Consider the following 57134-nt stretch of genomic DNA (forward strand, 5'->3'; position numbering starts at 1 on the left):
GGTGTTGCTGGTCTTCACCCGCTCCTGGAACCAGGCCTCCTGGTCGGGGCCCCACGCGTTCTCGCTGTCCTTGTTGGAGGTGCTGTAGCGGTACGCGGCGTACAGATCGAAGGTGTCCTTCACCACGACGTAGCGCGTGCCGCGGATGTCGAACAGGCCCACCTTGCCCATGTGCACATAGGCCATGCCGCGCGGCTTGCCATCGGCCGAGATGGGCGGCGGCGGCGTGGGCAGCTGGGCGAGCACCTGGTTGACGTAGGCCAGCGCCAGCTTGCCCTTCACCCAGGCGCCGGCCTTCTCCGTGGCCTCCTGCTGGGTCAGCCCGGCCTTCATGGCCAGCGCCACGTAGGCCTGCTGCAGCCCGCCCTTCACCGCGGCGTACTCCGGCGCGTCCACGTCGATATAGGCGAAGGTGTCCGCGTTGAAGACGGACGCCACGCCGAGCGCCGTCAGCACCGCCTGGTCCATGACCACCGTGCCGGGGTAGGCGTCCTCGGGGATGAGGTGGTCGGGGCGGTAGGTGCGGTAGTCCGTGACGATGAGCCGCACGTGCTTGCCGAACTCGAAGTCACGGTAGATGCGCGTGTTCGGGAAGCGGGGCTCGGCGTTCACATCGATGGGGCCCGCGGCTGCGTTGGCCGAGGTGTCGATGGGGATGAACTCGAAGAAGGCCTGCTCGCCGTTGCGGCGACGCTCCGTCTGCAGCTCATTGCGGCGGCCGTCCTCGTACGTGGCGTTCGCGCCCCAGCAGTCGTCGGAGAACTCGTGGTCGTCCCACACGACGATGAAGGGGTAGCGCTCGTGGACCTTCTGGATGATGGGGTCCTTGCGCAGGTTCTTGTAGATGTCGCGGTAGTTGGAGAGCGACGAGGCGGCCAGGTACTGGAAGACACCGCTCTTCTGCACCTGGGCGCTCGCCGGATCGGAGAAGGTGACGCCGCGGGTGGTGTTGGCGGACTGGAAGGCCGGGTCGCCGGTGGTCTCGTAGATGTAGTCGCCCAGGAAGACGATGGCATCCACGTCCGCGTCCAGCTGCAGCAGGCGCTGCCAGGCGTTGTAGTAGCGGCCCACGTAGTCCTGGCAGTTGCCGACCACGAACTTCACGGGCACGTCATCGCCCGCGGCGGGCGCCGTCCTGGTGCGGCCCACGGGGGAGACAAACTTCTCTCCGTCGTGCTCGTAGACGAAGCGGTAGTAGTAGGTGGTGCGCGGCTGGAGGTTGGTCACCTTGACCTTGATGGCGTTGTCGTGAACGGCCTTCGCCGTCAGGCCCTGCTGCTGGAGCACGAGCTGGCCGAAACTCTCCTCGGTGGAGACCTCGAGGGAGAGGGTGACATCGCCCTCGTGCTCCTGGTCCACGGCGCGTGTCCACAGCACCACGCTGTCGGGCCGTGGATCTCCGGAGGCCACGGACTGCGGGAAGTACGGCCGGGACTTCTCCGCCTGAGCATCAATGGACGTCTCTTCGTCGCTGCACCCGAACGCCGTCGTCGCCGCCACGGCGACGATGGACTGCAGGATGGTGCGGCGATGCATTCTCTGGGACAAGGAACCCTCCAATGGACCGAGGCCTTCGGGCCTCTGGCGCGCGCGGAGTCTATGGTGCATCCCTCCCCTCGGGGCAAACCATCGTCATGACGCGCCGCGCCTGAGAAACCGCCCTCAGGCACCCTGTGTCAGCGCAGCTTTTCCCCCGGGTGAATCAGGTGGAGAGGGCATGTGCCGGGTGGCCGCGATGTCCACGTCCCCGCCCCTCTGGCACCCCCAATGGTGAAGCCCTCCCTCGTCGTGCATGCTCCGGTGCATGGACCACGCCTCCACTCTGCTGCGCGTGACACTGGCCGTATCGTTCGCCGCGTTATCCTCGTGCGCGGCGCTTCCAGTGCGTGGCTCCCCTCCCGGAGAGGCCCCTGCTCGCCCACTGGCGATGGGCGTCGAGGCGCTACCGGGGGGAGCCCTGCGACTCTCCTTCGAGCCAGGACCCCACTCCCCCGCTCATGACATGTTGACGTTGGCAGAGGCTCGCGCCGTGCTCGCCGCCTTCGACGAAGCGTTCACAGCCACTGCCCAGACTCACCCTCAAGCCGTCATGGTTGCGACGGGCTCCCAAGGCCTTGCCGCCCGGGCGCCCTCCGCATGGCAGCAGACCCTTCGAGAAGAGTTCATCGCCCGGTATGGCCCTCCCCTTCTGCCCATGCCCAAGGTTCTGGAGCGAAGCCCGCTCTACATGGCCCTCAAGCTGTCTCCTCGCTACATGGGACGAGGGGCCCGGGATGCAGCCGAGGAGCTATTCAGGTCGCCAGTCTTCCTGGCCAGCGTTGCCCTCTCCGTGCTGGTGTACTTCGCCGCCTGGGTGGCCCCTGAGCCGTTCTTCTCCAAGGCCTTCGCTGCCTCCCTCACGGTCAGACTGGCGATGGTGGTGGGAGTGTTGGAGCTGCGGAACGTAGCCATGGCCTGCTTGCAGCTCTACAGGGACGCCACGAACGCCAGGACGCTGAAAGAGCTCGAAGCCGTGGCTGAGCGCTTTGGCAGGGCCATCGGTGGCGCGGCTCTGCGCGTCCTCGTGATGGTGGCCAGCTTTGGAGCCTCCAAGGCACTGCCCTCCCTTTCACCGGGAACTCTGGGGTCTCTCATGGGACCGCCTCGGTACGCCACGGCTGGAGGGCTGAGGATGGGAGGCTCGGCGACGGCCCACGTCATGGCCGACAGCTCCATCGTCGTTACAGGCGCGGCGGTGGGAACAGCCGCCAGCGAGGCGGGGGCTGGCGGTGGCGTCTGCAGCGACGGCTCCGAGAAGAAGACTGGCTACCAGTGGCACCACCTTGCGACCAACAAGAATGAAATCTCCTCAATCCACGGCGGCCCCTGGACGCCTCGCTTCGAGGACCTCTTCACGAGAGCAGGCATGAGCCTGAGTGCGAGGGAGAACCGGGTCTATCTGGCGGGCCACCAAGGCCCCCACCCCGAGCAGTACCATCTGGAGATTTTCAGACGCCTCGAGGAGGCCCTGGGAGAGTGCCAGACTCCGTCGCACTGCCGGCCCAGGTTGTTGAGCGCACTCGAGGAACTCGCGCGTGAGCTATGCACTCGGGGCTCGCGCCTTCACACTCTGGCGACACGAGCCCAGCACTGACTCAGGAGCCATGAGGATGCCCGGTTATTACGACCTCCAGGACGACATGCGCATCCCTGGGCGCTGGCATCTGCGCAGCCCGAGAGACGAACGAGGGCAGGCGGTCGCTCCCTGGCAGTTCCGAAAGGGCCAGCGCATCGCTCCACCTGGGATGATCCGATTTCCGGTGGGCCCTGGCGGGATACCACAGGACTTCACGCTGGCTTCCTCCGCAATTCCCGTCGTCCACGCCCGCGTCGTCCGGCTCCTGGAGCGCCTGGGGGCTCAGGATCAGGTCCAGTTCCTGCCTGCTCGGATCGAGGGTCACGAGGAGCCATATTTCATCCTCAATACCCTGCGCGTCATCCGTTGCATCGACGATGCCCGCAGCGAGGAGGTGCGGTACTGGAAGCCCGAGGACAACCGCCCTGACAAGGAGGGTGAGTACCGCAACGTCGCGGGCCTGCGCATCGCTCCCTCCAAGGTTGGCGGCAGTCTGCTCTTCCGTCCCTGGGGCTGGACCATCGCCCTCATCGTCTCCGAGGAGCTAAAGCACGCGATGGAACAAGAGGGCGTGACGGGCACGAAGTTCGTCGCAGCCTGACAGAGAAGGGGCTGCCTACCTCACGCGAGACGAACCTGACCAGTTGTGGGTAGCTGATATTACCTACGCGCCGCCGCCAGCCGGCTTCCTCTATCTTTGTTATTTGGCGCCTACGGCCTGCACATGTGCGGGCCACTTGAGCAGCCTCGCTGCACACGAACCGCCTTTCTCTCGCCCCCCGATTTCTGGTGAGCTTCCCCAGCATGACTTGGACCGGCATCCATCGAGGGGCGAGCCCTCCACCAGAGAGAAACCGATGACGTCGCGCTGGGCTGTAGCGATGTCGCTTGGATTGCTGCTGGGAGCGGGCTGTGCGAGCTCGCGTGTGGTGCGGCTGGAGACGAGCCAGGGCCAGCCCATGGAGTACTCATCGCCCTCTTGGAACAAGTCCGTGCATCTGGTCGCGGACGATTTCGAGCAAGCACTGACCCTGCTGGTGCTGGAGATACCCCTCACGCTGCGCCCCGCCCACCCAGGCCAGCTGGTGCTCGCCTCCTATCCCAGCAACCACGCCGACAGTCGATGGCAGTTCCTGATGAGCCAGAGCTTCGGCGGCATCTGCAAGCCAGGCCAGAGAAGAACCGACTGTCTGTCCCTGCTCGATGACGTGGCGGGCCTGACGGAGTGGGACAAGCTGGGGGTGGCCCTGGGCCTGTCGATCGAGCCCATGAAACAGAGCATCTCCCGAGCCGTGGAGAACACCCTGGCACCCCAGCTCTTCTATACGGTGATTGCCACGGGCCTCATCAGTTGGGCCCTGTTGGCCGCGAACCCCGAGCCCGTTTTCACCAAGGCGGCGGCGATCGTCTCTGCGGTCATGCTGATCTACCTGGGAGTGGAGACCTTCCTGGAAGCAGTGGACGCAGCCCGAGAACTGAAGGGGGCCACCGACAGGGCCACCACCTTCGAGGAACTGGACGCGGCCGGCAAGCGCTTCGCGAACCGAGTGGGCCCCGAGGTGGCACGCGTCTTCGTCCTCGCTGTGACGATCGTAGTGACCCAGGGAATGAATGGGGGTGCCTCGTGGCTAGCCTCGCGACTGTCGACGCTGCCTCGCTTCTCGGAGGCGGCATCACTCGGGGCCTCGCAGGTCGCCATCAAGCTGTCGGGAGTGGGGCAGGCTACCCGATGGAGCTCCACCACAAGGTGTCGCTCGCGGAGGGAGGAACCAATGCGTTCGACAACCTGGCCATCAAGTCCCGAACGGATCACCGCCTTGGCCCCAACTACAAGCAGAACCACCCCAACCTGCCATGACCTTCGATGAACTCGCTCGGAAGCTAGAGTCGTCCGCCTCGCGAACCTTCGGTCACGGCGTGAGCGAGGATGACATCCGCGCCGCCAGTGCCCGGCTTGGCGTGAGCCTGACCGGCGGCTACCTGCGCTTCTTGCGGCGCTTCGGCTGGGGAGGTGTCGGCTCCTTTGAACTCTTCGGGCTCGGCGCAGATGTCCCTCCCTATCTGCACCTCGTGACGGTGACAGAGAGCGAACGAACCGAGGTGCGCCCCAGACTCCCCTCACATCTCATCCCGCTCATGAACGACGGTGGCGGCAATCTCTACTGCCTCGACGTACGTAGCGCCGGCGAGCCAGCGGTCGTCTTCTGGGATCATGAGGCCAGCGAAGAGCAATCCCCGGAGCCCGTGGCTTCCGATTTCATCTCCTGGCTGGCGAACCGGCTGGAGCAGCCCGATTAGCCAGCTCGCTCCATCGCACGAGAAAGGGCTGCCCACCTCGCGGCGAGCAGCCCCTGGAACTTCTCTTCCGCCGATTCAGCCGAGCACTACTTCACGGCCTTCACGCGCGGACGCTTCTCGCCCTCGGCGGGAGCCTCCGGCTCGGCGGGAGCCGCGGCCGCCGGCGCCTTGGTGACGCCGTACTTCTCCAGCACCCGCGCCTCGATCTCCTTGTAGGTGTCCGGGTGCTCGCGCAGGTAGTCCTTCGCGTTCTCCCGGCCCTGGCCGATGCGCTCGCCCTTGAAGGCGAACCAGCTGCCGCTCTTCTCGACGATGCCTTCGTTCGACGCCAGGTCGATCAGGTCTCCCTCTCGAGAGATGCCCGTGCCGTACATGATGTCGAACTCCACCTCCTTGAACGGAGGCGCCACCTTGTTCTTCACCACCTTCACGCGCGTGCGGCTGCCCACCACCGCCTCACCGTTCTTGATGGCGCCGATGCGCCGGATGTCCAGACGCTGCGACGCGTAGAACTTCAGTGCGTTGCCGCCCGTCGTCGTCTCCGGGTTGCCGAACATCACGCCGATCTTCATGCGGATCTGGTTGATGAAGATGACGCACGTCTGGCTCTTCGAGATGGTGCCCGTGAGCTTGCGCAGCGCCTGGCTCATCAGTCGCGCCTGCACGCCCATGTGCGCATCCCCCATCTCGCCCTCGAGCTCGGCCTTCGGCACCAGCGCCGCCACCGAGTCCACCACCAGCACGTCGATGGCTCCGGAGCGCACCAGCATCTCCGCGATCTCCAGCGCCTGCTCGCCCGTGTCCGGCTGGCTCAGCAGCAGGTCGTCCGTGCGCACGCCCAGCTTGCGGGCGTAGCCCACGTCCAGCGCGTGCTCCGCGTCGATGTAGCCGCAGATGCCGCCCTTCTTCTGCGCCTCGGCCACGATGTGGAGGCACAGCGTCGTCTTACCGGAGGACTCCGGACCGAAGATCTCGACGATACGCCCCTTGGGTACGCCGCCCACGCCCAGCGCGATGTCGAGCGAGATCGAGCCCGTCGAAATGGCCTGCACGTCATGCGCCAGCGGCTCATCGTTGCCGAGCCGCATGATCGAACCCTTACCGAACTGGCGCTCGACCGCGGACATCGCCAACTCGATCGCCTTCTCCTTCTCCTGATTCACGGCCATCTCTCGACTCCTCCAGTCGTATGCGGTGAGCCACCCCGGCCCACCTGAACCCGCGTTCAGAACGCGGTTCGTATTACTACGCGACGGGTAGACCGTAGTCCACCCCTCTGACATACCCGTATCGCAAGGCCCCTCAGCTCCGATGGAGAGCGAACAGGAGGGTAGCCACCAGCCCGGTCAGCCCGGCCACCGGGCCAGCGTAACCGCCGAAAAGTCCTAGGGAAAGTGTCAGCACCGAGGCCACCAGCAGCACCGCCAGCCCCATGTTGCGCAGGGCGGAGCGCGGCCGGCCGACCAGCAGCGCCACCATGGCCAGCAGCGCCACCCCTACCTCCACCGTGAGGAGCCCGGCCCCGGGATTCCCACGCAGCACGTTCAGGAGAACCTCCACCGTCGCCCCCCCTACCAGCACGCCCGCGGCCGCCTCCTCGAGGTGCCGGCCCCGCTTCCCGTGCTGGCGCTCGCCCTCCTGGGGCTTGATGCGCTCCAGATCCTCGGGCCGCACTTCCAGCGCGTAGGGGAAGCCCATGGCGAGCAGCCCTCGGACGGCCGTCTCGTGGCAGTTGTGGCCCGCGGCATCCGCCAGGCCCTCGAGCCGCCCGCTCTCGATGAGACGGTGGAACCAGTCCGCTACGTGCCGTGAGCCTCCCTCGCGCACCATCTGGTCCAGCCAACGGTTGATGCGACGCGAGAGCTCCTGCCGCTCCGCTCCCTCGGCGCTCTGGGCCTGCTCCACCAGCAGCAGCACCGGCAGCGGAGTCCCCGGAGGCGGCGTGTTCACTCCCGGGAGCTGCTGGTCACCCGCGAGCGAGGTGATCTGCGCCGGATCCACCGTGACGGAAGCATCCCCCCGCTCCGGCACCGCATAGATGACGGCCGGCATGGGGCGCGCGATCGGGGGGAGAGCGTCCTCTAAAGGAGGGGCCGCGGCCAGGTGAGCCGCTGCCTGCTCCTCGGGTCGCTCCTCCCTGGGTAGCGCCTCCGAGTCGGCCCCCAGCACCCCACCCTCGGGCGCCGCCGCCGCAGGTGGGCTCTCCGGGAGGAGATGTCCCCAGTCAGCCACGTCCGCGATCGGGAGATCGCCAGCACCCTCGCCCTGAGGCGGACGGGTGGACTCACCCAGGGTGGGTGGACGTGTGCTGGAGACCGTCGACACGCCGAAAACTGTACCCGTGAGTGCCACTGCGGTTCAAAGCGCATGAGGCCCGCAACTTCCTGAAGCCAACGGGGTTCATGGCACCGTGGAGCCGGAATCGGACACACAGGTGATGCTGAGGGTGGCAGCGGGCGACCGGAAGGCGTTCGCCCTGCTGTTCGACCGCTACCACGCGAGCGTGGCGCGCTTCGCGTTCCGCTTCGTGGGGGATCAGGCCCGGGCGGAGGAGCTGACGCAGGACATCTTCGTGAAGCTCTACCGGAACGCGAAGGCCTACAAGCCCACCGCGCAGTTCAAGACGTTCCTGTTCCGGGTGGCCACCAACCACTGCCTCAACGAGGTGCGACGCGGAGAGTACCGGGTGACCCACACGACCACCGCGCCCACGCAAGAAGAAGAGAGCGGAGTGGAGGTCGCCGGGCCCGAGGGAGAGCGCCCGGACGAGGCGGTGGCGGGGCGCGAGCTGGAGCGCGCCGTGGGCGAAGCACTGCAGGGCATGAGCGAGCGGGAGCGGGCGGCCTTCACCATGTGCCGCTTCGAGGGCATGGCATACCGGGACATCGCGGAGGCGCTGGAGGCCAGTGAGGCGGCGGTCAAGAGCCTCATCCACCGGGCCACGCTCGCGGTGGCGCGGAAGATCGAGGAGTTGCAGGCGGGCACCTCGCCCGCCAGGAGCAGGGCATGAGCTGCGCGTTCGAGGAAGACCTGACGGCGTACATCGACGGGGAGCTGCCGCCGCCGCGCCGCGCGGAGGTGGAGGCGCACATGGGGACGTGCGCGGACTGCCGGAGCACGGAGGCACTGCTGCGGCGCACGCTGACGCACCTGGAGGCGCTCCCCGAGTTCAAGCCCTCCCCGGACACGCGCCGGGCGGTGCTGGCGAAGGTGGACGCGCTGCCACTTCCGCTCCGGGAGCGGCTCAAGGCGCTGCTGCGGCCCGCGGTGCTGGTGCCCTCGCTGGGGCTGGCGGCGGCGGTGGGGCTGGCCGTCGTCTACAGCGGCCAGGAGTCCCAGGGCCCGGACGTGATGGACGCGGGAGCGCTGGAGCTGGCGGCCAACCTGGAGCTGGTGGAGGACTTCGACGTGGTGGGCATGGACAGCGCCGAGGACATGGAGGTCATCGAGAACCTCCACGAGCTGGAGGTTCAGTGATGAGACACACGCTGGCAATCATCGGCGCGGTGGGGGCGCTGCTCGTGGGGATGCCCGTGTGGGCCCAGGAGCCGGCGCAGGGGCAGACCGCCGCCGAGCGCTTCGAGAAGCTCTCGCCCGAGCAGAAGGAGGCGCTGCGCGCGAAGCTGCGCGAGTTCAAGGCGCTGCCCAAGGAGGAGCAGGAGCGCATCCGGGGCAACCTGCAGCGCCTGCGCAACCTGCCGCCCGAGGAGCGCGAGCGGCTGCGCGCCAACCTGCGCGAGTTCCAACGGCTGTCGCCCGAGGAGCGCAAGCTGCTGCGCGAGCGCTTCAAGGACTTCCGGAACATGGATCCGGAGCGCAAGGCGGAGCTGCGCAAGCGGATGCGGGAGTACCTGCGCGCGCACCCGGAGCGGCGCGAGCAGATGATGGAGAACATGCGGCGCTGGCGGCAGATGTCGCCCGAGCAGCGGCAGGAGCTGCGCGAGCGCATGCGCGAGAGGCGACGCCGGTGAGCCGCTTGCTCGTCATCCTGCTGGCCGCCGGCCTCCAGGCCGGTGTGGCCTCGGCGGCGGAGGATCGGACACCGGAGCCGCCCTCGCCTCCTGCCCCTCGGGCGACCGAGCCCGCCCGGCCCCGTCCCGAGGAGCCCCGGCTGTCCCCGGAGGACCGGGAGGTGGTGGAGAACCTCGAGCTGCTCGAGAGCATGGAGGCGGCGGAGAACCTGGACCTGCTGCTGGAGCTCTCGAGAGAGGAAGATTGAGCCTGCCGCCCGGGGTGGTGTCCCACCTTCCCGATTCGTAGCGTAGAATGGGACCGTGGAAGTCGGGGCCGCCAGAACCGTCGAAGTGCCCTCGCGGCGCTTCGGTCGCTATTTCATCCGCTCCCTGCTGGGTCAGGGCGGGATGGCGGAGGTGTTCCTGGCGGAGGCCACCCCTCCGCGAGGCGAGAAGTTCTCGGTGGCCCTCAAGCTGATGCGCAAGGACGCCCCGCCGGAGGCCTTCGCGGACGAGGCGGACCTGATGGGGCTGCTGGACCACCCCAACCTGGTGCGCATGCTGGAGTCGGGACAGGCCTTCGGGCGGCCCTTCATCGCCATGGAGTTCCTCGTGGGCGGGGACCTCAAGCGGCTGATGGAGGCCCACGAGACGCTCAAGCGTCGCATCCCACTGGGCACGGCGGTCTACATCTGCATCGAGGTGCTGCGGGCGCTGGCCTACTTCCACCAGGTGCGCACGCGCAGCGGCCGGCCGCTGGAGCTGGTGCACGGGGACGTGAACCCCTCCAACATCTTCTTCTCGGGCGAGGCGGACGTGAAGCTCGGGGACTTCGGGGTGGCCAAGGCGCGCGGGGTGGACCTCGGCCCCCAGGACGGCATCGCCGCCGGGAAGCTGCACTACCTCTCGCCGGAGCAGACGCTGGGCGAGCCGCTCACTCCGGCCTCGGACCTGTTCTCCCTGGGCATCGTCTTGCACGAATTGGTGGTGGGCACCCACCCCTTCCTCCTCGAGGAGACGGACGACCAGGTGGTGATGACGGCCATCCGCGCGGCGAAGGTGAGCCTGCCGGACACGGTGGATCCGCCGCTGGGACAGATCATCCGCAAGGCGCTCGCGGCGGACCCGGACACCCGCTACCACAGCGCCGGGGAGTTCGCCGGGGCGCTCTTCACCTGGGCCCTGGACTCGGGCAACAGCCCCACGCGCGGCAACGTGCAGTCCTGGCTGATGAAGACCCTCAGCTACGCGGGCCTCTGAGCGGGCCCGCGCAGCGGGGACACGCCGACGCGCTACGGAACGAAGGTGGTGCGTGAGGCCCTGTGGGCGTTCACGTCCGCCTCCTGGAAGTAGAGGCTCGGCGCCTCGTTGCGGCGCCAGTGCTCCATCTCGTCCGCGTGGTGCTTGCTTCGAGGATCGAACACCTGGCCGCCCGGCAGCGCGTTCCAGGCCTTCGGGCCCTCGGGCGTCATCTCCACCACCACGCGCTGCACCGGGCCATTCTCGTACGAGAACCTCTCCGGGTTCGACAGGCCGAACTGAGAGGCGTCCACGCCGAAGTTGTCACCCGGCCGCGGGAAGCCATCCGGGAACCGGGTGTCGCCGGGCGCCGGAATCGTGGCCGCGCTCTCGCCCGACGTCGGCGGCACGGACGACACCAGCTTCAGCGTGTGCAGCTTGCCCCACCGCCACTGCGACGGATCCGCGCCGAACTTGTCCCTCAGGTAGAACGCCCCGAGGATCATCGAGACCGCGATCCGCTCGTCCCGCGTCTCGACCACATCCATCGTCGCCAGGTTGTCCCACAGCACGGTGTCGCCTCGGGCGGCGCTGTACGTCGCCAGCTTGTTCGGCTCGAGGATGGCGAGCTGCAGCGCCTTGGCCATGAAGCTGCTGCTCGGTCGGAATCCAATGGCGCTGATCTCGTCATCGAACGCGAGCTTCACCAGCCGCAACAAGGAGGCATTGAACAGCGAGGTCGCGATGGAGTCCGAGATCTCCGCCGCGGAGGGCTCGCCGTCTCCGATGTCCACGCCCGCCGGCGTCTCGTAGGTCCACGCCGCCAGCCGGTTCGCCACCTGCGCGAGCAGGTCCAGGTCCGCCGAGGTGGACCGCTGCACCAGGCCCGACAGGTCGGGGTGGGTTCCAGGCTGTGACCGCTCCTCCTGCACCCGCCGCGCCGCCGCCACGAACCTGGGCGCCAGCAGCGCTCCCAGCGGAGAGCGATGGTCTCCCTGGAGCGCCATCATGTCCTCCGGCGTCACCCCACCCTTCGCCACCAGCGTCTGGAGCCGCTCGGTGATGCGAGCGACACGGTGCCCGAGGTCATAATCCCACCCGATATAGCGGGAGTCGTTGAACGGGTTGCCGTCCTTCGTCGTTCCCACGAGATCGTTGTTGGCCGTGGCAATGAACCCCTTCGCCGGGTTCGCATCCTGCGGCAGGCCCTGCGCCTCCACGTCGCCGAGCCACTCGCAGCTGCCGTCACCCGGCAGCACCATCGCGGGCGACAGCCCGGTCTGCGTCACCGGGTCATAGGTCAGCGCTCGGGCATCACGCACCGGCAGCCGGGCCTGCGTGGACCAGGCGATGTCCCCGGACCGGGTCGCGAACACGAAGCTCTGCGCGCCGACCTTGAAGTTGGCGAGCGCCGCCTGCGCCTCCGCCACGGTGGTGGCCGTGTTCAGCCCCAGGAACGCCGAGATCTCACTGGACACCTCGTCGCCCGTCCACCGCATGGACAGCGCCGTGCTCGAGGTCCGAGGAACCACCGCGCCGTTCTCGATCTTCGGGATGATGAGCCCGTGGTGCGGGACTCGCTCGAGCTTGAGCACCACGTCCGGCTCACCGGCAACCTTGATCGTCTCCGTGACGGTCTCGATGGGTACCTGCTGGCCCTTGAAGAGCACCGTGTCGGGGCCGCCGTTCGTCCCCTTGGTGATCACCTCCTGGTACACGTCCGTCACGTCGTGGTTGGCCGTCGTGCTCCCCCACGCGAGCTGATCGTTGAAGCCCAGGATGATGCCGGGCACGCCGACCAGCGAGATCCCAGCCACGTCCAGGTTCCCACCGGCGCGCTTCGTGTTCAGGTGCGAGTACCAGAAGAGCGGCGGGCTCGGCAGCGACAGGTGCGGATCATTCGCCAGCAGCGGCGCCCCCGAGGCCGTCTTCGACCCCGCCACCACCCAGTTGTTCGAGCCCCGGCTCTCGTCCCCGAGCATCGAGCGCAGCCGCTTCGACGCGGCGAGGAAGCCCTGGGCGTTCGCGACGGCCTCTCCGCTCGGAAGCACGGCCTCGCTCGACGGCTTGCGCGCGGCCCGACCCTTCATCCCCTCCGCGCCCTCCCGCGGCAGCGAGAGCCCATCCCGGGTGAACACCTCCCGCGCCGGGGCGAACGACCAGAAGTCCCGGAAGATGCCCGCCCGCGGGTTGCCCGTGGGGAACGCCGCGGCTGCCGCCATCCGCGCCTGCGTCAGCCCCACCTCTTCCTCGGCGGAGTGCGACAGCGCATGCGACAGGTACCGCCCGATCGCCAGCGAGTCCTGCGGCGTCCAGTCCTTGAAGGCCGCGGGGTTGCTCACCAGCAGCCCGAGCAGCTCCGCGCCCGGCGAGAGCTTCGCCGTGCCGCTGCGCACCTCCGCGAGGTACGCGTTCACCCCCGCGGCGAACCCGTCGAGCGCGATCTTCTCTTGCGACTCCGCGCCGAGCGACGCGTACATCCTGTCCGCCACCCGCTTGAAGCCGATGACCCGCGCGGCGACGTCGTTCTCCAGCGCCGACGCGGACCGCGTGCCGATGAACTCGGCCAGCTGCCCCGTCACGTTGCGCTTGATGATCTCCATCTGCGGGAAGCGGTCCTTCGCCATCAGGTAGCCCTGCACCAGCGCCGCGTCATGCAGGGATAACGCGTAGATGTGCGGCATGCCGCGGTCGTCCACGACGACCTCCACCTGCTCCCGCAGCCCGGCCAGCTGCGGCCCCGCGGGCTTCGGCGGCTCCACGACGGGAGGCTGGGAGGGCGTCTCGCCGCTACAGCCGCTCGCGCCTGCGAGCACGGCGAGCACGACCAGACCGAACGGAGACAGCAGGACAGGACGTCGCACGGGCACCTCCACGCCGAGAGGCGCGCGAAGCTAGCACAGGCGATCTCCCGCGCCGCCTCCGGCTACAGCAGCGCGCGGACCCGGATGGGATCGAACGGCTTGTCGACGCGCCGGACGGAGACCCGCTCGAGGAACGCGACAGCACGCGGAGTGAAGGCCCCCGCGGACATGAAGACCATGCGCGAGAGGAGCTCCGGACGCCGCGCCGCGACGATGTCGTGCAGGTCCATCCCGGTGAGGTCCGGCATCATCAGGTCGCAGAAGATGACGTCGAAGTCCTCCGCCGGGTCCAGCAGCCGCTGCTGGGCCTCCCGAGCCGTCTCGGCCAGCTCGACGCGGTGCGGCGCGCCGATGATGCGCGCGAGCGCCGCGCGGACCTCGGGATCGTCGTCGATCACCAGCACGTGCCTCGGCGTGAGCGCTCGCTGCGCCGGGGCCTGGAGCACGGGAGTGGCCTCGGCGGGACTCTTCGCCGCGGGCAGGCGGATGCGGAACGTGGTCCCCCGCCCCAGCGCGCTCTCCACTTCGATCTGCCCGCCCATCCCCACCACGATGCCGTGGCACACCGAGAGCCCCAGCCCCGTGCCCAGCCCCAGGGGCTTGGTGGTGAAGAACGGCTCGAAGATGCGCGGCAGGTGCTCGGCGGCGATGCCGCTGCCCGTGTCGCTCACCTCGATGATGACCCAGCCCTGCTCGCCGTCGCGCACGGCGACCGTCACGGCGTGCTCCGCCACGGCCCCTTCCGGGATGGCCTGCGCGGCGTTCACCAGGAGGTTGAGGAAGACCTGGCCCAGGCGGGACTCGTTGCCCATGACGAACGAGGCCGGCTCGTACCGCCGCACCAGCTGGGCGCGCTGGCGCAGCTGCGGCGTCGCCATGGAGATGGAGAACTCCAGCGTCGCCAGGATGTCGATGGGCCCCATCGCATCGGGATCGCCACGGGCGAAGGTGCGCAAGTCCCGGACGATGTCGCGGATGCGCTCGGCTCCGAGCTGGGCCTGCACCAGCGCCCGCTGGACCTCCTCCAGGTCCACGCCCGGGGTGGGCGTCTTCAGCCGCGCCAGCTCCTCCACGGCGAACGTCTGGTTCGCCAGCACGTAGGACAGCGGGTTGTTGATCTCGTGGCCCACGCCCGCCGCGAGCTGGCCGGCGGTGGCCAGGCGCTCGGCCTGGACCAGCGCGTTGCGTGTGGCCTCCAGCTCGTCGGAGCGACGCCGCACCAGCGCCTCCGCCTCCGTGCGGGCCTGGTGCTCGCGCGCCAGCAGGGCGTCTCGCTCCAGCTCCGCGCTCCGGCGCCGGGAGATGTCCTCGATGACGCTGATGAAGTAGTCCGGCAGCCCGTCCGGCTTGCGCACCAGGGACACGGTGAGGTTGCACCAGACGAACCCGCCGTCACGCCGCAGGTAGCGCTTCTCCAGCGAGTACGTGGCGAGGGTGCCCTCGAGCACCTGCATGGCCAGATCCAGATCCGGGCCGATGTCGTCCGGATAGGTCAGGTCCGTGATGCCCAGCCGGAGCAGCTCCTGGGGCTCGTAGCCGAAGATCTCGGCCAGCTTGGAGTTGACGCGCAGCAGCTGGCCGCCCACGCCCACGTGCGCGATGCCCACGGCGGCCTGCTCGAAGGTCGCCTTGAAGCGCCGCTCGCTCTCCTCGAGCCGGGCCAGCGCCAGCTCCCGCTCCGTGACGTCCAGCGCCTGGGTGAGGATGCACAGCAGCTTGCCCGTCGCGTCGCGGATGGAGGAGCAGTACCAGACGCAGTGGGCGACCGAGCCGTCCTTGCGGTAGGTCCTGAACTGGCTCACCACCCAGGGCATCTCGCCCCTGAAGAACCGATCCATCACCTCCGAGACGCGAGGCCGATCGTCCTCGTGGACGAAGAACATGTCCTGCATCCGCTTGCCGCGGACCTCTTCCTCGCCCCACCCGAAGATCTCCACGGCCCGCCGGCTCCACAACGAGACCTTGAACTCGGCGTCCCACTCGATGACCGCAAGGGGCGAGTTATCCGCGAGGTCGTTCGCGGAGAAGGTCCATTGAGGACGAACCAGCTTGGAGACGTTCAAGGGTTGCGCGGACATGCCTGGGCGGAAGCCCCCTCTAGTGTACGCCTCTCAACATCATGGTGACACCCATACATGCCCCTACTCAGGACGTGCGATGACGGGGCTGGCGGCGGTCGCCCGCGGAGAGCCGAGGCTGGCCTCGGCGGCAATCTCCCGCAGCAGGGCACCGCTGAAGTGGTCCCTCGCCTGGAGATACACGCAGGTGCGCTGCGCCACCGAGCCCAGCCGGAACTTCTCCATGTCCGCCGTCATGCCCAGATGGACAGTATTCATACGTAGTTCCATGGCGCGTCGCACGGCCTGATACAGAAGCTGCCGATACGCCCCGTGGCTGTACACATACTGGTAGTCAACCCCGCACAGGAACCCTCCGTAGTGCCCGTCCTGCTTGTGGGCGGCGCCGAAGGCCACCGGGCGCCCGTCCGCAGGCCCGCCGTGGGCTGGATCAATCCGGAGCGTCATCAGCTCCCAGGCGGGAGACTCGTGCATGGCGGCCAGCAGCCGCAGGGGCAGGTGGAAGACGTTGAAGCGCAGGGCCCGCTTCGCCACGTTGAGGTAGAGCGAGTGCAGGTGCTCGAGCTCCTCGAGCGTCAGCGTCTCGCCCACGCCCACGCCGTGCAGCCGCCGCTCGTAGAAGCGCGACTGCTCGATGCGCTCGCGCAGGTGCGCCCGCCGCGAGCGCTTCAGGCTGGCCAGGTACTCCTCCTCCGTCCACCAGGAGATGTTCAGCCGGTGCGAGTCGAGCATGGGCACCTTCACCAGCCCGTGGTGGAGCATCTCCTGATCCATCTCGGGATCATCCGCGGGCAGATCCCTCAGCGTCATCACCGAGCACCCCGAGCGGTCGAACTCCTCGCGCGCCACCTCGAGCAGGCGGGCGAGCGCGGCGCGCCACGGCCCCGCGCGGTTCAGGTACAGGTGGTTGCCCTCGGAGAGCAGCGTGCCCAGCAGCAGCGAGCGCGAGGACAGGAAGTACGGATCCTTCTTCCGTCGCTCCTCGACACGCTCGGACACCTCCTCGCGCATGAGCATGTCGTCCTTGCACAGCGCCACCGTGAAGGGCGCCGCCGCCAGGACGCGGCCGGTGCGGTCGCGGACGAGCACGTAGAGGAACTTCCAGGAGTTCTCCGGCTCGTCGGTGTCGGTGAACACCTGCTCCTGCATCATCAGCGAGTCCCAGCTGACGAAGCCCACGGTGCCCAGCATCGAGTTCCACAGCGCCTTGTCGATCTGCCAGATGGAGGTGAAGCGCTCGACCTCCAGGCCCTCCACGCTCTCGGTGGGCCGGCGGACGGCGGGCAGGGGCGCGGCGGCGGGCTCTGGCTCGGACGGCTGCTGCTCGACGATGAGCCGCTGGATGAGCTCCTGGAGCGGAGCCCGGACGCGGGTGCCCATCCGGCCCCGGCCCGGCAGCGCGTTGCGGAACTCCTCGTCCAGGTTGTCGACGGTCCACCCCTCCTCCGCGAGCACGGCGGGGATGTGCACGCCCAGCCGCTCGATGACGCGCGTCACGTCCTCGGCGGTGTGGTTGGCCGTGAGCGACAGGCGGATGCCGCCCCGGCGCATGGGCACCGTGGGGTACACGGAGGGCGTGACGTAGAGGCCCTCGTCCATCATCCGTCGAGCGACCTTGAAGGCCAGCCGCGGCAGCCCCAGGCGCAGGAAGAAGATGGGCGTCTCGTTCTCCACGAGCAGCGGCAGGCCCGCGTCGTGGATCAGCTGGTTGGCCAGCCGGACGCGCTCCTGCAGCACCTCCTGGCGCTCGTAGATCTCCGGGGAGAGGTGCAGCCGCGCGGACGCGATGGCCGCGCCCAGCATGGGCGGCTGCAGCGGGCCGGAGAAGAACAGCGGCCCGCCCGTCTTCCGGACGAACTGGCGCTCCTTGTCGGTGGCGAACAGCAGACAGCCGCCTCCCGCCGCGAAGGCCTTGTTCAGCGAGGTGGCGAAGACGATGCGCTCGTTGAAGCCCATCCGCGTGAGGAAGCTGCCCTGGCCGTGCTTGCCCACCCAGCTCATGCCGTGCGCGTCATCCACGTACAGCCGCACGTTGGGCGCGATCTTCAGCGCCTGCCGCAGCAGCTCGATGGGCACCAGGTCACCGTACATGCTGTAGACGCCGTCCACGGCGAACCACACGGTGCGGTGCAGCCCCGCCAGCTCCTGGATGACCTCCAGCGCGCGCTCCAGCTCTCCGTGGCGGACGATCTCCACGCGGCACCCGGAGGTGCGCGTCAGCTGCGCCGCCTGCTGGATGCTGTAGTGGGCCTGGTGATCCAGGACGATCGCGTCCTTCTCGGTGGCCAGCACGCCCAGCGCGGACTGGTGTCCCAGGGACGTGGAGGAGCAGACCAGGGCGTAGCCGCCGAGCAGCTCGGACATCAGCGCCTCCAGCTCCGCGTACGGCGGCGCCGAGACGAAGCCGCGCGTCGCCGAGAACTGGGTGCCGTAGCGCTTCACCGCGTGGATGACGCCTTCGACGAGCCGCGGGTGGTGCTCCAGCCCCAGATACGAGCAGGAGGCGAACGACAGCAGCTCCTGCCCGTTCAGGGTGAAGGTGCGACCGTGCAGCTCCTGATCATCCGGGTTGAGGAAGTAGATACCGTGCTGGATGGCCTCCTGATGGATGGAGTCCACCGTCGCGCTGCGCTCTGAAGCTTCCATGGATGTACCTGGCTGTCCGCGCCTGGGGGAGAGAGGGTGGGCCGCGACCCGAGTGTCTTTGAGACAACAACCCCAGGGCAGTTACACACGTAACGTATTATTTCCGTATGAGCAATGGCCGCCAGGTCATTTTTGTGAGTGGTTTCCAGGGCTTACGGACAAGGCACGTCCTCTGAAACAAAAAAAGCCCGGGAACCTCGCAGAAGAGGTGCCCGGGCTTCGAGAATACCGATGTCTCAGCCTGTCAGCGCTATTCGACGGTCACGCTCTTGGCGAGGTTGCGAGGCTGATCCACGTCGTTCCCGCGCATCTCGGCCACGTGGTAGGCGAGCAGCTGCAGTGGGATGGTGGCCACCACCGGCGCCAGCAGCGCGCAGGCGGGCGGAATCCGGACGACGTGGTCGGCCAGCGAGGCGACGTGCGCGTCATCCTCGTCGATGATCGCGATCACCTTGCCGCCGCGCGCGCGCACCTCCTCGATGTTGCCGATGATCTTCTCGTAGGCCACGTGCGGCTGCTTGGGGGCGATGACCACCACTGGCATCTTCTCGTCGATGAGGGCGATGGGGCCGTGCTTCATCTCGCCGCCAGCGTAGCCCTCCGCGTGGATGTAGGAGATCTCCTTGAGCTTGAGCGCGCCCTCGAGCGCCACCGGGTGCATGGGCCCGCGGCCGAGGAAGAGGAAGTCCTGCGCGTTCATGAACTCGCGCGCCACGCGCTTCACGGACGCCTCGCACTTGAGCACGTCCTCGATCATCTTCGGGATCTCGGTCAGGTGCGTCAGGTGCTCCTGGGCCTGCTTCACGGTGAGGGTGCCGCGCATGCGGCCCAGCTTCACCGCCAGCATGTAGAGCGCCACCAGCTGCGTGGTGAACGCCTTGGTGGAGGCCACGCCGATCTCCGGGCCGGCGTTGGTCAGCACCGAGAAGTCCGCCTCGCGCGTCATCGCGCTGCCCATCACGTTGCAGATGGCCATCGAGGTGGCGCCGCGCGCCTTGGCCTCCTTGAAGGCCGCCAGCGTGTCCGCCGTCTCGCCCGACTGGCTGATCGCGATGGCCAGCTGCGAGCTGTCCACGATGGGATCGCGGTAGCGGAACTCACTGGCCAGTTCCACCTCCACGGGGATGCGCGCCAGCGTCTCGATCATGTGCTTGCCGGCGATGCCCGAGTGCCACGAGGTGCCGCACGCCAGGATCGTCACCTTCGTCAGCGAGCGCACCTTCTCCGGGGAGAGGTTCCAGCCCTCGAGGTGGATGTCGCCCTCGGACAGGAGCATCCGGCCGCGCAGCGTGTCCGCGACGGCGCGGGGCTGCTCCCAGATCTCCTTGTGCATGAAGTGCTTGTGGCCGCCCTTCTCCGCCATCATCGGCGTCCAGTCGATGCGGCGGGTGGGCCGGTTCACCAGCTGGCCCTGGCGGTTGTAGATGTCGATGCTCTGCGCGGTGATGACCGCCAGGTCTCCCTCCTCCATGTAGACGAAGTCGCGGGTGTGCTCGAGCAGCGCGGGCACGTCGCTGGCCACGAAGTTCTGCCCCTGGCCCAGCCCCAGCACCATCGGCGAGGAGTCCTTGGTGGCGACGATGCGGTTGGGGTCCGTGGAACAGACCACCGCCAGGGCGTAGGTGCCCTTCACCTGCTTGATGGCCAGGCGCACGGCGTCCACCAGATCGATGCCCCGCTCCAGCTCGTCGGAGATGAGGTGGGCGAACACCTCGGTGTCCGTCTCGGAGGAGAAGACGTGGCCCTTGGACCGCAGCTCCTCCTTGAGCGCCAGGTGGTTCTCGATGATGCCGTTGTGCACCACCGCCACGCCCTTGTACGAGTGCGGGTGCGCGTTCTCGTCCGAGGGGCGGCCGTGCGTGGCCCACCGCGTGTGGCCGATGCCGATGGTGCCCTTGGGCACCTCCTGGGACACGCGGTTCTCCAGGTTCTTCAGCTTGCCGGTGGCGCGCACCACGTTGAGCGTGTTGCGACTCACCACCGCCACGCCCGCGGAGTCATACCCCCGGTACTCCAGCTTCTTCAGGCCGGACACCAGGATGGGAGCCGACTCCTTGTCACCGACATAACCAACGATCCCGCACATGTTTCAGACCTCTCTCTCTCACGCCCTTGCCCGCCGGACTTCTCCGCGGGATTCCCGAACCACGTTGCCTGGCTGTCTTCCGATTTTCTTACTGAGCAAGAGCCGCGCCATCGTATCGCGGCCGGGGCGGTCCTCGTAAACCGCCCGACTTTCAAGGGGTTAGCCCCGTTTGGCCTTCTTCCGGGCCACCCACCCCTCCTTGTTGACCTGCGGCACCCGGGACACGGCGAGGCTCCCAGGCGGTACATTTTTCGTCACGGTTGTCCCCGCGCCGACATATGCGCCATCGCCCACACTCACGGGTGCCACCAGTTGTGTATCAGAGCCGATGAAGACGCCATCGCCCAACTCGGTGAGGTGCTTGTTCACCCCGTCATAGTTGCAGGTGATGGTGCCGGCGCCGACGTTCACTCCGGAACCAATCTTCGCGTCCCCCAGGTACGCCAGGTGGTTGGCCTTGGAGCCCTTGCCGATGCGGGCCTTCTTCGTCTCCACGAAGTTGCCCAGGTGGACCTCCTCGGCGAGCTCCGTGCCCGGCCGCAGCCGGGAGAAGGGGCCGATGATGCAGCGCTCGCCCACCCTGGCCTCCTCGAACACCGAGTAGGGCTTGATGGAGGTGCCATCCGCCACGGCGGAGGCCGTCAGCACGCTGCCCTGGCCAATGGTGACGTTGCGCCCCACCACCGTGCCGGCCGCCAGTGACACCTGGGGGCCCACCTCCGTGTCGGCGCCGATGGTGACGTCATCCTCGATGAAGGTGCTGGCCGGATCCGTCAGGGTGACGCCGGCGCGCATGTGGCGCTCGTTGATGCGCTGCTGCATGACGCGGGCGCGCGCGGCCAGCTCCACGCGATCATTCACGCCCGCGGTGTCCGTGGCGTCCGCCTCCACCGTGGCCACCGGGCCCAGCCGCGCGGCCATCTCCACCAGGTCCGTGAGGTAGTACTCGCCCTGCGCGTTCTGCGGGCGGATCTCCGCCAGCGCCCGCCACAGGAAGGAGGTCTCCACCAGGTAGATGCCGGCGTTGCACTCGCGCACGGCGCGCTGCTCCGGAGTGCAGTCCTTGTGCTCGACGATGCGCTCCACCTTGCCACCCTCGCGGATGACGCGGCCGTAGCCGGTGGGGTCCTCCAGCACGGTGGACACCATGGACAGGGTGGCCTTGCCGGCCTCGTGCGCCTTCACCAGCGCCTCGAGCGTCTCGCGGCGCAAGAGCGGCACATCTCCGTAGAGGATGAGCACGCGCCCGGAGAAGTCCTTGAGCGACTCCTCCGCCGAGCGGACGGCGTCCGCGGTGCCGCGCTGCTCCTTCTGGAGCGCGAAGCGCAGCGAGGCCGAGGGGAACTGCGCGCGGATGGCCTTCTCCACTTCAGCAGCCTGGTGGCCAACCACCGGCACCAGCGGAGAGGCACCCAGTTCGAGCGCGCGCTTCAAAGGATATGCACAGAGGGGACGGCCCAGGATGGGGTGAAGGACTTTCGCCTTCTCCGACTTCATCCGGGTGCCCTTGCCGGCACACAACACCACCGCCGCGAGGGGAGAGGACATGCGGCGGAGAGATAGGGACCAGCGAAATGATCGTCAACCGCGCTGCGTGTCGTCGCTGTCCTGCTGTGGCCGCGCGCTGACATCTACGGAGAGGCCCCCGCTCTCGGCACGGATGCCGAAACGTGGCCTATAGAACACCTTCACCTCCTGTTGCGCAGGAGGTAGTTTTTTCATGGGCTTTGCGGTGGTGCTCATCACAGCCCCCGGTTGACGACTCATGGCGTTTTCCATCATGTACGGATTCTTACACCCGTACAAGTAAAATTCTGTGACCATGCTGAAATCCCGAACTGGAGGACGTGAGGGTCACCACGCCTCGGGCACGGGGTCGGGGATGCTGCTGAGTCCAAATCCCCCCCAGAAGACAGGAGCTTAAGAACCTCAAACCGCTCCTTTGGACAAGGGGGAAGGGGCGAACTGCACACCACCGGGCGTTACGGACCCTATGAGTTTCTGAAAACCGACAGCGGCCCTGAGCAGCAACAGCGCACATACACGGAGTGTGCTTGACACAGCGCAACATGTGTTACGGGGAGTGACCTCGGGGGTAGTGCGGCCAGCCAGCCAGGCGCACGCAGTGGGCACGGCGCGCCGCCACTGAGGGCGTGTCGGACTCAGGATATAGATGGCTGTCCCGCTGTGTGAGAGCCCCCTTGCCCGAGCTGCCCTCTCTCTTCGACGCGCACCTGCACCCCGAGGCCCTGAGTGATCAGGACCTCGAGTCCATGCGCTTCTTCGGAGTGGAGCGGGTGCTGGTGGTGGCCCATCACTTCGCGGAGCCCAGCGCCAAGGCGCTGCTGAGCCACTTCGATGAGCTGGTGGGCCGGCAGCTGCCGCGCCTGGAGCGGCTGGGCATCCGCGCGTACGCGGCGCTGGGGGTGCACCCGCGCTGCATCCCGCGCAGGGGCTTGTCGGAAGTGCTCTCCCGCCTGCCGGACTACTTCCAGGGCGGGCGCGTGGTGGCGCTGGGAGAGACGGGGCTGCATGCCGGCGGGGAGGAAGAGGAAGAGGCCTTCCTGGAGCAGCTCGCGCTGGCGCGGCGGCTGAAGCTGCGGGTGGTGGTGCACACGCCCACGCAGGACAAGGAGCGCCACACCCGGCGGATCCTCGCGCTGCTGCGCACCTCGGGGCTGCTGCCCTCTCGCGCGCTGGTGGACCACGCCACGGGACGGACAGTGGGAGCCATCCTGGGCTGCGGACACTGGGCCGGGCTGACGCTGCACCCCGAGGCGCTGAAGGCCGAGCGCGCGGTGGCGCTGGTGCGCAAGCTGGGCAGTGAGCGGCTGGTGCTCAACTCCGACGCGGGCGATGGGGCGGGAGACATCCTCGGCCTGGCGCGCCTGGCCCGCCTGCTGGCGAAGGCCAACCTCTCGGACCGCATCGTGCGGCGCGTGGCCTACGAGAACGCCGAGCGCTTCTTCCAGATCACCGCCTGACGACCAGGGCCGGGGCCGGGCCTCAGAAGAACACGTGGAAGGTGGCCGTGCCGAGCAGCTCGTCGTGGCCCACGAGCTCCATGCGGACCCCGTGCGCGCCAGCCACCTCGAGCGAGCGCATGAGCATGCCCCGGAGGAAGTGCGGCGGATCCATCTGGAGCAGCTTCGACGCGGCGAACTCCGGCAGGGGGCAGATGAACAGCTCCCAGCCCTTGCCTCCAGGGAGCGCTCGCACCCGGGCATCGATGAAGTTGTTGGCCATGCGGAGGTTGCGCGCCGTGCGCATCAGCGTCCGCTGCGGCCCCACCACCTGCGCGTGGGCGTTCAGGGCCGAGCCGATCCGCGAGCGCAGGGACTGGGCGACATAGCGCTGCCCCAGGAGGAACTCCGCCGCGGCCGTCCCCACGTCCGCCGAGAGCGCCTCGACGAGGGTGTGCAGGGCTTCCGACCACACCTCCAAGGGGTACGCCACCTCGAGGACGTGCCGCGGAGGCAGGCCCAGCCGCGAGAAGTCGTCCAGGACATGCGGGGCGAGCACCTCCGCCTCGGCCACCAACGTCTCCAGCGCGTGCCCGAAAACGACGGGCTCCCGTGCCCACTCGCGACTCGTCTCCGCCAACATGAGGCCTCCACCCGATCCAGGGCGCCGGCCGCGCCCCTGTCATCAGTGGTGCCATCACATACGAGGCCTGTTGGCCCGCCATTGCAGTTCCATGAAGAAATGTTGCGAGCCCGGGTAACCTGCCTCGCCGGTCAGGGGGCGGGCCTGGGAATGCCGCCGCTCCGCCCGGGTTGAAACCGACCATTCCCCCGCTCTGGAAGGGACCTACTTCGTGCGCCGTCTCACACTCGCTCTCGCCGCCGCCACTGCGCTCGCAGGGTGCGCCAGCTCCACCGCCAACGCCCCCCCACCCACCGCCCAGGCAACCCCCGCCCCGACCCCCGCGCCCCGGCCGGCCCCGCTGGTGCCTGACGCGGCGCACCACCTCATGAGCACGCCCGCCGGGTTCCTGGGCGCGTGCCGCCAGGACATCCAGAAGGCCCGAGAGACCATCGCCCGCTTCAAGGCCCTGCCCTCCCCCCGAGACACCCTCACCGCGCTGGAGCTCTACGACGACGCCACCGCCCTGCTCCACGACGCCGCGGGGCGCGCCTCCATCGGCACCAACTCCCACCCGGCTGAGGCCATGCGCACCGCCGCCCAGGACTGCGAGTCCGAGGTGGAGAAGGCCGTCAACGAGCTCACCCTGGATCGCGGCGTCTACGACGTGCTCGCCAGCCTCGAGCCGAGCGGGCAGGACGAGGCCACGCGGCACTACGTCGCCGACGAGCTGCGCAACTTCCGCCGCGCCGGCGTGGACCGGGACGAGGCCACGCGCGCCAGGGTGCTCGCGCTCCAGGAGGAGCTCACCCGGATCGGCCAGGACTTCGGCCGCAACATCCGCGAGGACGTGCGCTTCGTGGAGCTCGACCCGAAGGAGCTCGCGGGCCTGCCCTCGGACTACGTGCAGAGCCACAAGCCCGGGCCCAACGGCAAGGTGCGCATCACCACCGACTACCCGGACTACGTCCCCTTCCTCACGTACGCCCGAAGCGCCAAGGCCCGCGAGGCCCTCTGGCGCGTCTCCCGCCAGCGCGGCCACCCGAAGAACCTGGACACCCTCTCGCGCCTCATCTCCAAGCGCCACGAGCTGGCCACGCTGCTCGGCTACCCCAGCTGGGCCGCCTACACCACCGAGGACAAGATGATCCGCAGCGACAAGGCCGCCGCGGACTTCATCGAGAAGATCACCGCCGCCTCCAGCAACCGCGCCCGCATCGACTACGAGACGCTGCTGGCCCGCAAGCGCAAGGACGAGCCCAAGGCCACCGTCGTCAACCCGTGGGACCAGGCCTACCTCGAGGACCGGGTGAAGGCCGAGCAGTACAACCACGACTCGCAGGCGGTGCGCCCCTACTTCGAGTACTCGCGCGTGCGCGATGGCGTGCTGGACATCACCTCGCGCCTGTTCGGCATCACCTACAAGCGCCTGACGGAGGCCCAGGTGTGGCACCCGGACATCGAGGCGTATGACGTCTACGAGGGCGGCACGCTGCTGGGCCGCGTCTTCCTGGACATGCACCCGCGCGCGGACAAGTACAAGCACGCGGCGCAGTTCGACCTGGCCACGGGCAAGGCCGGCCAGACGCTCCCCGAGGGCGTGCTGATGTGCAACTTCCCCAAGCCCGGCGCCGAGCCCGCGCTGATGCAGCACGACGACGTGGAGACCTTCTTCCACGAGTTCGGCCACCTGCTGCACCACATCCTCGGTGGCCGCGCGCGCTGGGCGGGGCTGTCCGGGGTGCGCACCGAGTGGGACTTCGTCGAGGCGCCCTCGCAGATGCTCGAGGAGTGGGCCTGGGCGCCGGAGTCGCTCCAGACGTTCGCCAGGCACTACCAGACGCAGGAGCCGCTGCCCGCCGACGTCATCCAGCGCATGAAAAAGGCCGAGGAGTTCGGCAAGGGCCTGTGGGTGCGCCAGCAGATGTTCTACGCGGCCACCAGCCTCAACTTCTACAACCGCGACCCCAAGAGCCTGGACACCACCGCGCTCGTGAAGCAGCTCCAGGAGCGCTACACCCCCTTCAAGTACGCGCCGGACACCTACTTCCACCTGTCCTTCGGCCACCTGGAGGGGTACTCGGCCATCTACTACACCTACATGTGGTCGCTGGTGATCGCGAAGGACCTCTTCACGCCCTTCCAGGCCGAGGGGCTGATGAACCCCGCGCCCGCCCTGCGCTACCGCCGCGCCGTGCTCGAGCCCGGTGGCGCCAAGGAGGCCGCACGGCTCGTGAAGGACTTCCTGGGCCGCGAGTACGGCTTCGAGGCCTATGAGCGGTGGCTGAACGGCCAGTGAGCCTGGCCGCGGCGCGTCGTCCGGGTGCGCAGTAAAAGCAGAGGCCCCGTGCCGTCAAAGGCGCGGGGCCTCGAAATTGTCAAAGCGTGAACAAGGGGCTTGCCCCAGAGGGCAAGAGGCTCAGTGAACCGAGGCCTCGGAGCTCTCGGGCTGCAGGGTGACGCCCTGCGCCTCATCCATGCGGACCTGCACCGGGATGCCCTGGCGCCGGTACTGGGCCAGCGAGTCCGCCACGGTGTCCAGCATGCGCTGGTAGCGCTCCTCGAGCTCCACCGCGATCAGCAGCATCGTCTCGCCCGCGTCATCCACGCCCGGCCGGTACACCCGGCAGCGCTGGAACCGCGCCCAGCGACCGTTCTCCATCTTTACAAGCTCGCCGTCGTAAGCCATCGCGCAGTCCCCCGTGCGAAGAGTGGGTTTCAGTGGGGAGCACTCTAAGCACTTATTAACTCGGCGTCATCCCCCCTCTTGAAAATTCGTCAAACGCCAGTTTTTTCAATATGTTGGCGGCTCAGACAGGGGGCCTCGAGCCCTCCCCCGGACGAAAGGGAAGGAATGTTGTAAATTTGCCAGTCTGTAAAGCTGTTGATGGCCGGCCCGCTGCGTCAAGTGCCCGACAGGCCGATCAGGCGCTCTTTGTGCCGCTCCTGCTCCAGAGCCGTGACCCCGAGGGGCGCTTCCCTTAGATTGAGCGGGATGAAGGTCCCACTGCTGTTCCGCCGCGACAGGACCGTCCTCAAGCGGCCGGACGCCCAGGATCAGCTGGAGAAGGTGCTCGCGGACTCGCTGCGGACGCTCGGACACGTGTGCGCCAAGGTCGCGGACCTCATCGAGGCCCAGCGCCTGGAGCGCCAGGGCTACGCACAGCAGCAGGACACCCTGCGGCGAGTGGATCAGGAGAAGGCACCGACTCCCAAGAAGGAGTAGCGGGCCCGAGCCCTCGCCATGTCCCTCCACGATGAAGCTCCGACGTGTCTCGGCGCCATGGCGGCCTGGATGGACCCGAGCCGCTCCCTGCCGCTGCCCGCGCTGAATGACGAGGAGGGGCCTCGGCTACCCGAGGGACTGCCACCCGTGGTGGATGCCCACGTCCACCTGTTCCCGGATCCCGTCTTCGAGGCCATCTGGCGCTGGTTCGAGCAGTACGGCTGGCCCATCCGCTACAAGCTGCACACCCCCGAGGTGGTGGCCTTCCTGCTCTCGCGCGGGGTGAGCCGGGTGGTGGCGCTCGCGTACTCGCACAAGCCGGGCATGGCGCGCCTGCTCAACCAGTACATGGCCGAGGTGGTCCGCGCCGAGCCGCGCGTGGTGGGGCTGGCCACGGTGCTGCCCGGAGAGGAGGGCGCGGCGGACATCCTCGCGGAGGCCTTCGCCGCGGGGCTCCAGGGCGTGAAGCTGCACTGCCACGTCCAGTGCTTCGCCCCGGACGCGCCCGCGCTGCACGAGGTGTACGAGGCCTGTGCCCGGGCCGGAAAGCCCCTCGTCATGCACGCGGGCCGGGAGCCGGCGAGCCCACATTACAGGTGTGATCCGCACGCGCTGTGCTCGGCGGAGCGGGTGGAGCGGGTGCTGAAGGACCATCCCACCCTGAGGCTGTGCGTCCCGCACATGGGGGCGGATGAGTTCGACGCCTACGTGCGGCTGCTGGAGCGCTACGACACCCTCTGGCTGGACACGACGATGGCCATGGCGGACTACTTCCCCATCGCCCTGCCGCGCCGGGCGCTGGACGTGCGCCCCGAGCGCATCCTCTATGGGACCGACTTCCCCCAGCTGCCCTATGCTTGGGATCGCGAGCTGAAGCAGCTGCTGGGCCTGAAGCTGGGGGACGAGGTGGAGGCGGGGCTGCTGGGGCAGAACGCACTGCGTCTTTTCGGGGGGGTTCTCCCTGAACGGAACATCCCCTGGGGGTAAGTGGGTGTTCAAAATTGGATCCCCCACTTCCGCTATGGAGAGATCGATCCCATCTTGGTCCCCATAGAATCACCACACCCCCGCTGCTTGTCTCACTGAGGCCTCACCATGTCCCACATCCTGGTCGTCGATGACGACGCGAGCCACCGCACGCTCATCTGCGATGCCCTCGAGGAACTGGGTTACCGCACCGTCCAGGCGTCCAACGGCCGAGAGGCGCTGGACCTGTTGGAGGGAGACATGCCCGCCGCGGTGCTGTTGGACCTGCGGATGCCCGTCATGAGCGGGTGGGGGCTGCTCGACGCGCTGAAGAAGATGCCCAGGGCGCGCAACCTCCCCATCATCATCATCTCCGGCTACGGCTTCGAGTGGGAGGCGGAGCTGGTCGGCGCCGCCGGCTACATCTCCAAGCCGGTGGACCTGGACAAGGTGCGGATGACGGTGCAGCAGATCGTCGGCCCGCCCGAGATGTCCCTGATGCACTGATCAGGGGGGATTGTCGGAGGGGGCTCGGTGGACCGAGACTGGGCGCTCACATGTCGCCCTCCCCCACCGACCTGGCCGTCGATGCCCGCGGGCTCGTCAAGCGCTTCGGCAGCTTCACCGCACTCAACGGGCTGGACATCCAGATCCCCCGAGGCGCCTTCTACGCCTACCTGGGCCCCAACGGCGCCGGGAAGTCCACCTCCCTCACCATCCTCACCGGCGTGTATGGCCCCGACGCGGGCACCATCCAGCTGCTGGGCATGGATGCCGTGAAGCAGCCCATGGAGGTGAAGCGGCGCATCGGCATGGTGCCCGAGGAGCTCAGCCTCTTCGAGCGGCTCACCGGCCGGCAGTACCTCACCTTCTGCGGTCGCATGTACGGCCTGTCCGGAGACGAGGCCGCCTCTCGCGCCGTGGAGCTGCTGGAGCTCACCGAGCTCACCTACAAGGCCGGAGCGCTCGTCGCCGAGTACTCCAAGGGCATGCGGCGGCGGCTGGCCATCGCCGCGGCGCTCATCCACGCGCCGGAGCTCGTCTTCCTGGATGAGCCCTTCGAGGGCATCGACGTGCTGGCCGCGGGCGTCATCCGCGAGCTGCTGCGCGAGCTGAGCCGGCGCGGCGTCACCCTGCTGCTCACCACGCACGTGCTGGAGATCGCCGAGCGCCTGGCCACCCACGCGGGCATCATCCGCGGCGGGCGCATGCTGGACCAGGGCACCGTGCCGGAGCTGCTCACCCGCTACGACACGCCCTCGCTGGAGGCCGTCTTCGAGAAGCTCATCTCCGTGCCGGCCGCGCGCAACGCCCGCCTCTCCTTCTATGGAGAGTCCCCCGCCCCGGTGGTTCCCCTGCGCCGGGAGTCCGCGTGAGCCCGCCTCCCGTTCCCGGCTTCCTGCGCCACCTGTGGCTCTTGTGGGGGCTGCGGCTGCAGATCGGCCTCAACCGTGGCTCCGGGCGCCCCAGCAAGCTGCTGGCGGTGGCGACGTTCGTGGGCTCCAGCGCCCCGGCGCTCTTCTTCGGGCTGGCCTTCTTCGGGCTCATGCGGCTGCCGCCCGTGGCCGAGAGCAACGTGTGGCCGTACTTCATCCTCAACCTGCTGTGCTTCGTCACCACGGCGGTGTGGGTCACCTGGCCGCTCTTGTCGGCGGGCGTGGATGACCACTCCGAGCTGAGCCGGTACGCGCCCTTCCCCATCTCGCCCTTCCGGCTGCTCATCTCCTCCAGCGTGGCCAGCCTCTTCGAGCCGCGCGCCCTCGTCTTCTACGCGCCCCTCACCGGCGCCGCCCTGGGCTACGCCTCCGTCCATCACCTGCGCGCGCCGTGGATCGCCGTCATCAACTACGTCCTGTTCGCCCTGCTGTGCGCCGCCTGGAGCCGCGTGGCCCTGCACGCCGTCATCAACGTGCTGCGTGAGAAGCGCAGCGCGGAGATCATCGGCGGCGGGCTGTTCGCCTTCCTCTTCGCCGCCTCGTTCATCCCTCCCGTCGACACCTCGTGGCTCACCGCCATGGGCGAGGCTGGCGTGGAGGCGCTGAACATGGACATCATCGTCAACGCCGCCATCGCGCTGAGCCGCGTGCCTCCGGGCTTCTTCGGAGACTCGCTGGGGCAGCTCGCCTATGGGCGCCTGCGCCTGGCGCTGCTCGAGTCCTTCGGGCTGGCGGTGTTCACCGTCATCGGCCTGGCCGTGGCCTACGTGCTGCTCATGCGCTTCCACCGCCAGGCGGGACGCGCCGGCCCCGCGATGAAGGAGTCTGGAGATCGCGATCCGTTCGCTCGAACGTCCACCCGGTTCCGGACGATCCTCGCCCGCGAGGTGCTGGACCTGTGGCGCAACCCGCGCGCGCGGCTGCTCACCTCCGTGCCCTTCGTGCTCGCCATCCTCCTGAAGCTGCTGTCCGGGCGGGACTTGTTCGTCTACATGCTCGGGGAGTCCGCGGATGCGTGGCTGATGGGCGGGCTGTCCGTCTACGCCGCCGTCGTCATCTCCTCCACCTTCTCGCAGAACACCTTCGCCTATGACGGGCAGGGCTTCGCCATCTTCCTGGCCGCGCCCATGGAGCTGGCCGACGTGCTGCGCGCCAAGAACCTGGTGCAGGGCGTGGCCGGCCTGGGCATGGCCCTGCTGGTGGGCCTGTTCTATCGGGTCTACTTCGGCTTCGGCACGTGGGTGGACTTCCTGTGCTCCATGGCCTCCGTGGCCGCCCTGGTGCCCGTGATGCTGGCCGCCGGCAACTTCCTGTCGCTGTACTTCCCGGTGAAGTTCCACGCCAGCCTCAAGCGCCGGGACAAGCTGCCCCTCACCGCCTCCATGCTCGGCATCCTCGCCGCCAGCGTGGGCTGCATGCCCTTCGGCTGGGCCCTGCGCATGGCCGGCAAGTCAGGGCCGACGCTCCAGACGGCGGCGATGATCGCCCTGTGCGCCGCGCTCTACGCCGTGCTCTACCGGCTGCTGCTGCCCCTGGCGCTGCGCCAGCTGGATCAGCGCCGGGAGCTCATCCTTCGCGCCGTCACCCGCGAATGAGCACTGGGGCCCAGCGCCTCTCGGCACTGAGCCCCAGGGTGCTGCTCGAGGACGACGTGTGGCTCAGTACTTCAGGCCCGGGATCAGCGCGCCGGACGTCCAGCCGCGGCCATTGGCGTTGAAGATGTTCACGCCGTAGTTCTTGCCGCGCGCCTCGATGGTGCGCCCGTCGCCCAGGCTGATGGCCACGTGGCCCGGCCGGTAGAGCAGCGCGCCGCGCGTCTTCAGCGCCTGATCCACGGAGATCTGCGTGCCCTTCTGGCGGAAGAACGGCACCTGGTTCATCGTCCCGTCCGGAACGCTCACGCCCGCCTGGTGCGCCGCCCACTGCACCAGCTCCGAGCAGTCGAACGTGTCCGGGTTCTTGTCGTTCAGGTTGGTCTCCGCGCCGAACACGTAGCGGTCACCGCGCTGCGCCAGGGCCTTCTGCACGAAGTCCTCGGCCGTGCCCTTCGCCGCGGGGCCCGGGGTGGGGCCGGAGGGAGGCTTCGAGCCGCCAGCGCCCTTCAGCTTGCCCCACGTCTGCGGACCGACGATGCCGTCCACGCTGATGCCCTGGGCGCGCTGGAAGGACAGCACCGCCGCCTTCGTCTTCGGGCCGAACACGCCGTCCACGCCGCCAGGGTTGAAGCCCTTGCTCTTCAGCAGGTTCTGGAGGTCACGCACCGCGGGGCCACGGGAGCCCTCACGCAGGGTGGGGTTGGAGGAGCGCGCGGACTGCGTCGTCACTCGAGAGGAGGAGATAGGGGCGACCATGGCCGATGACCTCATGTAAGAACTGACTTACACGGGTTATCGGAAGCGATTTCTCAGAGTTGCGGAAAAAAGAGAGGATCAGCCTCCCGCGAGCCAGCGCAGGCCCCAAGCCGTCAACAATCCCAGGTAGTTACCGAGCGCCAGGCCCGCGAGCCCCAGGGTCAACCCCGGTCCCACCAGGGCGCGATTCTTCAGGGCCGCTGCCACCGGGCCTATCTGCGCCGGCCCGTAGATGGTGGCGGTGGAGCAGATGAGCGTGCTGTCCGCGTCGATGCGCAGCAGCTTCGAGAGCGCGGTGTGGATGACGATGGCCAGGCCCATGACCACCCATACGAAGATGACCAGGGTGGAGTTACCACCGACCAGCACTCGCGCATCCGCCAGCGAGCCCATGGCCACGCAGAAGATGAGCAGCAGGTACTCGCCGAGCTCGTAGGTCCCCACCAGCGAGCGCACCTTCTGGGACAAAGAGGCGACGATTCCCAGGGTGGTGATGCCGAGCAGCGCCGGACTGGCCTCCAGCTTCCCGAACGCGAGCAGCGTCCCGCCGACCGCCACCGCCGCGATGGCCACCGCGAGCCCGAAGCCGAACCCCATGTCCCGCAGGTGGTGCCGCGTCCAGACGCCGAGCGGCTCGCCCGGGTGCTCGAAGGGCTCGTGGTGGGGCACCGCGGTGAAGGGCCTCATGAAGCGCAGGAACAGCCGCTGCGCGAAGGTGAGCAGGAAGAGGAGGTACAGGCCTCCCGCCATCAGGTCCGCCGCGTTGAGCAGGACGAACGTCTCACTGCGCGCCTCCAGCACCTTGCCAATGGCAGCCATGTTGGCGGTGCCGCCGACGTACACGCCCACCAGCATGCCCGCGATCTTCCACCACTCGTCGAACTGCCCCCGGAAGAACCAGCCCACGGCTCCAGCGGAGAGCACCGCCGCCAGGCACGCCAGCGAGAAGGAGATGATCAGCGAGCGCGCCAGCCTCGGCCACTGGCGCACGTCCGAGGAGAAGAGCAGCAGGGGGATGGCCAGCGGCACGGCGACCTCGCTCACGCGCAGCGCGGCCTCCGCGGACAGCCTCACTCCCGGCAGGTTCGCCACGAGGATTCCGGCCAGGTAGCAGACGGTCACCGGGCCGAAGAACTTCGCCACGCGGTAGCGCTCGCCCGCCCAGATGGCCGCGGCCGGGAAGAGGATGCACCCGAGCACCTGGATGACCGTCATCGGCACGCTCCCACGTGAGCCATCGAGCCGCTCCTCCTCTCAGCGCGCCGCTCAGCCGCGGTCGAACACCCCGTCGAGGAACTCCAGGAGGAAGCCGTCCACCTGCTTCTGATCGGGGATGGCCCCGACCATGCCATACATCGCCGCGCTGCCCTCGGGCGCCGGCTCGCCCGCCGCGAGCCTCGAGGCGCAGTCCCGCAGGTCCGCCAGCAGCACGTCCGCGATGCGCTCGTGCGCGGGGGTGATCATGCAGTGCAGCGCGGGAGGCTTCTGCTGCCGATCCAGCTTCCAGCCGCGCACCTCCATCGCGTCGGCCAGCTCGTACACGTTGATCGAGTCCGAGGAGAACGCGAAGACGCCCACCTCCGGCGCCCCCAGGACACGCAGGCCCGGAATGGCGTTGATGCCGGCGATCAGCTTGTCCGTCGTCGCGAGGATGCGCCGCGCGTGCTCCAGGTACCCGTCCTCGCCCAGGTAGTGCATCACCGCCCAGGCCGCGGCGATGGCGCCTCCGGGCCGCGTGCCCGTCATGGACGGCGAGGCGTACAGCCCTCCGGGCCACGCCGAGTAGGTGTAGAACTGGTGCCGCCGCAGCGCGCGGTTGCGGTGCAGCACCACCGACGCGCCCTTCGCCGAGTACCCGTACTTGTGGAGGTCCGCGGACATCGACGTGACGCCCGGCACCGAGAAGTCGAACGGAGGAATGTCGCGGCCGAGCTTCTTCGCGAACGGGAGGAAGAGGCCGCCCAGGCACGCGTCCACGTGGCACAGCAGACCGCGCGACTGCGCCAGCGCTGCCAGCTCGGTGATGGGGTCCACCACGCCATGCGGGTACGGCGGCGCGCTCCCGACGATCATCGCCGTGTTGGGAGTGATGAGCCGCTCCACGTCCCGCACATCCACCCGCAGGTCCGGCGCCGTGGCCGCGTGGCGCAGCTCGACGTCGAAGTAGTGCGCCGCCTTCTCGAAGGCCGGGTGCACCGAGGAGGGCGCGATGATCTCCGGCCGGGCGATGCCCTTCTCGCCGCGGGCCCACTCGCGCGCCGTCTTCACCGCCATCATGATGCTCTCGGTGCCGCCCGTGGTCATCGTCCCGGCCACGTCGTCATCGCCGTGGAAGAGCCCGGCGACCATGGAGACCACCTCGGCCTCCATGCGGCGCAGCGAGGGGAAGGCCACCGGCGACAGGCCATTCTCGGCCATGTACTCGCCGTAGGCCTCCTTGAGCAGCCTCGAGTGCTCGTCATCCACGTAGTACACGAGGCTGAACGTGCGGCCTTCCTTCCAACGCGCGTCCTCGGAGCGCAGCTGGCGCAGCTCCGCGAGCACGTCATCCTTCGCGCGCTTCGACTTCGGCAACGACTTCGGCATCCGGTCCTCCCGCGCGGCCATGCCAGCGCGAGTGCCGAATACCATCAGCGCTCCGCGGGAGGCACCTACCCTCTGCCCACTTCCCACGCCTCGGGGTTTTCCCTCAGGAACCCGCTCAGGGTGTCCTCCACCTCGCGCAGGAACTCCTCCGGAGCCGACTCCGTCGTCCACACGTCTTTGACGCAGAGCGTGGGCTCCACAGCCTCCGAGAGCGACTCGACCGCGGCCAGGGACTCGATCAGGGGCGACATCACTTCTCACACACCGCAGCGTGGGAGCTCGTCACCCGCGCGTGGCTCCCGGTGGAGGCGGCGAGCAGGGCCCGGTGACCCTTGGCTCGAGAGGAGGCCGGCTTGCGCACCGTCCTGCCCGTGCTGGAGACCTCGACGCCTCGCGAGGAGGAGGCCCGGCGGTGTCGGCGCTTCAGCGAGCGGATGATGAGGCCGGCCAGCAAGGCGGCGCCCGCGCTGATGAGGAGCACGGGCGGCGGCGGCCTGGAGTCAGGGACGATGCGGGGGATGACCATGGAGGGCCTCCGAAGCGGGGGAGCCCTGCTCCCTTGCACCCCGAATGCCTCCGCTCATCCCCAGGAAAATCGCGGCTCTACGGCTTTTACGGCCGGCAGACTGCACTGAAATGGTGCGCCGGAATCGAGCAGGCCTCGAAATGGGGCAACCCAATGGTGCACTGCACCCGAAGTGGGGCATACCATCGCACCCATGAGCGTGAATGGATGGCTCCAGGAGTTCCGGGCACTCCACAAGCGGGCCCGGCAGAAGCAGCTCAACGACGAGGAGAAGCAGCTCTATCTCCAGGCTCGTGAGCAGTTCGCGCGCGCGCTGACGGCAGCCCAGGGCATGACGTTGAAGCCGGGCGAGATGGCGCGACAGACGTTCCGCGTCGCCCAGGCGATGCAGATCGAGCTCAGCCTCAACGCGGGCATCATGCGAGCGATGACCCTGGATGTCTCCAAGGGCGGCTTCTCGGTGGTGCTCGGCAAGCCCCCCGGCGAGAACGAGATGGTGGGCTTCACGCTGAGGATGCCGGACGGGATGGACCCCATCATCGGCCGAGCCAAGCTCGTCTCCTCGCGCAAGCAGATCGGCAACTACCGGCTCTCCTTCGCCTTCCATGGCATGTCTGATTACGACCAGGAGCGGCTGGAGACGGTGCTGTTCGACGCCGCCCTCTCTCGCATCCCGGGCTGAGCTATAGGTCATGGCGCCATGCCGATGATCGCGTTCTCCACCATCAAAGGCGGAGTCGGGAAGACCACCCTCTGTGTCCACGTCGCCGCGGCCCTGGCGGATGCCGGCCGCCGGGTGCTGTTGATGGACCTCGATCCGCAGGCGCATGCCTCGCTCGTGCTGGGCCTGGATCCCGCGGACGCGCCGTGCGTGGCGGACGCGTTCGGCCCTCGGCCCCGCCACCGGCTGGAGGAGGTGGTGGTGGCCTCGCCCAAGCGCCCCAACCTCTTCATCGCCCGCGCCCAGCCCCGCATGGCCGCCATGGAGCGAGAGCTCTTCCAGTGGGGCCACCGCCTGCAGGCCATCCCCCGGGCGCTCAAGACGCTGAGCTGGACTCCGGACATCATCATCGCCGACACGCCTCCGAACCTGGGCGCCTTCACCGAGGCGGTGCTCCACCACGCCGATGTAGTGGTCGCTCCCGTCCCCATGGGCGCCTTCGCGCTGCAGGGGCTGGGAGAGATAGAGACCGCCTGGCGCGACGCTCGCGAGGAAGGCGGCGAGCTGGTGGCCGTGGTCAACCTCTGGGACCGGCGCACCACCGCCACCAATGACGCGATGGATGCCGCGCTCGAGGAGTCCACCGTCCCCGTGCTGCGCACGCGCATCCCCCGCTCGGAGGCCATCAACCAGGCCGGGCTGGGCTACGAGGTGGTCTTCGACACCAGCCCCACCGCGCCAGGCGTGGAGGAATTGCGCGAGCTGGCGAAGGAGCTGGGCCGCCGCGCCGGGCTGCGCTGAGGCCAGAGGGCCGCCAGCCTCGGTGGCCTGCCGGAGGCCGAGCTCCCGGCCCCCGAATCACGAGCCGTCACATCCGCTGACAGAGCCCTCTACCGCGATCGAGACCTCCGCTGACGTGCCGCGGGGGCAGGCGGTGGGGGAGCACGGGAGCCGTGTGCCCTCGCCGAGGAGCGTGGCCCCGTCATGCAAGCCCAGTCTTCCTCCCCTGCTGGCCCCACCGAGCACGTCGTGCCGTTCCTCGCGGGAGACGGCCGAGCGCTCAACCTGATCCACGTCCAGGGCGAGCAGGCCCCCACGCTGGGGCCGGTGGTGCTCGTCCATGGCGCGGGCGTGCGCGCCAACATCTTCCGCGCGCCCGTGCGGGAGACGCTCGTCGACGCGCTGCTGGCTGCTGGCTACGACGTGTGGCTGGAGAACTGGCGCGCGAGCATCGACGTGGAGCCCAGCGAGTGGACGCTCGACCAGGCCGCCGTCCATGACCACCCGAAGGCCATCCAGACGATCGTCCAGGAGACCGGCCGGGACGAGGTGAAGGCCATCATCCACTGCCAGGGCTCGACGAGCTTCATGCTCTCGGCCATGGCGGGGCTCGTCCCCCAGGTGAAGCTCATCATCAGCAACGCCGTCTCCCTGCACCCGGTGGTGCCACGCTCGGCGCGGCTCAAGGCCCGCTATGCCGTGCCGGTGGTGGCGAGGATGACGCCCTACCTGGACCCGCAGTGGGGCCTGCGCGCGGAGGGGTTCACGGCCCGAGCCATCACCCTGCTGGTGAAGGCCACCCACCACGAGTGCGACAACACGGTGTGCCGGCTGGCGAGCTTCACCTACGGCACGGGGTTCCCCACGCTCTGGCGGCACGAGAACCTCAACCCCGAGACGCACGAGTGGCTGAAGCACGAGTTCGCCAAGGTGCCGCTCACCTTCTTCCAGCAGATGGCCGAGTGCCTGCGCGCCGGGCACCTGGTGCCGGTGGAGGGCTACCGGGAGCTGCCCGATGACGTGGCCGAGCGCCCTCCGGAGACGGATGCCCGCTTCGTCTTCCTGGCCGGGGAGCTGAACCGGTGCTTCCTGCCCGAGAGCCAGCGGCGCACCTACGAGCGGCTCTCCGCGCGCCGGCCCGGCTACCACGCGCTGCACGTGATTCCGGACTACGGCCACCTGGACATCTTCATGGGCCAGGACGCGGCCCGAGACGTCTTCCCCCTCATCCTCGCCGAGCTCGAAAAGCCGGCGTGACGGAGCGCTGCCATGTGGATGATGCCCCGACGAATCAAGCGGCAGACCGGACGCTTCTCGAGAGTGGACGGCATTCCCTACGCGCTGCCCATCAACTCGCGCTCCTCCCCCGCCCTGATGGCGGCCTTCACCGTCGACGCGCGGCGGGCCGCCGGGCTGCTGCCCGGCAACGAGGTGCACCCGCTGAGGCTCTGGGGCAACAAGAGCCTGCTGCTCGTCACGGTCATCGACTACCGCGACACGGACATCGGACCCTACATCGAGTTCAGCGTCGCCATCGCGTGCACCCACGGCCGCAAGCCCGCTCCCCCGGTGCTGCCCCTGCTGTTCCAGAAGCACTACGGGCTGGGCCAGTACGTGGTGGACCTGCCGGTGAGCACGGAGATCTCCGTGAAGGGCGGCAAGGGCATCTGGGGCATGCCCAAGCACCAGGCGAACCTGGACTTCCACATCAGCGAGCGCACCGTCAGCAGCCAGTACGACAAGGATGGGCAGCTCGCGGTGCGCATCGAGATCGACCGGCCCGGCAAGGCCTGGCTGCCGCTGCGCGCCAGCGGCGCCAACTACTGCCAGTTCCGCGGGATGCTGATGAAGTCCTTCATCTACTTCCGTGGGAAGTTCGCCTTCCGTCTCGGGAGGAAGGCCTCGGCCCGGCTCACCCTCGGAGACCATCCGCGCGTGCAGCCGCTCAAGAAGCTCGGTGCCTCCTCCCGCCCGCTCTTCGTCGGCTTCTTCCCCGAGTCGAGCGGCGTGCTGGACGATCACTTCGAGGCCTGGTTCCTCAGCTATCCCCAGCTCCCGCGGGAGCAGCCCGAGGGACTGGAGAGCGTGGTGGGGCTCGGCTTGAGCCAGAAGTGGCTGCCGCCTCCCCGAGCGGAAGGCGAGGACTCCGCGCCGCGCCGGCTCGAGGCCGTCACGGATGATGCGGGGATGGGAGCCCACCCATGAGGCGCACGGTCCTTCACATGCTCAACGCGTGCCTGCTGTTCCTCTGTGCCTCGATGTACCTGGGGACCGGCTGGTCGCTGGTGCTCTTCTCGTTCCCCATCGCTCCGCAGCTCACGGTGGACAACTACTACCTCCAGTTCGTCCCCCAGGTGACCGCCGCCACCCGGTTCTTCACCTGGATGACGCTGGTGATGCTGGTGTCCGCCGTCGTGCTGTTCATCGCCGAGCGCAAGAGCCCGCTGCGCTGGTACCCCGTCATCGTCTTCCTGGGCGTCGTGGCCGCCACGCTCCTCACCCGGTTCCTCATCTTCCGGTACAACGCGGAGATGGCCTCGGGCATCCGGGACCCCGAGCGCCTGCGCGAAGTGCTCGCCGGGTGGATGACCACCAACCGCATCCGCGTGGGGCTGTGGACCGTGCAGTGGCTCGCCATGATGGGCTACTTCGCCCACAAGCTGCTGCGAGCCGCTCAGCCCGCTCACGCCGAGACCCGGAAGCCGGCCCAGGAGGGGACGGGCGTCCGCCGGTGGGTGGAGGCCCGGTCATGAGGGGACGGACTGAGCGCTGGCTGCGCTGGATCCTGCGAGCCATCTCCGTCGCCACGGTGGTGAGCGGGGCCGTCCAGCTCGTCGCTCCGGGCTTCGAGCTCGGGTTCCTTCGCGCGGAGTCGACTCCGACGAGCCGCCACTTCTTCGGCATCGTCGGCATGTTCATGGTCCTCTTCGGCGGCCTGCTGCTCCATGCGCTGGTCCGCCCGAAGGAGAACCCGGCTGCCTTCGTGTGGGCCGGCATCCAGAAGCTCGGCGCGTGCGTCGCGGTGAGCCTGGGCGTCGCGCGTGGCATCTTCTCGCCGCTCGCCCTCGGGGTCGCCGGGTTCGATCTGCTCTCAGGAGTGCTGATCCTGGGCTACCTGGGCCTGATGCGCCGTGCCGAGCGCATGGCGACGGTGTACCCGCCTCTCAAGTCCGCGCCCGTGGCCGAGCCGCTCCCGGCGCCCTCCCCTGTCACTGTCCCCATGGCCGCGGATGGCCGCAAGCGGGCCATCATCCTCGCGGGCGGCGGCATGCGCGTGGCCTGGCAGGCCGGCGTCCTGCGCGCGCTCGACGAGGAGGGTCTCCGCTTCACGCACGGCGACGGAACCTCCGGCGGCATCATCAACCTGGCGATGCTGCTGTCAGGCCAGTCGCCTCAGGAGATGTGCGACCGCTGGCGGACGCTGCGGGTGAAGGAGTTCGTCTCCTTCGTCTCTCCCGAGAAGTACCTGACGGCGTGGAACATGGAGGCCCTGGGCGATGCGGATGGAATCGTCGACCACGTCTTCCCGCACCTCGGTATCAACGTGGAGGCCATCCGCGCCAACACCTCCATGGCGGGCACCTTCAACGTCTGCGACTTCACGCGCAAGACAAACGAGGCCATCCCCCACACCCGCGTGGACCAGGAGCTGCTCGTCGCGGGCATCTCGCTGCCCATCTTCATGCCTCCGGTCCGCAAGAACGGCGGGCTGTACACGGACTCCGTGTGGATCCAGGACGCCAACCTGCTCGAGGCGGTGCGCCGCGGCGCCAATGAGCTGTGGGTGCTGTGGTGCATTGGCAACACGCCCACCTATCGGCGCGGCGTGTTCCACCAGTACGTCCATATGATCGAGATGAGCGCCAATGGCGCCCTCTTCGAGCAGCTCGAGCGCATCCAGGAGCTGAACGATCGCATCCGCGCCGGCGAGGTGGTCCACGGCCACCGCCAGCCCATCGTCGTCCACCTCATCAAGCCCGAGCGCCCCCTGCCGCTGGATCCGGACTTCTACGCCGGCCACGTCACCGCCGGCACCCTCATCGACCTCGGGTACGCGGACGCCCAGCGCTACCTCGCGACCCGCGGCGACTCAGGCCTCCCGCTCACTCCGGAGATCACTCGAATGAACGCACCCGCCCCCGAACTCACCTTCCGCGAGACCATGTCCGGTCCCCTGGCCCTCGACGAGACCGACCCCACCGTGGGCGCCGGCAAGGGCCGCCACACACCCTTCACCTTCCACGCCACCATCAGCGTGGATGACATGGAGGCCTTCATCCGAGACCCGGCGCACGCGGCCCGGCTCGTGGCCCACGTCTCCTATCCGCCCTTCGGCGACAACATCCCGGTGAAGCGCGGCAGCTTCAACCTGTTCAAGTCCGGCGACGATCCGAACGTCCGGCTGATGACCTATGGCATGGCCTTCGAGCACCAGGGCCGCGAGTACTACCTGGCGGGCACGAAGACCATCCGCGACGAGCCGGGACCGGACCTGTGGCGGGACACCACCCGGCTCTACTGTCGCCTCCACGAGGGCCAGGACGAGCGCGGACCGGTGGTGGGCGCGGGCGTGCTCAAGCTGGGCCTGGGCGACGTGCTCAAGATCGTCTCCAGCATGCGCTCGGCGCGGGAAGGCGTCGATGGCCCCCAGGCGGTGATGCGCTTCGGCCGGTTCTTCCTCGGCACCCTCTGGGACGTCTACGCCCCCATGGCCCGCGAGCCAGATGCCGTGGAGCGCGAGGCCATCTCTCCCCCCTGAGCCAGGAGCCGCGCCATGCCTGCACGACGTGAACACTTCGACGCCATCATCGTGGGCTCTGGCTTCGGCGGCTCGGTGATGGCCTGGCGGCTGGCGGAGGCGGGCCTGCGTGTCTGCGTCCTGGAGCGCGGAAAGACCTATCCCCCCGGCTCCTTCCCTCGCAGCCCCTACGCCATGCGCCGTAACTTCTGGGACCCGAGCGAGGGCCTCCACGGCCTCTTCAACCTGTGGTCCTTCCGCGGGCTCGGCGGCGTGGTGGCGAGCGGGCTCGGCGGCGGCTCGCTCATCTACGCCAACGTGCTGCTGCGCAAGGACGAGAAGACCTTCGTCCGCGAGAACCTCCAGGACGGCGGCTACGAGTACTGGCCTGTCACCCGCGAGGAACTCGAGCCCCACTACGACACCGTGGAGAAGATGATCGGGACCCAGCGCTACCCCCTCGAGCACGAGCCCTACCGTCAGACCGCGAAGACCCTGGCGATGAAGCTCGCCGCCGAGCGCATGGGCCTGCAGGAGGACTGGCAGTTGCCGCCGCTCGCGGTGACGTTCGCCAACCCCGGCCAGCCCCCCATCCCGGGCGAGCCCATCCAGGAGCGCCAGCCGAACCTCCACGGCCGCACCCGCCTCACCTGCCGGCTGTGTGGCGAGTGCGACTTCGGCTGCAACTACGGCAGCAAGAACACGCTCGACTACACGGCGCTGTCCGAAGCGAAGCGGCTCGGCGCGGAGCTTCGGGTGCGCTGCGAGGTGAAGTCCTTCTGGCCCGAGGATGGCGAGTACGTCGTCGAGTATGTGGACCACTCGGAGGCCCGGGAGGGCGAGCGGCCCGAGGTCCCCACGTCGATGCTGCCGCGCACGGTCATCTCCGCGGACAAGCTCATCCTGGCGGCGGGGACGTTCGGCACCGCGTACCTGCTGCTCAACAACCGCGCTGCGTTCCCGGGGCTCAGCGAACAGCTCGGGACCCGCTTCTGCGGCAACGGCGACCTGCTGGGCTTCCTCTTCAAGTGCACCAACCAGAGCAAGGGCAAGCGTGAGCCGCGCATCCTCGATGGAGGCCACGGCCCCGTCATCACCAGCGCCCTCCACATCCGCGACGCGGCCGAGGGCGGCACCGGCCGCGGCTACTACATCGAGGACGCGGGCTACCCGGAGTTCGTCAACTGGCTCTACGAGAGCGGAAACCAGCTCGCCGTGCTGCGCCGCTTCGCTCGCCTGGGCCACAAGGTCGTCAAGGGGTGGCTCGGCCTCAGCCGGGACACGGACGTGAGCGCGGAGATCGCCGAGGTGCTCGGTGACTGCGTGGGCTCGGCCAGCTCGCTGCCCCTGCTCGCCATGGGGCGGGATCTCCCGGATGGCCGGATGACGCTGAACCGCGACGGGCTGCTGGACGTCGACTGGCGCATCCGCCGCTCGTCCAGCTACTTCCAGCGCGTCCGGCGGACGATGGCGGAGATCGCCGACGCGCTCGAGGGAAAGCTGATCCCCAATCCCCTGAGCTACCTCAGCCGCGTCATCACCGTGCACCCGCTGGGCGGCTGCCCCATGGGCCGCTCCGCCGAGGAGGGCGTGGTGGACGCATATGGAGAGGTCTTCAACCACCCCGGGCTCTACGTGGCGGATGGCGCCGTGATGCCGGGCCCCACCGGTCCCAACCCCAGCCTCACCATCGCCGCCCTGGCGGACCGCTTCGCCGAGCACGTCATCGAGCGCTCCCGCCGCATCGCTCCTTCTCCCTCCCCCACCCCAGAGGCGCCATGGGTTCCACCACCGATGTGATCGCCGCGCCGGCGCCCTCTCCGGCCAGGCCGCCCCGGCGCCCACCCGGCCGACGGATGGTGTCCTGGCTGGATCCCCTCATGCTGGCCAGGACCGGCGTGCGGGCCGCCATCTCGGCCACCATTGGCAAGCAGGCCGATCGCCGGCTGCTGGATGCGCTGGCGGCTCCCGAGGTGGAGCCCTGTGACTTCTCCGTCGATGCAGCGGGCAAGTCTCGGAAGGAGCTCTGGCTCGACTACGTGGCGGACCTCGGGGATGGCTGGGACTCCACGTACGCGGTGGCCCAGACGGTGGCGCGGCCCACGCTCACGGTGACGGATGAGACGGGCACCTCCTACGAGACGCATGGCGGCGAGGTGCTCGTGTTCGGCGGGGACGAGGTGTACCCGACCGCGAGCGTGAAGGCGTATGACGAGCGGACCCTCCAGCCCTGGACCGCGGCGATGCGTGGCCAGCGCCCGCCGCCCCACCTGTTCGCCGTCCCGGGGAACCATGACTGGTATGACGGGCTCGTCTCCTTCATCCGCCTGTTCTGCCAGGGCCGCAGCCCCGCCGGCTGGCAGACACACCAGCGGCGCAGCTACTTCGCCGTGAAGCTGCCGCACGGGTGGTGGCTGATTGGCACGGACATGCAGCTCGAGTCGGACATCGATCAGCCCCAGGTCTGCTACTTCCAGGAGATCGCGAAGCTGATGCGCGAGGAGGACCGCGTCATCCTCTGTCTCGCGGAGCCTGCGTGGCTGGTCGCCCAGGTCCGTCCTCCCGACCACAGATCCTATCTGGAGAACAACCTCTCCTTCCTGGAGGACCAGGTCCTCGGCAAGAAGGTCAGCGTCTTCCTCGCGGGGGATCTCCACCACTACCGGCGCCACGCGAACGACGAAGGGCGACAGAAGATCATCGCGGGAGGTGGCGGTGCCTTCCTGCACCCGACCCACGTGCCCCGGAAGGAAGCTCCGCTGGCGGAGGGCTTCACCGCTCGCAAGTGCTTCCCCAGCGCCAAGGAGTCCCGACGGGCGTGCTGGCGCAACCTGGGGCTCGTGACGAGCAATCCCCGCTTCGGCGTCCTCACGGGCCTGCTCTACATGCTGCTGGCCTGGGCGCTCGCGGTGAACATCGGCTCGGCGAGCGTCACGGGCGCCGTGGGGCTCGTGGTGGGCACGGCGCTCGCCAGCCCGGGCATCACGATCATCTCCGCGCTGGTCATCCTGGGGCTGATTGGCTTCGCGGACTCGCGCTTCGGGCGCTGGCGCTGGCTCGTGGGCCTGCTGCACGGCCTGGTGCACCTGACCGCAGCGTTCCTGATCGCCTGGGGCGTGGCTCACCTCATGAGCTCCGCCGTGGGCCTGTCGTTCCGCAACCCCGTGCGGGACTTGATCAGCGCCGTGCTCATCTTCGCCGGCGGCTTCCTGGCCGGACCGACGATCATGGGGCTCTACCTGCTGATCTCGCTCAATGGCTTCGGCGCCCACCCGAACGAGGCGTTCTCCTCCCTGGCCATCCCGGACTGGAAGAACTTCATCCGGCTGCGCATCGCCCCGGATGGACGCCTGTGGCTCTTCCCCATCGGCCTGCGTCGCGTCCCCCGCTCGTGGAAGCCGGGGGAGACGGCTCGCGATCCCGAGTGGGTGCCGGACCCTCGGGACCGGCGAGCCACGCCTCCCGCCCTCATCGAGCCGCCCCTCGTCCTCTGAGTCAGATCGGCGCCGGAGGCATCAGGTACTCGAGCAGCGTCCAGGCCTTGTGCCAGTCGGGCGCCCGCTGGGCGATCATGTGGTGCAGCCACTGGATCACGGACGGAGGCGGAGGCGTGCCTCGGTGCTCGAGCGCCGCCTTCGCGCTGGCCAGCATGCGCGGAATGTACGCGGCAGGCGCGCACCCGGCCTGCGCCAGCGCCTTGTCCCACTGACCCTGGCGGAACAGGGCGTCGATCTCCTCGCAGAAGACCTCGGGCAGCCGCTGCCAGAGCTCCTTCCGGATCGCTCCATCATGGGAGTCCGGTCGCCCGGCGCGGATGGCCTGCCGGACATGCTCCGGGGGAATCTGCTCCCACACCACGGGGAGCGGCTCGCTGCCCCAGGGCTCCGTCTGCTGGGTCCAGACCCGCACGAACGCGTCCCAGTGCTCCTTGCGGAAGAACCGGCACGCGTCCTCCTCGCCCAGGAGCGAGCGGTAGCGCTTGCTGGCCAGCACTTCGACGGCTTCCGGCGGCAGGAAGTGCCAGAAGATCCTGGCGTGGTCCTCCCAGGGATGAAGGAACTGAGGCAGCTCCGACGCGCCCGAGGCGAGCCACGCCGTCCAGATCCTCCGAACGCACTGCTCCCAGTCCACGCCCCGCCGCCGCGCATACTCCGGCAGCATCGCCCCCAGCGCGTGCCAGGAGACGGACTGGTTCACATCGCTCAGCGAGAGCGGACTCTGCTGCAGCAGCCGGAGCAGGCGCTCGGGCTGGAGCAGCAGCGGAATCGCCGAGGAAGGCGTGGCCAGCGGGCCCAGCCCCTCCAGCAGCCGGCCCCCCAGCAGCAGCAGCGGCATCAGCCACCGCTCGGGCATGCGCCGCTCCTGCGTCGAGCGGTACGAGGCCATGTACACCAGCCACCGCCGGGCCTCGGCGGACGGCTTCGTGCACCAGGAGTCCAGCGAGAGGTCCGAGCCCGGAGGCAGCACCTCGGACAGCGCCAGCAGCGCGGCGTACCAGATGCGGCGATCGACCAGCAGGGACTCCCGCGTGGGAGACCCCTCATAGGCAATGCGCGGACGGGGAAGGCCCGCCGCGTCCGGGACGACGAGGGCCCGCTGCACGCGGAGCGCTCCCAGGCGCAGCTCGTCGGGAACCGGCTTGCCCTCCAGCACGAGCAGGCCGAGCACCCGGAAGGTGGCCTCGAGCGCCGCCACCCACTCGGGAGAGCGCAGATCCGGTGACTGGAGCACCCCTCGCACGAGCGCGAAGTCGTTGCTCCGGCAGCGCTCGAGCAGGGCCTCGAACACCGTCGCCGCGTGCTCCTGGCGCAGCAGGACGGCGCCCCAGACGTGGGGCCCCTGCTCGAGCGTCTCGAGGATGCACTGCTCCAGCAGCCCCGCCAGCACCCACGGAGGATGAAAGGAATACCGCTGAGGCTGCCGCTCGCGCAGCAGATCCAGCTCGCGCAGGGCCCGCACCACCCGGAACGCATCCGGAGGGAGTCGGCCTCGCAGCTTCTCCAGGCTGGCGCGATCCACCTTCAGCCCCTGACGCTCCAGCTCCCTGAGCCACTCGAGGTCCGCCTCGTCCGGCCGCGAGTGCGCCAGGGCGTGCCAGGCGTCCAGCGGACGGGCCTCGAACCACGGCACCTCGCTCTCCAGGAGCATGCGCCGGCCCATGATCTGGAGCCGCTTCCAGAGCCCCTCCTGCGACAGCTCGACCTCCTCCGCCTGCTGCATGCGCATCCGGAGGAAGAGCCGAGCCACGTCCGCCCCGCTCCGCGCCTTGGCCAGCGCCCCGGAGGAGTCCCCTCGCCTGGCGAAGGTGGCGAAGAGGGCGATCAGCCCCAGCGCCGTGCCCACCGTGTCGATGCGGGCGAGCACCTCCGGCGTCTCCAGCCACCGCAGGCAGTCCTCCTCGACGAAGCCATCCACCGTGATGCGCTCGCCCACCCACTCCACCAATTCGTGGAGCCACGCGCGGACCTCCGGGCTGCTCACCGGATGCCACGCCAGCGGCGACTGCCTCCAGGCAACCGGGGACTCGGGGAGCTCGCGAAGGGGGCGGGCACCGCGCTCGGCCTCGTGCTCCACGACTCGCGGGGCCGCAGCCTCCGTGGCCACGCAGATCTTCAGCTCGGACGCCATGGCCGCCCGCTGGGGAACACCGTCCGCGGAGGCCAGCTTGATGAAGACCGCGCCGCGCTCCGGGAGCTGGCGCTCGGCCTCGGCCCACGTCTGGGCCTGGAGGAACACCGCCAGCCCACGCGCCTCGAGCCACTGGCCGACCAGCGTCCGACCCGAGCCGCTCGGGGCCTGCCACCAGAGCGGCCAGGTGGAGGGATCACGCACCTGCGCCGGGATGCCCGGAGGCAGTGCATCGCGTCGGAGATCGAGCGAACGGACCGGCACGTCCCGCAGCCGCACCCGCGCGCCTCCGGACGGCCGCGTGGGCTGCAGCTCCGTGAGCTGCTCGTCCACCTCTTCCTGAGTCATCTCCAGGACTTCGGAGAGCGCATGTCGGACTTCCGGGCGCTGATCGAGCCACTCCAGCGCCTCTCCCGAATCGAACTTCCCGAGATAGGTCGCGAGCGACGTCTCCTTGATCCGCTCTGTCCGAGGCCACGACCGGGACTTACGCAACCGTTGTGCCAGTTCGACGAAGCTTTGCACTCGTGGCTCCAGCTCCTCCATCCGGTCGCGAATCCAGCCCATGTGGAGCTCCTCCCCGCGGCGCACTATAATCAAACTGGCACCAATTGGGAACCAATTGACCCTAGATTGACCCGAAGGCTGACGCACCTCTCCCAGTCCCGGGCCAGAGTCAGCCGAGACCCAGGCGCGCGGCGGGAGTGGCTTACAGGGCGGAGGCGTTGATGCCGGCGCGCAAGGCGGCCTTCATCGCCAGCAGGAGGCGGTTGGAGAGCTCCTCGTACTGCTTCGCCTCTGGCTCCGGGAAGCCCAGGTCATTCCACGAGCCCATCCCGCCGAACACGTCCGAGGCCAGCGCCGCGTTCACGAGCTGGATGGCGGGCCTGGGCAGCCGGTGGAGCAGGAGCAGCTCGATCAGATCCTCCAGAGGCTGAGGCTCGAGGGACAGGCGCAGCAGACAGCGACGGAAGTGTTTACTCCAGTACTTCAGGCCCTGCTGCTCGGCGAACCTGCGCACGGCCTCCAGCGCGCTGGCGAGCCCGGCCTGGCAGCTGCTCACATCCCGCTCGGTGAGGACCGCGTCTCCCGGGCCCACGGGGAAGTACTCGAAGGACAGGCTGGAGGAGCCCGGCGCGGGAGAGAAGAAGGTGTTCCACCGCACCGTCTCCTCTGGCTCCACCTCGTGGCCGTCGCCCACGGGCTCCACCTCCACCGACAGCGGCATGGTGCGCTGGATGATCTCCTGCATGTCGTCGAGCGTGCGCGACTCGAGGAAGGCGCGGACGCTCCGTCCCTCGAGCTCGGGGGCCAGCTCGCGCGTGAGCGCCTCCTCCCAGGCCTTCGCCTGCTTGCGCCCCTGGAGGAACTCCCAGAGCTGCTTGCCGGAGATTTCATAGAGGCGCGGGCGCACCTCGCCGGGCATGAACCGCTCGACGCGCTGGCCCTGGGTGAAGAGGAGCAGCCCCATGCCTCCTCCTCCCAGGAAGGCCTCGCGGATGTGGATGGGCAGCTCCTTCGGGCCCTCCTCCGGGTTCGTCTCCCAGGGGCCCCGCGCGAACCAGAGGCGAGCCTCGGGTGAGGCTCGCGCCTCGAGCCACTCGCGGAAGGACAGCCTGCCGCCCCGCTCGTCCAGCATCGTCACCCGTGAGTAGGAGCGGCTGTCCTGACGGAGGCCGATGCTCATGAACTCCTCGATGTCATCCCAGGGCACCTGGTTCGGCTGGCGCAGGGCCCGGTTGCCGGTGGTGACGAGGAGGGAGGTGCAGAAGTCGATGGGGCGCATGGGGCGATGATGCACCATGAGCCCGCCTTCCCGGAGCCCCTCTCAGGGACAGCCCACCTGACGCGGTGCTTCCTCCGGGGGCAGCTCGTCCGGGGAGTCTCTCAGCCCTGGCGCTCCGGCAGCCCGAGCGCCTTGCGCACCTCCGCCACCGAACGTCCCGCCCAGTGACGGCGGTGGTTCTCCAGCAGGGAGAAGCTCCGCGTCTCCATGCGATCCACGTAGAGCGTGCCCTCGAGGTGGTCCACCTCGTGCTGCAGGATGCGCGCGTACCAGCCCCGGGCCGAGATGGAGACGGGCGTCCCGTTCTCGTCCAGCGCCTCCACGCGCACCCCGCGCGCCCGCGACACCAGCGCCGTGTAGCCGCTGACGCTCAGGCAGCCCTCGTGAAACTCCACGGGCGTGGGGTCCTCCACCACCAGCCTCGGGTTGATGAGCACATGAAAGGGCACCGGCTTGCGCTCCCGCGCGGCCAGCTCCTCCGCCGAGAGCCCCGCCTGGTACTCGGGCCGATCCTCCACCACCACCACGCGCAGCCCTACTCCCACCTGCGGCGCCGCCAGCCCCACGCCCGGCGTGTCGCGCATCGTGTCTCGCATGAGCGCGATGAGGGACTTCACCTCGGGGCTGGAGAGCTCCTCGGGCGTCACCTCCCTCGCCCGCTGTCGCAGCACCGGCTCTCCCGCCTGGACGATCTTGAGCACCATGCCCGGCATCTCAGCGCCTCCGTATGTCCGTGTTCGATCCCTACGTGAATGGAACTGGCAAGGCCTTGCGCCGTAGCCGACCTTTCCCGCGCGTGCAATGGCCGACGTTCCCTCGCGCGCCTGTCGCCTCCAGGACGACGGCTGTGTCCTGGGTTGATCGGGATTCACGAGTTCACAGCCCGGGTGGGCTGACAAGCCTCGGGGGGAGGCTCACCGTGGGTCGCGGGAATGGTCCCGCCGTCGACAGGAGCATGCATGCCGCCACGTGGTGTGAAGAGCCAGAAGCGCACGCGCCAGTATGAGCACGTCAAGGACTCCGAGCTGGCTCGTGGGGTGAGCCCCCGCCGCGCCAAGGAGATCGCCGCCCGCACCGTCAACAAGCAGCGGAGCAAGACCGGCGAGACGAAGAGCGCTCCTCGCCGAGCCGTGGCGGGCAAGACGTCTCGCAAGAAGAGCACGGGCAGCACCACCCGCAGCCGCACCGGCTCCACCCGTAGCCGCAGCGGTTCCAGCCGCAGCCGCGCGGGCGGGTCCAGCCGCGGCAAGCGCTAAACCCCTTCAGGCAGGTCGGTGAATAGCCCCTGTCGGGCTGAACCAGGACCGAACTGGTATGACAAGCAGACCAGTTCGGTCCGGTCTCGAGAGACAGGGCCTCCTCGAGGGCTCTCTGCTAGAAGCTGGGCCCATGCCCATCGCCGAGCTCAATGGTCAGGGAATCTTCTTCGAGGACTCGGGTGGCTCCGGCCGTCCCGTCATCCTGAGTCACGGCTTCCTCATGGACAGCCGCATGTTCGATCCGCAGGTGGCGGCGCTCGCCCCCGAGTTCCGCGTCATCCGCTGGGACTCGCGTGGCTTCGGCCGCACCCGCTGGGATGGCAAGCCCTTCTCTTTGTACGATCTGGCCGCCGACTGCATGGCCCTGCTCGACCACCTGGGCATCGACAAGGCCGTGGTGGGCGGGATGTCCCAGGGCGGCTACTGCGCCCTGCGCATCGCGCTGCGCTACCCCGAGCGCGTGAAGGCGCTCGTGCTCATGAGCACCCGCGGCACCAACGATGACGAGCAGACGAAGGCCGGCTACCTGCAGTCCGCCCAGGTCTGGGCCTCCGTGGGTCCCGAGCCCATCGTCCAGGCCCTCTCGGGCCCCATCCTCGGAGAGCCGAGCCTGTTGCCGACGTGGCTCGACCGCTGGCGCCAGCTCCCGGCCGCCAACTTCATGGCCGCCGTCCGCAACCTGACCGATCGGGACGACATCACCGGCCGGCTGAAGGAAATCCGCTGCCCCACCATCGTCTTCCACGGGCTGGAGGACGTCGGCGTTCCGCCCTCCGATGGCGAGTTCCTCCACAAGACCCTGCCGGGCAGCGTCCGCTTCGTCCCCGTGCCCCACGCCACCCACGCCGCCAACCTCTCCCACCCCGAGGTCGTCAACCCGCCCCTGCTCGAGTTCCTCCGCGCCTACGCCTGAGAGGAGACGACATGACGCGCTCCCGCCGTGTCCTGTGGATTGGACTCGGGGTGCTGCTGTTCGGCTGCTCGACCACCGCGCGGCGGACGAGCACCCCTGACTCCGAGGAAGCAGCTACCCGGCGCCCACGCGGCACCTGGCGGATGGACCTGCCGGGCCCGGGCAGCTCGCGGTTCACGGGCATGGCCACCCAGGCAGGGGACATCCTCGCCATCGGCTCCTTCGAGGGCGAGACGACCGTGGACGGAGAGCACCTGGTGTCCTCCGGCGAGCAGGATGTGCTCGCGGTCCGGCTCTCCCAGGATGGAAAGCTGCGCTGGGCCCGGCGCTGGGGTGGCGCGGGCTACGACAGTGGAGAAGCCATCGAGCCGGGCGCGGATGGCTCCGTCCTCGTGGTGGGCCACCTAGCGGGCGCGGTCGACTTCGATGGCACCTCCCTTCCGGGCCGAGGCGACACCGACTGCTTCATCGCGAAGCTGGCCGGAGAGGATGGCCACACCCTGTGGGTCCGCCGGTTTGGAGGAGCGGGGAGCGCCGCCTGCCGCTCGGCGGCCTTCGACCGCGCGGGAGACGTGCTCGTCACCGGGCGCTTCGACGGCCAGGTGGACCTGGGCTTCGGGCTCCGGAGCAGCGCCGGGGGGAACGACCTCCTGCTGGTGAAGCTCTCCGGCCAGGACGGCACTCCCCGGTGGGCGCGCACCTTCGGCGGGGCCGGGGATGACATCGGCCGGGACGTCGCGGTCGACGCGTCCGGCACGGTCTTCCTCACCGGGCACTTCTCCAGCGCCGTGGAGCCCTCCGTGGGGGCGCTCGACTTCGGAGGAGCGGTCCGGCTCACCAGCGCGGGGGACTCCGATGCGTTCCTCGCGGCCTTCTCGGGCGATGGGCACTGCCTGTGGGCCCGCGCCATCGGCGAGGCGAACTTCGACCTCGTGAAGTCCGTGGTGCCCGCGCCGGACGGCACCCTGTTCCTGACGGGCCTCTTCCAGGGGAACGTCACGCGCCAGCCGGGACAAATCCTCTTCGCCGCGGGCGGCTTCGAGGGCTTCGTGGGGCGCTACTCCTCGCGAGGCGAGGAGCTCTGGCGGCGCCGCTACCCGACGCTGACCTCCGGGCACGCCATCGCGCTGACGCCCAGCGTTGAGCTCGCGATGGCGGGGCACTTCTCCTCGACCCTGGAGCTGGGAGCGGGCCGGACGCTCCAGAGCGAGGGAGGGAACGACGCCACCGTGGTGCTCTTCGACTCCACGGGAGCTGTCCGGTGGGCCCACCGCATGGGAGGCCCGGGCCACGACTACGGCTACGCCGTGGCAGCCGTCGCGGAGGGCGTGGCCGTGGCGGGGATGTTCGCGGGGCCTGCTCCCGCCGGGGGCGGCGAGCCCTCTTCCCACGGGTTCATCGCCTGGCTTCCGCTGCGCTGAGGAGAGCCTGAAGCCCTCCTCGGATTGAGTAGCGGGGCGCTCAGTAGGCCACGCCGTACCCGGCGGCCTGGGCCCTCACGCTCTTCATCACGTTGTCGTCGAAGCTGTCCGCCTTCTCCGCCACGTTCTTCGCGCGCCAGGTGTCACGGTCCTCCGCCAGCTTCGCCGCCTTGGCCTCCAGCGCCTTGCGCTCCTCGGCGAGCTGCTTCACCTTCGCCGCCTGCTCCTCCTTCTTCAGCCCCTGCAGTTCCTTCGGCAGCTCCGCCGTCTTCACCATCGCCAGCGCCTCGGGCTTCTCCACCAGGTCCACCGCGCCGCCCACCGCCACCGGCGCGCTGCTCGCGGCCGGCGCCGGCTTGCCCGAGCCCGCCGAGCGCGCCTTCTTCATGTAGCTGATGCGCTCGGCGGCCTGCTCCGGCGCCAGCGAGGCCATCTGGTCGGCGCGGCCCCGGTTCTCCGCCTGCACCGCCGCCGTGCCCGTGTAGAGCGTCTTGGTGGCGATCTCCGCGTTCACCTTCGCCAGCTCCGCGTCATACGGCGTCGCCACCGCCAGCATGCCGCCCTCCTGCCCGATGGTGTCGAACGTCCCGTCCGTCAGCTTCGCCGCGTACTTCCACGCCCGCGCCGTCTCCTCGTCCCCGCCGCAGCGCACCGTGTTCACCACGATGTGCCGCTCCTTCGCCTGGTTCGCCCAGTGCCTGAAGTTCCACGAGGCCCCGCGGTCCGCCGGCGGCGCGTCGCCCACCAGGAAGATGACCTTCATCGTCTCGCGGCTATCGCTCCAGCGCATCTTCGACACCGCCTCGCCCAGCCCACGGCCCACGTGCTCGGGCGCGTCTCCGCCGCCATCCGCCTGGAACTGACGCAGGTGCGTGAACACCGTGTCCAGGTCCTCGCTCAGGTCGAAGCGCTTCGTCACGTACGCGTCGCCCTCGTCCCGGTAGCCCACCAGGCCCACCTTCAGCCGCGGCGTCGGCTTGCCCGTGGCGATGCGCGAGGCGATGGAGAAGATCTTCTGCTTGGCCCCCTCGAGCAGCCCGCTCATGGAGCCCGTCGTGTCCAGCACGAAGACGACCTCGATCTGCGGCCGGTTGTCCTTCTTCTGCGCATCCTCCTGCGCCTTCACCTGCGCCGGCTGCTCCTGCTTGGGAGCCACCTGACGAGTGGGGGCCTCCGCGAGGGCCAGGGGAGCGGAGAGCGTGACGGTGGCGAGCGCGGCGGCCATGAGAGGCCGCGCGAGGAAATTCAGGGACATGGAAGGCTCCAGGCGGAAAGAAGATGGGATTTCGCGCGCGTGTCCCCCTGAAACGGACAAGGCCGTGGAAAGGTCTATGAGCTCTCCACGGCCTCGCGTCCGGCCCTTCCATGTGCCTGGCGACTACGCCAGGTCGAACAGCAGCGCCTCCACCGGCTCATTGGCCACCAGCACCAGCGAGCCCTCATCCGAGACGGCGGCGCCGTCCCCCGCCTTCACCGCCACGCCGTTCAGCGTGCCCGAGCCCCGGGCGATCTGCACCCACGCGTGCCGGCCCGGCTTCAGCGCGTACTCGGCCTTCTCGCCCTTGCCCAGCAGCGTGCTGTGCAGCGTCACGTCCTGGTGCACCGTCACCGAGCCCTCACGCCCGTCCGGCGAGGCCACCACCCGGAACCGCCCCTGGCGCTCCTTCTCGGGGAACGCCTTCTGCTCGTAGCTGGGCTTCAGGCCCCGCCGCTCGGGGAGGATCCAGATCTGCAGCAGGTGCAACTCCTGGTCGAAGCGGTTCTGCTCGCTGTGCAGCACGCCGGTGCCCGCGGTCATCCGCTGCACCTCGCCGGCCCGGATGACGCCGTGGGTGCCCATGCTGTCCTTGTGCTCCACCTGCCCGCCCAGCACATAGGTGATGATCTCCATGTCCCGGTGCGGGTGCGTCCCGAACCCCGTGCGCGGCGCCACGCGATCCTCGTTGATGACGCGCAGGCTGCGGAAACCCATGTGGTCCTCGTCGAAGTAGTCGGCGAACGAGAACGAGTGGTACGTGTCGAGCCAACCGTGGTTGGCGTGGCCTCGGGCTTCTGCGGATCGAATGGTGATCATAGGGTGCTCCTTCCTGTTGCATGGTTGAGATGCCCCGCCACCCCTGGCGTTGCGGGCTCTCTGGCCACCATCGGTGACACCCTGTCCATGAGCAATCCGGCGGCCACCACCCAAGCACCTGAAATCAGGGGCAAATACCTTCCGGACGGCAACCCACCCTCTCAAATCGAGAGGGGTGGCACCTCCAAAGCGAGAGTCCCCTCCGGCACGCCTGGCCGAGGAGGGAGCGCCCTCACCTGGGCGGCAGCACGGTGGCCTGGTAGAGGATCTTCTCGATGCGCGACTGGGGCTCCGGCGCGCCTGTCGCGACGGTCAGCTCCAGCTCGGCGAGCACCCGCAGGTGGGCGGCGGCGCGAGGCGCCCAGCGTGTCCGCACCTGGGTGCGCGTGCGCTCGAACCCCTCCAGCAGCACCTTGGGCTGGCGCAGGCGCATCCGGACTCCGCTGTCCTCCAGGTGCTCGGACTCCAGCGTCCCCAGCCCCGCGCAGCGGGTGAGCACCACCGCCAGCGCCTTGTCCAGCAGTGCGTCCGCGTCCTCCAGCTTCGGCGCCCACGCGGCGAGCGTCAGCCGGAGCTGGCACGGCCGCCGCTCGTGGAAGCCGCTCGCGGCCCCCGTGCGCAGGGTGGCCACCACCGTGCCCTTTCCCTTCGCGGGAGGCCGGTAGAAGCGCAGCGTGGTGCCGTCCACCTGGTAGTCCTGCCCCCGCGACAGCATCCGCCCCGCGGGAGACTCCACCTCGGTCACCTCGCCCTCGACACCCGCGGGCAGCGTGAAGTCCCGGGTGGTGCCGTCCGCGTCCCAGCGCTGGACGCTCGAGAAGAAGGCCGGCTCGCGCGCCGCCAGCGGGTCCTCCCCCGCGGGCAGCACGTCCAGCTTCGAGACCGTCACCTCCACGCGCTGCTCGCCCGCCGCGGGCGTGGTCGTGGGAGCCCCGGGAGAGACCTTCACGTCATCCGGGAAGGCCTCGTCCAGGGCGGCGGCCAGCAGGTTCTCGAGCGCGTAGAGCATGCCGACTCACGAGGACTACGGGTGAGAGGTGTCCTTGCCGTTGGGCGCGGCGGTGCTCCCCTCCCCCATGCCGATCTCGTGCCCCAGCAGCTCCTGCAGCACCTGGATGGCGCCCGCGATGCGCAGCATCGTCTGCTGCACCGAGGCCTGCTTCGCCTGCAGCTCGGCCAGCAGCTTCTCTCCCGACGCCAGCTCGGCCTTGAGCTCCTCCAGCCGCTTCTCCATCTGATCCTTCACGTCGTTCTCCTCGTCTTCGAGCGTCCTGCTCCCAGTGGGACAGGGACTATCTCATCGCACGGCCACCCGCAGCTCCCCGACTCGCACCGCCCCCGCCACCGGGGCACTCGCCGAGCGCACCGCCACCTCCACCGTCGCTCCCGCCGTGCCCAGCGCCTTCAGGGTGGCCTCCGGCACCACCACCCTCCCGCTCGCGTCCGCCGCCACCGTCTGCTTCGCCGCCCCCCGCCGCAGCTCCACCTGGAAGGGCGGCGCCGGCGCCTGGCTCGTCACGCGCAGCCGGCCCAGGGCCCACGTCGGCGAGGGCGGCGGCTCCCAGGGGAACCACGCGCCCTGCCCCAGCCGCCGGAGCACCGGCCCGAGGCTGCCCTCCAGCGGGGGCACCGCCGTGGAGAGCGGCCACAGCGCCTCGCCCTGGCTGATGGTGAGCACCGCCCACCAGCGCTCCTTGAGGAGCAGGGGCTTCGGCAGCTGCACGGGGACCCAGAGCGGCTTGCGCAGCGCCGAGTCCGCCACGGACGCGGTGAAGGGCACCAGGGCGCCACCATAGGGCACCTCCGCGGGCCGCCCCTTCACATCCGGGTGCAGCGCGAGCGTCCCCACCACCTGCTTCGTCGTGGGGCGCAGCAGCACGTCCACGCCCGCCAGCGCCGTCTCGCCCAGCCCCGGGAAGCCCTGCGCGGCCTGGTGGCCGGGATCGCACAGCTGGGCGTAGGTGGAGACGTTGGCTGCCTGCCCCTCCACGAGGATGCGCTCGGGGATGAGCTCCGGCGTCACCGTGAAGCTCATCTTCGCCAGGCTGTTGCCCGCCCCCACCGTCAGCCTCCCCACCGCCTCGCCTCTCCAGGCGATGGGGAGCGAGGCCTGGCCTCCATCGAGGGCCGTGTAGACGACGTCGGCGGTGAACTGCGCGCCCACCACCTTCACCGGCCCCAGCAGCCCGGCCTGGATGAGGATGGGCACGTCCACGGCCTTGCCGTCAGCGGGAATCCGCTGCTGGAGCGCGCCCAGCAGCCCGTCCACCACGCGGACCTGCTGGCCCGGCAGCAGCCGCCCCGGGCGCGAGAAGACGGACTGCCCTCCCACCAGCACGCTCAGGTCCGACGGCTGTCCCGCCAGCTTCACCGTGAGGCCCTTGAGGCGCGCCTTGGCGGACTTGAAGTTGCCCGCCTCCAGCTTCCCCGCCTCCAGCATCAGCCGGCTGGCCACGACGTCCGGCAGCGGCTGCTCGGTCCCCAGGGAGACGGTGTCCACGGGCAGCGGGGGGAACCAGACGCCGCCATCGGAGATCTTCGGCCGCAGCAGCGTCGCATCCCCGCCCGCCGCGGAGGTGACGTTGAGGGACACGAGCGAGCGCCGCGCGCCCCAGTCCGCGGTGAGCCACGTCACGTCATTGGCCTGCTCGCTGGCCCAGCCGGCGCTGAGCGGCCCCAGGTTGGTCGTCACCACCAGCCCTGGCGAGGTGCCCGCCGTCAGCTCCGTCATCCCCGGCGGGCCCTCCAGCGTCACCTCGGCCAGCGTCAGCTCGACGCGACCGGGCGCCACCGCCGGCACCCGCAGCACCAGGCCCAGCCCGGCCACGGGAATGTCCTGCGTGGTGTTCACCACCGCCGGTCCGTCCGGCGCCACCAGGAGCGAGGGCTGCACGGCAGGCACGGGTCAGCCCTTCCTCT

Annotated in this window: 51 protein-coding genes and 1 pseudogene (2 of these 52 cut by a window edge); 27 read left to right on the plus strand and 25 right to left on the minus strand. The window is 69.1% G+C overall.

Annotation, left to right across the window (positions count from 1 at the left end):
- On the minus strand, positions 1-1548 hold the 5' portion of the coding sequence (locus KY572_RS08070) for an alkaline phosphatase D family protein (RefSeq protein WP_224241932.1). It extends 579 nt beyond the left edge of the window; only the first 1548 of its 2127 coding nucleotides appear in the window; its start codon is at positions 1546-1548; its stop codon lies beyond the left edge, outside the window.
- 256 nt (positions 1549-1804) lie between these two features.
- On the opposite strand from KY572_RS08070, the gene KY572_RS08075 reads away from it, so the two are divergent.
- The 4 genes and pseudogenes from KY572_RS08075 (at position 1805) to KY572_RS08090 (ending at position 5413) form a co-directional block, all read left to right on the plus strand.
- Positions 1805-3133: an AHH domain-containing protein gene (locus KY572_RS08075; protein ID WP_456077662.1), complete on the plus strand. Its 1329-nt coding sequence runs from the start codon at positions 1805-1807 to the stop codon at positions 3131-3133.
- 16 nt (positions 3134-3149) lie between these two features.
- Entirely contained in the window at positions 3150-3716 is a 567-nt protein-coding gene (locus KY572_RS08080; RefSeq protein WP_224241935.1) for an imm11 family protein, read from the plus strand.
- A gap of 256 nt (positions 3717-3972) precedes the next feature.
- A pseudogene (gene sitA5, locus KY572_RS08085) lies at positions 3973-4842 on the plus strand (SitA5 family polymorphic toxin); the annotation flags it as partial.
- A gap of 127 nt (positions 4843-4969) precedes the next feature.
- Complete coding sequence (locus KY572_RS08090; RefSeq protein WP_224241938.1) at positions 4970-5413, plus strand: SMI1/KNR4 family protein; 444 nt, start codon at positions 4970-4972, stop codon at positions 5411-5413.
- 86 nt (positions 5414-5499) lie between these two features.
- On the opposite strand, the gene recA is transcribed toward KY572_RS08090, so the two are convergent.
- Both recA and KY572_RS08100 read right to left on the minus strand, forming a co-directional pair.
- Positions 5500-6582 (minus strand): recombinase RecA, encoded by a 1083-nt coding sequence (gene recA / locus KY572_RS08095; protein WP_224241940.1) that lies wholly within the window; start codon positions 6580-6582, stop codon positions 5500-5502.
- A 133-nt stretch (positions 6583-6715) separates the two neighbouring features.
- The gene (locus KY572_RS08100; RefSeq protein ID WP_224241942.1) at positions 6716-7465 is read right to left on the minus strand and encodes a hypothetical protein; all 750 of its coding nucleotides are present in this window, start codon (positions 7463-7465) and stop codon (positions 6716-6718) included.
- A gap of 385 nt (positions 7466-7850) precedes the next feature.
- Between KY572_RS08100 and KY572_RS08105 the strand changes: the two genes are divergently transcribed.
- From KY572_RS08105 to KY572_RS08130, 5 genes are read left to right on the plus strand one after another with little or no spacing between them, the layout of a single operon-like run.
- Positions 7851-8423, plus strand: a complete 573-nt coding sequence (locus tag KY572_RS08105; RefSeq protein WP_224241944.1) for an RNA polymerase sigma factor — start codon at positions 7851-7853, stop codon at positions 8421-8423.
- Positions 8420-8890: an anti-sigma factor family protein gene (locus tag KY572_RS47085; RefSeq protein WP_263451478.1), complete on the plus strand. Its 471-nt coding sequence runs from the start codon at positions 8420-8422 to the stop codon at positions 8888-8890. The genes KY572_RS08105 and KY572_RS47085 overlap by 4 nt, the downstream gene beginning before the upstream one ends.
- Positions 8890-9384, plus strand: a complete 495-nt coding sequence (locus tag KY572_RS08120; protein ID WP_224241946.1) for a DUF3106 domain-containing protein — start codon at positions 8890-8892, stop codon at positions 9382-9384. Before KY572_RS47085 ends, KY572_RS08120 begins: the two co-directional genes overlap by 1 nt.
- A complete protein-coding gene (locus KY572_RS08125) occupies positions 9381-9632 on the plus strand; it encodes a hypothetical protein (protein ID WP_224241947.1) in 252 nt (83 codons plus the stop codon). Before KY572_RS08120 ends, KY572_RS08125 begins: the two co-directional genes overlap by 4 nt.
- A 55-nt stretch (positions 9633-9687) precedes the next feature.
- Positions 9688-10626, plus strand: a complete 939-nt coding sequence (locus KY572_RS08130) for a serine/threonine-protein kinase (RefSeq protein ID WP_224241948.1) — start codon at positions 9688-9690, stop codon at positions 10624-10626.
- Between the two features lie 32 nt (positions 10627-10658).
- Here KY572_RS08130 and KY572_RS08135 read toward each other — a convergent pair whose 3' ends face one another.
- The 6 genes from KY572_RS08135 to KY572_RS08160 all read right to left on the minus strand — a co-directional run bounded on the left by KY572_RS08135 (position 10659) and on the right by KY572_RS08160 (position 22061).
- Entirely contained in the window at positions 10659-13469 is a 2811-nt protein-coding gene (locus KY572_RS08135; RefSeq protein ID WP_224241949.1) for a penicillin acylase family protein, read from the minus strand.
- Between the two features lie 62 nt (positions 13470-13531).
- Complete coding sequence (locus tag KY572_RS08140) at positions 13532-15547, minus strand: PAS domain S-box protein (RefSeq protein WP_224241950.1); 2016 nt, start codon at positions 15545-15547, stop codon at positions 13532-13534.
- 63 nt (positions 15548-15610) lie between these two features.
- On the minus strand, positions 15611-18193 hold the full coding sequence (locus KY572_RS08145) for a bifunctional aminotransferase class I/II-fold pyridoxal phosphate-dependent enzyme/GNAT family N-acetyltransferase (protein WP_224241951.1): 2583 nt from the start codon (positions 18191-18193) through the stop codon (positions 15611-15613).
- 250 nt (positions 18194-18443) lie between these two features.
- Complete coding sequence (gene glmS, locus KY572_RS08150; RefSeq protein WP_224241952.1) at positions 18444-20279, minus strand: glutamine--fructose-6-phosphate transaminase (isomerizing); 1836 nt, start codon at positions 20277-20279, stop codon at positions 18444-18446.
- A gap of 159 nt (positions 20280-20438) precedes the next feature.
- The gene (glmU, locus tag KY572_RS08155; protein WP_224241953.1) at positions 20439-21827 is read right to left on the minus strand and encodes a bifunctional UDP-N-acetylglucosamine diphosphorylase/glucosamine-1-phosphate N-acetyltransferase GlmU; all 1389 of its coding nucleotides are present in this window, start codon (positions 21825-21827) and stop codon (positions 20439-20441) included.
- A gap of 33 nt (positions 21828-21860) precedes the next feature.
- Entirely contained in the window at positions 21861-22061 is a 201-nt protein-coding gene (locus KY572_RS08160) for a hypothetical protein (RefSeq protein ID WP_224241954.1), read from the minus strand.
- 419 nt (positions 22062-22480) lie between these two features.
- On the opposite strand from KY572_RS08160, the gene KY572_RS08165 reads away from it, so the two are divergent.
- Complete coding sequence (locus KY572_RS08165) at positions 22481-23263, plus strand: TatD family hydrolase (protein WP_224241955.1); 783 nt, start codon at positions 22481-22483, stop codon at positions 23261-23263.
- A gap of 22 nt (positions 23264-23285) precedes the next feature.
- Here KY572_RS08165 and KY572_RS08170 read toward each other — a convergent pair whose 3' ends face one another.
- The gene (locus KY572_RS08170; RefSeq protein WP_224241956.1) at positions 23286-23885 is read right to left on the minus strand and encodes a DUF2378 family protein; all 600 of its coding nucleotides are present in this window, start codon (positions 23883-23885) and stop codon (positions 23286-23288) included.
- Between the two features lie 367 nt (positions 23886-24252).
- On the opposite strand from KY572_RS08170, the gene KY572_RS08175 reads away from it, so the two are divergent.
- Positions 24253-26163 carry a M3 family metallopeptidase gene (locus KY572_RS08175; protein ID WP_224241957.1) on the plus strand — a complete coding sequence of 637 codons (1911 nt, stop codon included), beginning with the start codon at positions 24253-24255 and terminating at the stop codon, positions 26161-26163.
- Positions 26164-26283: 120 nt separating this feature from the next.
- Here KY572_RS08175 and KY572_RS08180 read toward each other — a convergent pair whose 3' ends face one another.
- Positions 26284-26553 (minus strand): hypothetical protein, encoded by a 270-nt coding sequence (locus KY572_RS08180; protein WP_317987827.1) that lies wholly within the window; start codon positions 26551-26553, stop codon positions 26284-26286.
- A gap of 306 nt (positions 26554-26859) precedes the next feature.
- On the opposite strand from KY572_RS08180, the gene KY572_RS08185 reads away from it, so the two are divergent.
- From KY572_RS08185 to KY572_RS08205, 5 genes are all read left to right on the plus strand, one after another.
- Positions 26860-27090, plus strand: coding sequence for a hypothetical protein (locus KY572_RS08185; RefSeq protein ID WP_224241959.1), 231 nt, complete (start codon positions 26860-26862; stop codon positions 27088-27090).
- A gap of 57 nt (positions 27091-27147) precedes the next feature.
- The gene (locus KY572_RS08190) at positions 27148-28077 is read left to right on the plus strand and encodes an amidohydrolase family protein (protein WP_317987828.1); all 930 of its coding nucleotides are present in this window, start codon (positions 27148-27150) and stop codon (positions 28075-28077) included.
- Between the two features lie 108 nt (positions 28078-28185).
- Entirely contained in the window at positions 28186-28563 is a 378-nt protein-coding gene (locus KY572_RS08195) for a response regulator (protein WP_044190286.1), read from the plus strand.
- 50 nt (positions 28564-28613) lie between these two features.
- Complete coding sequence (locus KY572_RS08200) at positions 28614-29432, plus strand: ABC transporter ATP-binding protein (protein WP_224241961.1); 819 nt, start codon at positions 28614-28616, stop codon at positions 29430-29432.
- Positions 29429-31087: a hypothetical protein gene (locus tag KY572_RS08205; protein ID WP_224241962.1), complete on the plus strand. Its 1659-nt coding sequence runs from the start codon at positions 29429-29431 to the stop codon at positions 31085-31087. Before KY572_RS08200 ends, KY572_RS08205 begins: the two co-directional genes overlap by 4 nt.
- Positions 31088-31150: 63 nt before the next feature.
- On the opposite strand, the gene KY572_RS08210 is transcribed toward KY572_RS08205, so the two are convergent.
- From KY572_RS08210 to KY572_RS08230, 5 genes are all read right to left on the minus strand, one after another.
- On the minus strand, positions 31151-31843 hold the full coding sequence (locus tag KY572_RS08210; protein ID WP_224241963.1) for a C40 family peptidase: 693 nt from the start codon (positions 31841-31843) through the stop codon (positions 31151-31153).
- Positions 31844-31921: 78 nt separating this feature from the next.
- On the minus strand, positions 31922-33058 hold the full coding sequence (locus KY572_RS08215) for a DUF819 family protein (protein ID WP_224241964.1): 1137 nt from the start codon (positions 33056-33058) through the stop codon (positions 31922-31924).
- Positions 33059-33109: 51 nt separating this feature from the next.
- A complete protein-coding gene (locus KY572_RS08220; RefSeq protein ID WP_224241965.1) occupies positions 33110-34429 on the minus strand; it encodes a pyridoxal phosphate-dependent decarboxylase family protein in 1320 nt (439 codons plus the stop codon).
- A gap of 65 nt (positions 34430-34494) precedes the next feature.
- The gene (locus KY572_RS08225) at positions 34495-34680 is read right to left on the minus strand and encodes a hypothetical protein (protein WP_224241966.1); all 186 of its coding nucleotides are present in this window, start codon (positions 34678-34680) and stop codon (positions 34495-34497) included.
- Positions 34680-34955: a hypothetical protein gene (locus tag KY572_RS08230; protein ID WP_224241967.1), complete on the minus strand. Its 276-nt coding sequence runs from the start codon at positions 34953-34955 to the stop codon at positions 34680-34682. The genes KY572_RS08225 and KY572_RS08230 overlap by 1 nt, the downstream gene beginning before the upstream one ends.
- Positions 34956-35148: 193 nt before the next feature.
- Between KY572_RS08230 and KY572_RS08235 the strand changes: the two genes are divergently transcribed.
- The 8 genes from KY572_RS08235 to KY572_RS08270 all read left to right on the plus strand — a co-directional run bounded on the left by KY572_RS08235 (position 35149) and on the right by KY572_RS08270 (position 44628).
- A complete protein-coding gene (locus tag KY572_RS08235) occupies positions 35149-35637 on the plus strand; it encodes a PilZ domain-containing protein (protein WP_224241968.1) in 489 nt (162 codons plus the stop codon).
- 18 nt (positions 35638-35655) lie between these two features.
- Positions 35656-36417, plus strand: coding sequence for a ParA family protein (locus KY572_RS08240; protein WP_224241969.1), 762 nt, complete (start codon positions 35656-35658; stop codon positions 36415-36417).
- A 183-nt stretch (positions 36418-36600) separates the two neighbouring features.
- Entirely contained in the window at positions 36601-37653 is a 1053-nt protein-coding gene (locus KY572_RS08245; RefSeq protein ID WP_224241970.1) for an alpha/beta fold hydrolase, read from the plus strand.
- Between the two features lie 18 nt (positions 37654-37671).
- Entirely contained in the window at positions 37672-38601 is a 930-nt protein-coding gene (locus KY572_RS08250) for an acetoacetate decarboxylase family protein (RefSeq protein ID WP_224241971.1), read from the plus strand.
- Positions 38598-39149: a hypothetical protein gene (locus tag KY572_RS08255; protein ID WP_224241972.1), complete on the plus strand. Its 552-nt coding sequence runs from the start codon at positions 38598-38600 to the stop codon at positions 39147-39149. Before KY572_RS08250 ends, KY572_RS08255 begins: the two co-directional genes overlap by 4 nt.
- The gene (locus KY572_RS08260) at positions 39146-41155 is read left to right on the plus strand and encodes a patatin-like phospholipase family protein (RefSeq protein WP_224241973.1); all 2010 of its coding nucleotides are present in this window, start codon (positions 39146-39148) and stop codon (positions 41153-41155) included. Before KY572_RS08255 ends, KY572_RS08260 begins: the two co-directional genes overlap by 4 nt.
- A gap of 15 nt (positions 41156-41170) precedes the next feature.
- Positions 41171-42934 (plus strand): GMC oxidoreductase, encoded by a 1764-nt coding sequence (locus KY572_RS08265; protein WP_224241974.1) that lies wholly within the window; start codon positions 41171-41173, stop codon positions 42932-42934.
- A complete protein-coding gene (locus KY572_RS08270) occupies positions 42913-44628 on the plus strand; it encodes an MATE family efflux transporter (RefSeq protein WP_224241975.1) in 1716 nt (571 codons plus the stop codon). Before KY572_RS08265 ends, KY572_RS08270 begins: the two co-directional genes overlap by 22 nt.
- A 1-nt stretch (position 44629) precedes the next feature.
- On the opposite strand, the gene KY572_RS08275 is transcribed toward KY572_RS08270, so the two are convergent.
- The 3 genes from KY572_RS08275 to def all read right to left on the minus strand — a co-directional run bounded on the left by KY572_RS08275 (position 44630) and on the right by def (position 49252).
- Positions 44630-47329, minus strand: coding sequence for a hypothetical protein (locus KY572_RS08275; RefSeq protein WP_224241976.1), 2700 nt, complete (start codon positions 47327-47329; stop codon positions 44630-44632).
- A gap of 142 nt (positions 47330-47471) precedes the next feature.
- The gene (locus tag KY572_RS08280; protein WP_224241977.1) at positions 47472-48566 is read right to left on the minus strand and encodes a hypothetical protein; all 1095 of its coding nucleotides are present in this window, start codon (positions 48564-48566) and stop codon (positions 47472-47474) included.
- Positions 48567-48649: 83 nt separating this feature from the next.
- Positions 48650-49252 (minus strand): peptide deformylase, encoded by a 603-nt coding sequence (def, locus tag KY572_RS08285; protein WP_224242131.1) that lies wholly within the window; start codon positions 49250-49252, stop codon positions 48650-48652.
- 255 nt (positions 49253-49507) lie between these two features.
- Between def and KY572_RS08290 the strand changes: the two genes are divergently transcribed.
- The 3 genes from KY572_RS08290 (at position 49508) to KY572_RS08300 (ending at position 52141) form a co-directional block, all read left to right on the plus strand.
- The gene (locus KY572_RS08290) at positions 49508-49804 is read left to right on the plus strand and encodes a hypothetical protein (protein ID WP_224241978.1); all 297 of its coding nucleotides are present in this window, start codon (positions 49508-49510) and stop codon (positions 49802-49804) included.
- A 133-nt stretch (positions 49805-49937) separates the two neighbouring features.
- Positions 49938-50720, plus strand: coding sequence for an alpha/beta fold hydrolase (locus KY572_RS08295; RefSeq protein ID WP_224241979.1), 783 nt, complete (start codon positions 49938-49940; stop codon positions 50718-50720).
- 11 nt (positions 50721-50731) lie between these two features.
- Positions 50732-52141 carry a hypothetical protein gene (locus tag KY572_RS08300; RefSeq protein ID WP_224241980.1) on the plus strand — a complete coding sequence of 470 codons (1410 nt, stop codon included), beginning with the start codon at positions 50732-50734 and terminating at the stop codon, positions 52139-52141.
- Between the two features lie 40 nt (positions 52142-52181).
- Here the strand turns inward: KY572_RS08300 and KY572_RS08305 are convergent, their stop codons facing one another.
- From KY572_RS08305 to KY572_RS08330, 6 genes are all read right to left on the minus strand, one after another.
- Complete coding sequence (locus tag KY572_RS08305; protein WP_224241981.1) at positions 52182-53396, minus strand: vWA domain-containing protein; 1215 nt, start codon at positions 53394-53396, stop codon at positions 52182-52184.
- Positions 53397-53519: 123 nt separating this feature from the next.
- Entirely contained in the window at positions 53520-54215 is a 696-nt protein-coding gene (locus tag KY572_RS08310; RefSeq protein WP_224241982.1) for a pirin family protein, read from the minus strand.
- A 232-nt stretch (positions 54216-54447) separates the two neighbouring features.
- Positions 54448-55224, minus strand: a complete 777-nt coding sequence (locus KY572_RS08315) for a hypothetical protein (RefSeq protein ID WP_224241983.1) — start codon at positions 55222-55224, stop codon at positions 54448-54450.
- Between the two features lie 15 nt (positions 55225-55239).
- Positions 55240-55461, minus strand: coding sequence for a hypothetical protein (locus tag KY572_RS08320; RefSeq protein ID WP_224241984.1), 222 nt, complete (start codon positions 55459-55461; stop codon positions 55240-55242).
- A gap of 51 nt (positions 55462-55512) precedes the next feature.
- Complete coding sequence (locus tag KY572_RS08325; protein ID WP_224241985.1) at positions 55513-57117, minus strand: hypothetical protein; 1605 nt, start codon at positions 57115-57117, stop codon at positions 55513-55515.
- 3 nt (positions 57118-57120) lie between these two features.
- On the minus strand, positions 57121-57134 hold the 3' portion of the coding sequence (locus tag KY572_RS08330) for a hypothetical protein (protein ID WP_224241986.1). 1888 nt of this gene lie beyond the right edge of the window; the window shows 14 of its 1902 coding nt (coding positions 1889-1902); its start codon lies beyond the right edge, outside the window — the gene reads right to left on this strand; it ends in the stop codon at positions 57121-57123.

The organism is Hyalangium gracile (assembly GCF_020103725.1).
Lineage (GTDB): Bacteria > Myxococcota > Myxococcia > Myxococcales > Myxococcaceae > Hyalangium > Hyalangium gracile.

Bases quoted from the DNA above. Each gene is read 5' to 3' on its own strand.
- KY572_RS08075 (WP_456077662.1), top strand. From the start codon at position 1,805: ATGGACCACGCCTCCACTCTGCTGCGCGTGACACTGGCCGTATCGTTC.
- KY572_RS08080 (WP_224241935.1), top strand. From the start codon at position 3,150: ATGCCCGGTTATTACGACCTCCAGGACGACATGCGCATCCCTGGGCGC.
- KY572_RS08090 (WP_224241938.1), top strand. From the start codon at position 4,970: ATGACCTTCGATGAACTCGCTCGGAAGCTAGAGTCGTCCGCCTCGCGA.
- recA (WP_224241940.1), bottom strand. From the start codon at position 6,582: ATGGCCGTGAATCAGGAGAAGGAGAAGGCGATCGAGTTGGCGATGTCC.
- KY572_RS08100 (WP_224241942.1), bottom strand. From the start codon at position 7,465: ATGCCGGCCGTCATCTATGCGGTGCCGGAGCGGGGGGATGCTTCCGTC.
- KY572_RS08105 (WP_224241944.1), top strand. From the start codon at position 7,851: ATGCTGAGGGTGGCAGCGGGCGACCGGAAGGCGTTCGCCCTGCTGTTC.
- KY572_RS47085 (WP_263451478.1), top strand. From the start codon at position 8,420: ATGAGCTGCGCGTTCGAGGAAGACCTGACGGCGTACATCGACGGGGAG.
- KY572_RS08120 (WP_224241946.1), top strand. From the start codon at position 8,890: ATGAGACACACGCTGGCAATCATCGGCGCGGTGGGGGCGCTGCTCGTG.
- KY572_RS08140 (WP_224241950.1), bottom strand. From the start codon at position 15,547: ATGTCCGCGCAACCCTTGAACGTCTCCAAGCTGGTTCGTCCTCAATGG.
- KY572_RS08145 (WP_224241951.1), bottom strand. From the start codon at position 18,193: ATGGAAGCTTCAGAGCGCAGCGCGACGGTGGACTCCATCCATCAGGAG.
- glmS (WP_224241952.1), bottom strand. From the start codon at position 20,279: ATGTGCGGGATCGTTGGTTATGTCGGTGACAAGGAGTCGGCTCCCATC.
- glmU (WP_224241953.1), bottom strand. From the start codon at position 21,827: ATGTCCTCTCCCCTCGCGGCGGTGGTGTTGTGTGCCGGCAAGGGCACC.
- KY572_RS08160 (WP_224241954.1), bottom strand. From the start codon at position 22,061: ATGATGGAAAACGCCATGAGTCGTCAACCGGGGGCTGTGATGAGCACC.
- KY572_RS08170 (WP_224241956.1), bottom strand. From the start codon at position 23,885: ATGTTGGCGGAGACGAGTCGCGAGTGGGCACGGGAGCCCGTCGTTTTC.
- KY572_RS08175 (WP_224241957.1), top strand. From the start codon at position 24,253: ATGAGCACGCCCGCCGGGTTCCTGGGCGCGTGCCGCCAGGACATCCAG.
- KY572_RS08180 (WP_317987827.1), bottom strand. From the start codon at position 26,553: ATGGCTTACGACGGCGAGCTTGTAAAGATGGAGAACGGTCGCTGGGCG.
- KY572_RS08185 (WP_224241959.1), top strand. From the start codon at position 26,860: ATGAAGGTCCCACTGCTGTTCCGCCGCGACAGGACCGTCCTCAAGCGG.
- KY572_RS08190 (WP_317987828.1), top strand. From the start codon at position 27,148: ATGGCGGCCTGGATGGACCCGAGCCGCTCCCTGCCGCTGCCCGCGCTG.
- KY572_RS08195 (WP_044190286.1), top strand. From the start codon at position 28,186: ATGTCCCACATCCTGGTCGTCGATGACGACGCGAGCCACCGCACGCTC.
- KY572_RS08200 (WP_224241961.1), top strand. From the start codon at position 28,614: ATGTCGCCCTCCCCCACCGACCTGGCCGTCGATGCCCGCGGGCTCGTC.
- KY572_RS08210 (WP_224241963.1), bottom strand. From the start codon at position 31,843: ATGGTCGCCCCTATCTCCTCCTCTCGAGTGACGACGCAGTCCGCGCGC.
- KY572_RS08215 (WP_224241964.1), bottom strand. From the start codon at position 33,058: ATGACGGTCATCCAGGTGCTCGGGTGCATCCTCTTCCCGGCCGCGGCC.
- KY572_RS08220 (WP_224241965.1), bottom strand. From the start codon at position 34,429: ATGCCGAAGTCGTTGCCGAAGTCGAAGCGCGCGAAGGATGACGTGCTC.
- KY572_RS08225 (WP_224241966.1), bottom strand. From the start codon at position 34,680: ATGTCGCCCCTGATCGAGTCCCTGGCCGCGGTCGAGTCGCTCTCGGAG.
- KY572_RS08230 (WP_224241967.1), bottom strand. From the start codon at position 34,955: ATGGTCATCCCCCGCATCGTCCCTGACTCCAGGCCGCCGCCGCCCGTG.
- KY572_RS08235 (WP_224241968.1), top strand. From the start codon at position 35,149: ATGAGCGTGAATGGATGGCTCCAGGAGTTCCGGGCACTCCACAAGCGG.
- KY572_RS08240 (WP_224241969.1), top strand. From the start codon at position 35,656: ATGCCGATGATCGCGTTCTCCACCATCAAAGGCGGAGTCGGGAAGACC.
- KY572_RS08245 (WP_224241970.1), top strand. From the start codon at position 36,601: ATGCAAGCCCAGTCTTCCTCCCCTGCTGGCCCCACCGAGCACGTCGTG.
- KY572_RS08250 (WP_224241971.1), top strand. From the start codon at position 37,672: ATGATGCCCCGACGAATCAAGCGGCAGACCGGACGCTTCTCGAGAGTG.
- KY572_RS08255 (WP_224241972.1), top strand. From the start codon at position 38,598: ATGAGGCGCACGGTCCTTCACATGCTCAACGCGTGCCTGCTGTTCCTC.
- KY572_RS08260 (WP_224241973.1), top strand. From the start codon at position 39,146: ATGAGGGGACGGACTGAGCGCTGGCTGCGCTGGATCCTGCGAGCCATC.
- KY572_RS08265 (WP_224241974.1), top strand. From the start codon at position 41,171: ATGCCTGCACGACGTGAACACTTCGACGCCATCATCGTGGGCTCTGGC.
- KY572_RS08270 (WP_224241975.1), top strand. From the start codon at position 42,913: ATGGGTTCCACCACCGATGTGATCGCCGCGCCGGCGCCCTCTCCGGCC.
- KY572_RS08275 (WP_224241976.1), bottom strand. From the start codon at position 47,329: ATGGGCTGGATTCGCGACCGGATGGAGGAGCTGGAGCCACGAGTGCAA.
- KY572_RS08280 (WP_224241977.1), bottom strand. From the start codon at position 48,566: ATGGTGCATCATCGCCCCATGCGCCCCATCGACTTCTGCACCTCCCTC.
- def (WP_224242131.1), bottom strand. From the start codon at position 49,252: ATGGTGCTCAAGATCGTCCAGGCGGGAGAGCCGGTGCTGCGACAGCGG.
- KY572_RS08290 (WP_224241978.1), top strand. From the start codon at position 49,508: ATGCCGCCACGTGGTGTGAAGAGCCAGAAGCGCACGCGCCAGTATGAG.
- KY572_RS08295 (WP_224241979.1), top strand. From the start codon at position 49,938: ATGCCCATCGCCGAGCTCAATGGTCAGGGAATCTTCTTCGAGGACTCG.
- KY572_RS08300 (WP_224241980.1), top strand. From the start codon at position 50,732: ATGACGCGCTCCCGCCGTGTCCTGTGGATTGGACTCGGGGTGCTGCTG.
- KY572_RS08305 (WP_224241981.1), bottom strand. From the start codon at position 53,396: ATGTCCCTGAATTTCCTCGCGCGGCCTCTCATGGCCGCCGCGCTCGCC.
- KY572_RS08310 (WP_224241982.1), bottom strand. From the start codon at position 54,215: ATGATCACCATTCGATCCGCAGAAGCCCGAGGCCACGCCAACCACGGT.
- KY572_RS08315 (WP_224241983.1), bottom strand. From the start codon at position 55,224: ATGCTCTACGCGCTCGAGAACCTGCTGGCCGCCGCCCTGGACGAGGCC.